We start from the raw sequence: 57,671 nt of genomic DNA on the forward strand, positions 1-57,671 counted from the left end.
GGGCAGGAGGGCTAGGCGTATTAGTAGTAAATGGCGTTCGAACTTTTGATATGGTTTTAATATTAGAAGGTGCAATCCCTGTGACTTTACTTGCTATTATTGTTGAGCTTCTACTAAAAGTTCTCCAAGAAAAATTAATTTGGACAACTTAAAAAGGTGTTTGACTGATTTCAGTCAAACACCTTTTTATTAAGCTAAAAGAGAAGAGAGGTCACTTGCTATAGTTGGATAAGCAAAAACAATATCAGATAATTCATTAGCAGTTATTTTTTTATTTATTAAAATACTAAATAAATTAATTAGCACATCTGCTTCATTGTTCATACAAGTCGCACCTACTAGGTTACCTGATTTTTTTTCAGTTATAATTTTAACCAAGGAAACTGGCTCATTCAAACGTGCATAACTAAACCAATCTGTTGCATCAATCGTTGCAATGTCATACTTATCCTTATCTTTGTCGGCCTGTGAAGGAGTCACGCCTACTTGAGCTACCTTCGGACTTGAAAAGACAATAGTTGGTATTTCAGGGTAAATAAGTGACTCTTCTGTTTTGCCTCTTAGAAGTGATACAAGATAACTTGCTTCTAAACTAGCCACGGGAGTTAATTTCGGTTGACTCTTGGAAAGAACGTCTCCCATTGCATAAACAGCCGAATTACTCGTTTGTAAAAATTTATTTGTTTTAATACCTTTTTTATCATATTCTATTTTAGCATTTTCAAGTTTTAAGTTTTCGATATTTGGGATACGGCCGGTCGTTCCAAAAACTAAATCTGTTGTTAAATTGAAATTATCCTCATCCGTTAAAATGAATTGATTCGAAGATTTTTGGATATTTGTTATGTTGATATCAAGATGGAAGGTTACTCCTTTATCTTCTAATTGCTTCATTAGCTCTTTTATAAACTCTTGATCATATGCTTTAAGCGGTTTTTTGTTATGTTGGATAACATGAACCTTTGCACCAGCAGCATTGGCTATAGCCGCAAACTCAAAGGCAATATATCCACCACCAATAAAAGTGACTGTTTCTGGCATTTCGGGTAAGGAAAGGAAATCGTCACTGGTTAAAAAATGTTCTTTTCCTTCTATATCCAGAATAGAAGGGTGAGCACCTGTTGAGATAATGAATTGATCTGCTTCTAATATGTCATCATTCACTCGGATACTGTTCTCATTTATAAATTCAACCGTAGCTGAATAAGTATCTACCCCAGCTTCAATAAGACTTTTTTTAGTTTGCTCTGAGACAGGGTCGGTGAAGGTTTTTTTAAAAGCCATCAGATCAGGCCAATTAACGTCAGGTGCGCTTTCAATACCTTTACCAATTAACTGGTTGGCATTACTTCGAGCTTCAACAGCAGCAACCAGCACTTTTTTAGGGTCACACCCTCTATTAGGACAAGTCCCTCCCCATAAATCATTCTCCACAGCAGCAACTTTTTTACCACTAGCAGCTAATTCTGAAGCAGCCGATTTTCCAGCTACACCTCCACCAACAATGATGATATCATATTTTTTTTTCATTACGCCATCTCCTTGAGTATTTTTTAAAACCGTTTACAAGTCACTATTAACACAATCGTAACATAGCTATCAGTTAGGAATCAAACCCCACTACCTTTTCAACTGTATTTAATTTTTTATCTATACACAATTATTTAAGATGATATGATAAGGGAGAAATAATCATACTATATTGGAGGGGATTACATTGACAAAGCATAAAAGTTACACAATGAGCTTCGCTAGTGTCTATCCTTTGTATGTTAAAAAGGCAGAAAGAAAAGGTCGTACTAAAGAAGAAGTCGATGAAATATTACGCCAATAAGTAAGAGAAAGAAGGACTGAAACTGAAAAAATCCATAAAAAAAATGATTGCGCCTATTGTGATCACGCTTTTAGTTACGGTTTATTTTATTTTTTATATGTGGATGGGTTGGTCTATTAGGGAAGAAATATCTATTATTTTAAGCATCTTTTTATTTATTTTACCCATTGGATTAATTGGGACCATGATTTATCTATTAATTGAAAGAATAAAGGAAATTAAGGAGAATGAAGACGATGATCTTAGTCAATACTGATTATATTAGTGGTAAAGAATTTGAAATGTTAACGATGGTGAAAGGAAGTACCATTCAGTCTAAAAATATTGGACGGGATATTACCCAAGGGCTGAAGACACTTATTGGTGGTGAATTAAAAGCTTATAACGATATGATGAACGAAGCACGGGCCTTGGCTACCAAACGCATGGTAGAAGAAGCAACCATCCTTCAAGCGGATGCGATTGTGAATATTCGTTATGCCTCATCTGCTGTGATGCAAGGTGCTGCGGAAGTTATTGTATACGGAACAGCTGTTAAATTTAAGTAGAAATCTTTTTAAATTCCAGAGCTTTCAGAACTAGATTTATAAGCTAATTCTGAAAGCTTTATTTAAAAAAAGTTATCCCTTGACAAATAACGGGAGACGTTTTATAATTAGTTCGAATTAGAGATATTAAAAAACGTAATAAATGTTTCCTAAAAATTAAGGAGTGGTAACTGTGAATAAAACAGCTGGTATTCATCATATATCTGCAATTGTGGGTCACCCACAACAAAATGTCGATTTTTATGCTGGAGTTTTGGGATTACGCTTAGTCAAAAAAACAGTAAACTTTGATGATCCTAGTACTTACCATTTATACTTTGGTAATGACGGTGCTAAGCCTGGTACATTGATTACTTTTTTCCCTTGGGTTGGAGCTACACACGGTAAAATTGGTGGCGGGCAAGTCGGAATGACAGCTTATGCGATTCCAGTTGGCGCACTCCCTTACTGGGAAAAGCGCCTAGAAAAATTCTCTATTAAATATGAAAAAGTAAATCGCTTTGGTGAGACTTATTTACAATTCGAAGATTACCACGGTTTGAAATTAGAATTAGTAGAACGAGAAGAAGGTCAGCTTAATAACTGGACCTTCGGAGAGGTAGAACCTGAAGTAGCTATTAAAGGTTTTGCTGGAGCTGTATTGTATTCGCTTGATCCTGATTCCACTATTAAGACGCTAGTAGAAATAATGGGATTAGAAAAAGTGGCGGAAGAAGATGAATTCATTCGTCTTGAATCCTATGATGATATCGGAAACAGGGTTGATGTGGTGCAAACGAAAGTAGCACCAGGACGAATGGGCGTGGGTACGGTTCATCACATTGCTTGGCGTGCAAAAGATAAAGCGGAACATTTAGAATGGCAAGATGAACTCTATACTAAAGGGTACGGTGTGACAGAAGTAAAAGACCGGAATTACTTTGATGCAATTTACTTTAAAGAGTTTGGAGATATCTTATTTGAGATTGCAACGGATGGTCCTGGCTTTACCCGTGACGAAACTTATGAAACAGTGGGTGAAGAACTAAAGTTACCAGAAACATATGAGTATTCTAGAGACCAAATTGAAAAGCTATTGATTCCAATTGAAGTAAAACAATTAGATTAAAACTAAAATATTAGGAGGAATTACCAAAATGACAGTAGAACTATTAGGAATTCACCATGTGACAGCAATGACAGACAATGCAATGAGAAATTACAAGTTTTTTACAGAAGTATTAGGCATGAGATTGGTTAAGAAAACAGTAAATCAAGATGACATCCAAACCTATCATACATTTTATGCAGATGATTTAGGATCTCCAGGGACAGACATGACCTTTTTTGATTTTCCTAACAACCCTAAAGGGACTAACGGAACAAATGCTATTTCTAGAGTAGGCTTAAGAGTTCCAAATGATGCTGCGCTTGACTATTATTTAGTACGTTTTGAAGAATTTGGTGTCAAAAATGATGGCATTAAAGAACTATTTGGTAAAAAAGTACTGCCATTTGAAGAATACGATGGCCAACGTTATCAATTGTTTTCAGATGAAAATAATGAGGGAGTTGCTCCAGGAACACCTTGGAAAAATGGACCGGTACCAGAAGATAAAGCTATTTATGGATTAGGACCGATTGAGATTACAGTTAGTTATTTTGAAGACTTCAAAAAGGTTTTAACAGACGTTTATGGGATGAAACCAATTCTTGAAGAAGAAAAAGTTGCTCTCTTCGACGTAGGCGAAGGTGGAAATGGTGGGCAAGTTATTTTAAGAAAAGATGATAGTGTTTTGGGACAACAAGGCTATGGACAAGTCCATCATGTTTCGTTTAGAGTTGAAGATCACAAGGCAATTAAAGAATGGGAAGCAAAGTATAACGAAATGGGCCTTCAGCACTCTGGCCATGTTGACCGATTTTACTTTGAAGCGCTCTATACACGAATCGGTCATATCTTAATAGAACTATCAACTGATGGACCTGGCTTTATGGGAGATGAGCCTTACGAAACGCTAGGTGAAAGTCTTTCACTTCCACCATTCCTTGAGCCAAAACGTGACTATATTGAATCACAAATCCGTCCGTTTGATACCACACGTTCTTAATCTTAATTGTTTAAGGAGGAGAAGATAAGTTGGATGTAATTCCAAGAATTCACCATATCAGTGCCATAGTAGGAGATCCAAATGAAAATTTGAAGTTTTACAGAGATGTACTAGGATTACGCTTAATTAAACAAACAGTAAATTTTCAAGATCCAAGCGTTTACCATCTATATTTTGCCGATCAAGACGTAACACCAGGCGCAATTATGACTTTCTTCCCTTGGACAAATAGAAATTATGGTAGAAAAGGGAGCGGCCAAGGAGGAAGGATTGCCTTCAAGATTTCTAAGGGTAGTTTAGATTACTGGTACAACCGTCTCATAAGTTACGGTGTTCAAGTTGAGACTACACAACTTTTTGGTAAAGTAACATTGTCTTTTGAAGATAGCCACGGATTAGATTTGGCTCTGGTAGAAGGGCCTGACCAATCTAAAAAGCAGGAGATATTAGGTTTTTACGGAACGGTTTTATTGTCCGCAAATCCGGAAAAAACAAAAGAGTTATTGACTGAAATTATGGGTTTAAAAGAATTGGCACACGATAATAAAAATATGCATTTTGAGACAGTTGGTAAAGAACACCATCATATTGTAATTCCTAAAATACCACAATCAATTGGCAGATTTGGTATCGGCACGGTCCATCACATTGCTTGGTCCGTACTTGATATTAATATTTTGAGCCAATGGCGACTTAAACTTAAGGAATACGATCTTGGTTCGAGTTTAGTGCTGGATCGAAATTACTTTAAATCTATCTACACGAAAGAAAATGGGAAAATTGTATTTGAGTTCGCAACTGATGGCCCTGGCTTTGAGATAGATGAAGCGAAAGAGGAATTAGGCAGCGCCTTACAATTACCAGAACAATATGAATCAAAACGGTCGGAGTATGAATCTATGCTTGTGAAATTGGAGGTATAAGCAATGAGTAAAATGCTAGATTTTTCTCCTCAAGAGTTAACATTAAAAGAAAAAAAGAAATTTTTAATTGGTTCAGTTATTCCAAGGCCGATTGCGTTGGTCTCAACCATGTCTCGTTCAGGTGTTATAAATGTTGCGCCATTTAGTTATTTCAACATTGTTACTTACAATCCGCCTATCTTTTCAATCGCAGTTCAGCGTGTCAATGGAATATCGAAAGATACAAGCCGAAACATATTTGAAACGAAAGAGGCAGTCGTTCACATAGTCGATGTGGACAACGTTGAGACAACCAATTTAACCTCAGCTTCCTTAGGACCAGATGAAAGTGAACTGGAGATTGCTCATTTTACACCGATTACATCCCATACACTGAAAGTGCCTGGTTTAAAGGAATCGAAAGTAAGATTTGAAACGGAACTTTACGATTCTATGATTGTTTATAATGAGGATGATACTCCTACTGCAGATCTAATTCTTTTAAAAGTTAAACATTACCACATAGCAGATACTATTTATCATAATGGATATATTAATCCTTTAAAACTAGGTGCCGTCAGTAGGTTAGCTGGTAATGACTATGCTGAAATAGGACGGATGTTCACAGTAGAAAGACCGTTATAAAAAAGGAGTAGATAAATAATGGAATATATTTATAAAGAGATAGTTTGTCAAATTAAGTGCAACACCTCTTCCATAAAGACCTCGTGAGGCGTTCGGTAGCCAAGACATTTTCTTGGTCTATTATTAATCAGGTACAAAGCTTTTTGAAGTTCTTCCTGTTCCACATGATCAAACTTGGTTCTCTTCGGAAAGAACTCCCTCAGGAGTCCATTACTGTTTTCATTGCTTCCTCGTTGCCAAGAAGAATAAGGATCTGCGAAATAAACAGGGATGCTTAAGTCTTCTTCAATGACAGGATAACAGCTGAATTCCTTTCCTCTGTCTGTCGTAAAACTTTGGAAGGCAGTTTCAGGAAAAAGCGTAGTCAGTTTTCGTATAGCCCATTCCATTGAGGAAGCGGAACGGTTGGGAATTTTGATGGCGAGGTACCAGCGGCTTTTCCTCTCTAGGAAAGTAGCAACGCAACCTTTTGCCTGTCCGCGTCCTGATACGACGGTGTCCAGCTCCCAGTGACCGAAGGTCGTTCGCTTCTTGACGTCTTTTGGTCGTTTTGAAATAGAGGTTCCGATATTGAATCTTCCTCTGGTTTCTTTTGGTTTCTGTCGTTTGCCTTTTTGTCTCAGAACGGACAATGGAACTTGTAAGAGACCGTAATAGAGCCAGCGATAGATTGTTTTGAAAGAAATTTTCCCTTGAAATAGCCGGCCTACAATTTGTTCTGGAGACCAGGTAAGAGTTAGTTTTTCCTGAATCTTTTCTTTGATTTCAGAAGTCAACTTTGATTTTGCTCCACAGTTCGTTTTCTTTTGTTTATAGCGTTCCTGTGCCTGATCACACTGATAATATGGGTTCCTGTTCAGTTCCCGTGAAACAGAAGAAGGGGCACGACCAAGGATTCGAGCGATCCGGCGGATCGAAAAACCTAGATCACGAAGCGTTTCTATTTTTGAGCGTTCGGCTATGGTAAAATGAGTGTAGCTCATGGCGAGTCCTCCAGTCGAATGTTGTGTGGTAACTCCATTCTGCACGAGGTCGTCATGGGTTTCTTTTATTTTACCTAGGTGTTGCACTTAATATTACAATTCATCAAGAAAATAAAAAAGGTGCCCCGACATTTGTACTGCTTCACGGTACAGATGGATCAGAGACTGATTTACTTTCTCTTTCTGATTTACTTAATCCGGATTATAATGTTTTAGGGATACGGGGAGACGTACAGGAAAACGGTATGAATCGCTTTTTCAAGCGCCATAGAGAAGGAGAGTACGATTGGGAAGATTTAGAAGTACGCGGTGAGAACCTTTATAAGTTTATCGTTGAAAAATCACAGCAATATAACTTTGATATAGCAGACGTTGTTTTAGTAGGATTCTCAAATGGTTCGAATATTGCGATAAAAATAATGCTGCAACACCCGGAAGCTTTAAAAAAGGCTGCTCTGTTTGCACCTATGTATCCAACTGACGTTCCAGTGGAACAAGATTTCAATGAAATAGATGTATTTCTATCTTTGGGTGAAGGGGATCCAATTGTATCAGAGGCAGAAAGTGTGCGTGTAATTGACCTCTTTAAGAAAAGAAATGCAGAAGTAACAGTTGCTTGGGTAAATGGGCATACCTTAACTCAAGAAGTTGCTTTAAAAGCAAAAAATTGGTTAAATAAATAAAGAAGGAGTGATTTAAATGGGAATCAAGAAAAATAATGAAAAATTTTACGTAGGAGAAAATCCTCAAGAACCTCAAGCAGAGATGACATTTGTATTGACAGGTGACACAAAGTTAATTATTGATCACACAATGGTAAGCGATGAATTAAGAGGTCAAGGTGTTGGGGATGCACTTTTGGAAGAAGTCGTTCGATATGCCCGTGATGAGAACCGTCAGATTATTCCACTTTGTCCTTTTGCAAAAGCGCGATTAGAAAAAGACAAAGAAAAATATGAAGATGTTTTGAGTAACTAGTAAAATAAAAGATGACATGAGTGTATCAAATGAGCTTTTTCAGTAATTTATTTAATAGATAGTTTGTCAAATTAAGTGCAACACCCCTTTCATAAAGACCTCGTGAGGCGTTCGGTAGCCAAGACATTTTCTTGGTCTATTATTAATCAGGTACAAAGCTTTTTGAAGTTCTTCCTGTTCCACATGATCAAAGTTGGTTCTCTTCGGAAAGAACTCCCTCAGGAGTCCATTACTGTTTTCATTGCTTCCTCGTTGCCAAGAAGAATAAGGATCTGCGAAATAAACAGGGATGCTTAAGTCTTCTTCAATGACAGGATAACAGCTGAATTCCTTTCCTCTGTCTGTCGTAAAACTTTGGAAGGCAGTTTCAGGAAAAAGCGTAGTCAGTTTTCGTATAGCCCCTTCCATTGAGGAAGCGGAACGGTTGGGAATTTTGATGGCGAGGTACCAGCGGCTTTTCCTCTCTAGGAAAGTAGCAACGCAACCTTTTGCCTGTCCGCGTCCTGATACGACGGTGTCCAGCTCCCAGTGACCGAAGGTCGTTCGCTTCTTGACGTCTTTTGGTCGTTTTGAAATAGAGGTTCCGATATTGAATCTTCCTCTGGTTTCTTTTGGTTTCTGTCGTTTGCCTTTTTGTCTCAGAACGGACAATGGAACTTGTAAGAGACCGTAATAGAGCCAGCGATAGATTGTTTTGAAAGAAATTTTCCCTTGAAATAGCCGGCCTACAATTTGTTCTGGAGACCAGGTAAGAGTTAGTTTTTCCTGAACCTTTTCTTTGATTTCAGAAGTCAACTTTGATTTTGCTCCACAGTTCGTTTTCTTTTGTTTATAGCGTTCCTGTGCCTGATTACACTGATAATATGGGTTCCTGTTCAGTTCCCGTGAAACAGAAGAAGGGGCACGACCAAGGATTCGAGCGATCCGGCGGATCGAAAAACCTAGATCACGAAGCGTTTCTATTTTTGAGCGTTCGGCTATGGTAAAATGAGTGTAGCTCATGGTGAGTCCTCCAGTCGAATGTTGTGTGGTAACTCCATTCTACACGAGGTCGTCATGGGTTTCTTTTATTTTACCTAGGTGTTGCACTTAATATTACAATTCATCAATAGAAAAAAGGAGATCGATAAAATGGAAAATGTAAAATTAGCTGTTATCTTTTATAGTATGGGTGGAACAAACTATCAACTTGCTAAATGGGCTAAAGCAGGTGCTGAAGCGGCAGGTGCTGAGGTAAGATTATTAAAAGTGCAAGAACTTGCTCCACAATCGGTTATTGATGGTAATGAAGGTTGGAAAGCAACTGTAGATGCTGTTAAAGATATACCAGTAGCTACTTCTGATGATATTGAGTGGGCAGACGCTATAATTTTCAGTACACCAACACGTTTTGGTAATATGGCTTCTCAAATGAAACAATTTATTGATATGCAAGGTGGTGTTTGGGCAACTGGAAAAACAGTTAATAAAGTTGTTAGCGCGATGACATCTGCTCAAAACCCTCATGGTGGCCAAGAAGCAACGATTCTTAGCTTATATACAACTATGATGCACTGGGGTGCTATTATTGCTCCAACTGGCTATACAAATCAAGTATTGTTTGGTGCAGGCGGCAATCCATACGGGACAAGTGTTACAGTAGGACAAGACGGTAAGATGATTGAAGATGTTGAAGCTTCTGTTAAACATCAAGCTAGTCGTACTGTAGAGATTGCAAAATGGGTAAAAAATGGTCAAGCAAAATAAAAATATAATAGAAAAAACAAACCATTGAGAAACTCTCAATGGTTTGTTTTTTTAAAATCACATTTCTGGAAATGAAAAAACGGATATGTTAACCTATCAATGTAAGGGTTAACAAAATATAAAGGAGACGATTATTTATGGCAAATGATAAATTAACTGATCCAAGAAAAGTTTACCAAACTGAAAAATTTCCTGACCAAGAACAAGGAACTCCGGCACTGCAGAGTAACATGCAGCCAAGACCTGATAGTGGTGAAGAAAGTTATAAGGGATATAACCGACTTGAGGGTCGTAATGCACTCATTACAGGTGGAGATTCGGGTATAGGCCGTGCCGTTGCTATTGCTTATGCACGAGAAGGAGCGAATGTTGCGATTCAATTTTTCCCTGGGGAAGAAAAGGATGCCAATGAGGTTAAAGAGTATATTGAAGCAGCAGGAAAAAAAGCTTTATTACTTCCTTATGATTTACGCGAAGACGGGGCAGCAACTGAAATTGTCGAAAAAACATTAGAAGCTTTTGGACAATTAGATGCGTTAGTATTAAATGCAGCCCAACAAATTGCACAACCTTCTTTAAGTGATTTATCTATGAAACAAGTAGAAGATACATTCAAAGTTAATATTATCAGTATGTTCGAGACTGTCAAAGCAGCTGAAAAGCATTTAAAACCTGGTAGTACTATAATAGCAACCAGTTCTGTGCAATCCTTTGATCCAAGTACACCTCTCATTGATTATGCAGCTACGAAAGGAGCAATTAGTAACTTTACGGTTGCTTTATCTAGCTATTTTGCTGATAAAGGAGTTCGTGTCAATGCCGTTGCACCAGGTCCAATTTGGACGCCACTACAATTAGATAATGGGCAACTAGATGGCCGTATCCCAGAATTCGGTCAAAATTCATTAATGGGTAGAGCCGGTCAACCGGTAGAATTAGCACCGATATACGTGCTCTTAACATCAGAAGAAAGTAGTTATGTAACGGGCCAAATTTACGGGGTAACCGGTGGACAACCTATCAATCTTTAATACATATAAAAAGGCCTGAGAATTTTACTCAGGCCTTTTACAATTTTAAAATTAATCTTTTTTTTCTTCTTTTTCTATTTTTGCTTTTGTCTCTTCTTTATTCTCATCTCCAAATAATTGTGGATCGCTGACTTTTTCTTGAAACTCATTTTTGTCATAAATAAAAACATTGCGTAAAATTTTGAGAAGCGGACGTACAATCAGAAAAATTGCACCAAAAACGTAGGTCCACTGACTGAATAAATCAGGGATACGATCGACCATACTTGCGATTGCGCCGAAAAGATAGAGAACACCTATTAAAAAGTCATTACCCAATGAAATCAATGTGTAGTAATTTTGAAAGTAAATTCTAAATTTCCCTGCTTTAATGACAACATCTTCAGCCTCGGAAGGCTCTGATTGGTAACGTTTTTTCTTTATTTCAGGCATGCTTTTTCTCCTTCTTTTAATAGTAGTAATATGAGATATCTGGCTAATAATAGTATAGCAAAAATAAGGCTATCTTTATAAAGATGTACCTTATTTAAAATGATACATATAAACACTTATAGTATAAATAAAAGGATCATAAGGGTTTTTGTTTGAAGCTTATTTTTAAAAAAGGTATACTAAGGTTGTTAAGAGAGCGGTTACATTTAACCGTTAAAATATAAGGGGGCTATTAAATATGGAAAACAGACGTGTAGAAGGAAGTTACGTACGAGTAGAGGATGCAATGCATGCAGTACAGATGTTAAGGGATAAAGGATATGCAAGTTCAGATATATATGTAGTTGCTAACGCAACAGTCAGAGATTCGATCCCTTATACAATGGATGCAGAAGTAAGCACTGAAGGAGAATTAAGAGATTACGATAGTGATGATGATCGCTCAATGTGGGATAAAATCAAAGATGCCTTCACTATGGACGATTATGACACAGATACACGCAATCACCCTGATTATAATCCTAATACTGATCCGTTAAACGGATACCGTGATGATATCGAGCAAGGAAACGTAATTGTTTTAGTAGCAACAGATGCGGATGTTACAGGTACAAATCGCATGGTTGACACAGAACCAGGGTATGTAGCAGGGGTAGATCGTACTGTTGACACAGATTCTGAGTATATGTCTGATGTTGATGATACAATCAAATTACGTGAAGAACGCTTAGATGTAGAAAAAAATGAAGTACAAACAGGCGAAGTAACTATCGAAAAACGTGTGGTTGAAGAAACCAGAAATATCGAAGTACCTGTTACACATGAAGAAGTTGTCATTGAAAGACGTCCTGTTACAGATGATTCATCAACTACAACACCATTAACAGATGATGATGCAACAGAAGAAATTGTTATTCCGCTTACAGAAGAGCAAATTGAAGTAACAAAAAGTACTCACGTAGTAGAAGAAGTGGATGTACGTAAAGATCATGTTACCGAAAATAAAAAAGTAACGGATACAGTTGCAAAAGAAGAGATTGAAGTAGAGCGTGATGGCGACGTTGTAAAAGAAAATCGTCGGGATACCGATGCACTGGGTTCTGATCGTGACCCAGACTATCCGCTATAAAAAGATAAACTTTAGATTATAGTTTAAAGGTTTACTAGCCGTTCCTTGAAAAAGTAACGGCTAGTATTTTTTTCGGTTAACCACCTAATAGTATTATAAAATGAAAGAAGGAGAGATTTTATGTCGATTGATATGGTAGGAGTATTAAAACTTATCACTATTTGTATCGTTAGTTATATTTCAATTGTTTTGGTTTTACGAATCTCTGGGAAGCGAACACTGTCAAAAATGAATGCCTTTGATTTTATTGTCACTGTAGCGCTAGGATCTGTTTTAGCTACAACAATTGTAAGTTATCAAGATTCATTTTGGAATGGAATTTTAACCTTTATTACCCTTGTAGTTTTACAATATGTTGCAACTTGGTTGTCAGTTCGTTTTAAATTTGTCCGGACTATATTAAAATCTAGACCCAGTCTCTTATATTTTGAAGGAGATTTTGACGAAGAAGCATTGATGAAGGAGCGTATTACCAAAGGGGAATTAAAACAAGCCATTCGAACATCGGGTTTTATATCTTTTGAACAGGTAGCAGCTATCGTCTTAGAGTCAGACGGAACTTTATCAGTCATGGAGACAACTGATAAAATAAAATTGGAAAAAGATGATTTTTTAGTAAAAAAATCTACAGATGTTAAATAATTAGAAAAAGTAGGTTATTATATCGTGATTCAAGAAAGGATAAATTATGGTAGAAAATGAAAAAAATAGAAGTCTGGAACTTTCCGCAGAAAGATCTGAATTAGCTGTCCAAAGAACGGTATTGGCAAATGCAAGAACATTTAGTGCGTGGATACGTACAGGTTTATCTGCCGTTTTAGCTGGTCTTACAATTGTTGGTTTTATTGGTGACAGTGATTTATTTTCTAAAACCGTTATATTATTAGCAATGATAATTGGATTCTTGTTCGTTGGTACAGGAATATTTATCTATATTATGGCCTATATAAGTTACAAAAAAAATTATAAATCGTTAAAACAAGAGAACACTCAAACAAGTATTTCCTTGAATTTTCTATTGATTGTAACGACCGGGATGACCTTAACAGCGATATTGATTACGTTGCTTTTGATACTATTATAAGGAGTTATAATTATGCCAATATTATTTTTTTTGGGAATTGTAATAGTAGTCTTAGCTATTATAGATATTATTTGGACCATCTTATGGGTTGAAGGAGGAGCTGGTTTTATTACTAAAGCTTTATCGAGTTCTTTATGGCGAGTAATGTCGACTTTTGCGCATGGGAATCGAAAAGCACTTCGACTAGCGGGGCCTACTATGCTCACTCTGACTTTATTAAACTGGATTTTTTTGCTCTGGTTAGGCTGGGCACTTGTATTTTCAGGGAGTACAAACGCAATAACAGATACTGTTAATCAAACACCCATTGTTTGGCAAAATATAGTTTACTATACTGGATACACAATCTTTACATTAGGGTTAGGTGATTACTCACCTGCAAGTCCATTTTGGCAAATTATGACCGCTATCGCTAGCGGGACGGGCATGCTCTTTTTTACTTTAGGTGCCTCTTACATTATATCAGTCGTAGGAGCGGTATTGAATAAACGCTCATTTTCGAGCAGTGTTATTGAAATTGGGACAAGTTCAGAGGAAATTGTCAAAGACGCTTGGAACGGAAATGATTTAAGCAATATGAACCTGCTATTAATGGATATGTCAGATCAACTAAGCGTATTATCAATGAAACAGAAAGCCTACCCGCTTCTAAATTATTTTCACACAACAAATAAAAAAGAAGCCATTGCTATTGCCTTACCAATTATTGATGATGCTCTTTCAATAATTGTTTACGGAATGGAAGCAGGAACACAGCCTAATCCTATTTTAATAAAGAAATTCAGGAATTGTATCAGCAACCACTTAGAAACATTGGAAGCAACCTATATAAAATCTGCCGATGAACCATTAGCTTTACCAAAACTAGATCAGCTAAAAAAAGATGGGTTGCCAGTAGTTAAAACAGATGTTTTTGAGAGTCAGATGGCAGGATTAACTGAGCGTAGGAAAAAACTTTTCGGTCTATTAAAGGAAGACAATTGGCAAGAAAAAGATTTAGACCTTTAAAAAACATATAGAAAGGGTGTAGCGAATCGCTACACCCTTTTTAATATATTTCGATGAAAATGACTACCGTTTTTTCTGAAATTCAATAGTTCTTTTATGTCACCACCAGCAACGATCGAGCCACCAATAATAACAAGGGCACAAATAACCCCTTTAATAGAGATTGTCTCTCCAAGTAGTAAAAACCCAAAGATAATTGCCCAAGCCGAATAGGTCACGTTTAAAGCCATTGCTTTAGTGGGACCTATTTTATGGATTGCTTTGTAATAAAAGAGGTAAGAAGTAGTCCCAAAAAAGGCCGAAGCAAGGATAACCGCGCCTGTCGTTGTAGGAAGAATACTTAATGTTGGTTGCCATGCTTTTATTAAAGGGAGTAGGATAATACCATAAAAAATCGCCGATGTTAATTGTCTAATTTGTAAGGCCTCTTCATCATTTATTTCTGCACCTCTTAAACCATAAGAAATGATAACGGCTTCTGAAGCCCAACCGAATACACATAAAAAAGCAAATAAGAATCCGACCAAATTGGTATTTGTTTCACTACCACCTGGTGTATAGCCTAAAAAAATGACTCCGGCAAGACTGACAGCTAATCCCAGCATTTGATCATAACGCATTTTTTCTTTCAAGAATAGATAAGACAAGAAAGCCCCCACTGCAGGAAATAATGATGAAATAATTGCAGTGTAACCCGCGCCAATGTATTTTATTGAAAGGACATAACCGGTCATCCCAATAGGACCACCGACTAAAGCAGCTAATACAATAAATTTACCACTTTTTGTTTTTAAAGCTTTTAAAAAATCGCCGGATTGTTTTTTGAGTCCCATATAAATAAACATCCATAAAGATGAAAACAAGTCATGAATAAAGGTACTTATAAACGGCGATAGAAGAATAGCCTGTTCTGTACTTGCAAAAGACGACATGGCAAGAGCAATACCAATAATAACAGTATCCAGCCCCCAGAAAAAACCTGCTAATAGACCTTGTAACATCATTTTCCTCCCAACGCTTATTTTTCTGCTAAGACTTTTGTCTTGTAAATGTATTGATAAGATCTATCATGGACAGAAAATTCAAAACCAATTGTTTTACTATTTTCTTTAAGAGGTTCGATTGCAACAATTTCTTTTTCTTCACGATTTAATGTTTTTGATATATCTTTTAAAATCTCAGAGCGTGTATCATTCCAGTAGGTTTTATCAAAGGTACGTAATTCATCGAGACTATCAAATTCGAAGACAACTTCTTGAGAATATTTCTTTGCAAACATAGAAAGATCCGGAATATGGTCTGCGTAGATACGCTCCCATAAGGAATTTTTTGTTTCTGGTAAGTGATAAATATTTTCTAAAATTGCTACAAATTTTTTTGAAAATTCGTTAGAAAAAAAGACATGGCCTAACATGACATAAGAATCTTCGCCGCCAATTTGGACTTGGGTAATCAGACCGGACTCGTCCGTCTGAATAGTCCATTCATCAGTTTTACCTTCTTCAAATACAACCGAGTAGTAGGCATGCTCTACAAATGGTTCAAAAACATTTTCTACAAAGTAATTATCAGCGGAGCAAATATAAGTATTAGTCAGTCTATCTCTAGCATAATAGAGACTAGAGTGATTATTACGTGTCATGTATTCGGGATTTTCAACTAATACAACATGAAATTTTTCTATTAAATATTCGAATGCTTCTTTTTTATAGCCAACTACGATAGTAATGTCCTCAATTCCAACGGCTTGTAATTGTTTAATTTGTCGCTCAATTAGTACTTCGCCTTTAACTTCAACTAAAGCTTTGGGATATTCATAAGAAAGGGGTGCAAATCGAGAAGACAAACCTGCTGCCATAATAACAGCATTGTCTACTCGATTTTGTTTTTTTTCTTTTCCGGTAGTCATCTAACTGTCTCCTTACTATCAATTATCTTTATTGATAAATTCTTCCATAACAACGGCATAGTACTCTTTTGCATACCGATACTGCCTTAATGAGTATTCACCAAACTCAACACCTTTATGCCTTTTAAATTCACACCAGTTACTCCAGAGTAATCCACCAATTGCAATATAAGCATATATTTTCATTCGTACTTCATTCGTACATCCATCAGGGAAGTAGATAGCGATTAAATCATCCACTTGTTGTCTGTTATACAAGGAGTAAATCGCAAACATAGCTATATCTAAATGTGGATCCTGCATTCCAGCATATTCCCAATCAATTAAGCGAATTTCATCTCCAACAAACAAAACGTTATCCGGTACAGCGTCAATATGTGTGAGAGCCCATTCTTTAGGTAAAGAATCGATAATCGATTTTAAAGTAAATACCTTTTCTTTTGTCTTTTGGTAGTCCCTAAAAATTGAAGGTTTTCCTTCCCAAAGGCTTTCATAGAATTCAATTTCTTTATAGATATCAAAGCTATGGGGAACTTGAAGCTTCAATTCATGGAAGCTTCTTAATTTTTGAATCGCACGTTTAACGTCTTCAGGATTATCAGGATCAGCTTCTCTAGCATCATGTAGGTATTCCGTTATTTTATAACCATTTTCTGGTGACATATAGACTACTTCATCACTGATATGGAGCTTTTTAATCGTTTGATAAACTTCATACTCATGTTCGCGATTGATAAGCTTATCAGTACCTTCACCAGGTATACGCATAATATACTGTTTACCCATTACACTAAAGCGAAAGGAACGATTCGTCATTCCTTTTTTCAAAACAACGATTTTTTGAATGTCTCGTGTTTCAACACCCATTTCTTTACTAATTAAAGAAATGATATCTGTATCAAGATGGCTAGATTTACCATCTAGCTCTCGCAATTGTTCATAGGTGTCTATCTCAAAAACGTTACGTGGGTGATAAATTCTTGCATAAACGGTTAATTTATTTTCACCGTAAAAGAGGGCTTCTTCCCAAAAGGAATCATTGTATTTTTCGTCTGCACTATACTTTTTTAAATTGTTTTTTAGAACCTTTGCATCTTCATCTAAGAAGTAAGCAATACCAATCATTGTATTGGCTTGTTTTCCTTTCGAAGTAGGGATGAGCTCTTTTTGACGATTTATTCTAACGGTACTTCCCGAATCAATTGTTTCTGTGACTGAATACCAAGAATATAACTCGTAAGTTGAGAAAGGATTTTTTTCTAACCAAATATCACAGGGTAGGATGTAGGTGTTCGATAACTGGTCACTCATAAGATTTAAAGAATGGAGATTATTTTTGGAGTCGTAGTCAGGATTATAGACAAGCTGAACATCATATTTATCGATTAAAAATTCGTACCTATCCTTCATAAATCCTACTACAATATCAATTTTAAAAATACCTGCATCATGAAGCTGTAGGATTAACCTTTCAATTAAAGTCTCACCATTTACTTCTAATAATCCCTTGGGAACTTCTGTATTGATAGGAACCATTCGCATCCCATAACCGGCAGCTAGGATAATCGCATGTCTAGGTTTTTTTGCATTTATTTCTCGACGAGCTTTATCTGTTAATTTAAATTGGTTATCTAAATAACCTTCATCAGTTAATTTAGAAATTGCTTTATTTATTTTCCCTAATGAGTAGCTAGTTGATTCAGCTATTAGGCGTTGATTCGTATATCCTTTATTAATAATGTAATTGAGTGCGTCGTATTCATATATGTTCATGAATTTAAACCTCCTATTTTTCGTGAACATAGACTTAAAAAAAAAGCCGTGTTCCTTGATGAACCGTTCATTATTCTCACATAATAGCTTGAATTCAACTAAAAATCAAATTTTACAAATTTAGGGTGCCAGAACTGCTATAAGTGTTGACTAACTTTACGGTTATTGATAGCCTAAGTTTTAAATAATAGTTGATTAAAAATTAGGTACATAAGGAGATAATATGGATAAATACATAGTCGAACCCCAAACAAAAGCGATTCAAAATTATGGGTTAGAGATTCTTTCCGTGTTTCATAATATTTGTGAAGCGAATGAATTAAAATATATTTTAGATTTTGGGACATTATTAGGGGCTGTTCGTCATCAAGGCTTTATACCTTGGGATGATGATATTGATGTTGCGATGCCAAGAAAGGATTTTGAAAAATTCAAATTAATTGCTAAAGAACAGTTACCTAAATCAATGTTTTTACAAATACATCAAACAGATCCCAATTATTACAACTGTATCGCAAAGATTAGAATCCCCAATAGTTTATATACAGAAAAAGCAATGCAATACTTTGACATGGTTCATGGACCCTGGTTAGATATTTTTGTCTATGATTATAAGTATGATGAAAAAGAAAAAGAAGCTGAAAAACAACGCCTTTACAATAAACAAAGACGATTTTATCCATTCATAATGGAAACGCTTGTCTCAGACCCTTCAAAGCATTATACTTTTATTCAAAAAATACTGAAAAATAGTTTACGTTTACTAATTTTAAAATCCCAACAAAAGCCAGAACGCGGCTTCTTCATGCACTATTTAGATGTTAAATACAAACGACTCAATCACTTAATAAAAAAAGCACCTGAAAAGAATCAGAGTGGCGAAATGATCACCTATACCTTTCCCATTCCTTCAGACAGTGCTGAAAAAGGTTTGCGTTTGAACATTGATCACTTCAACCACCGAAAACTTCAAAACTTTGAAGAAAAACAATTTTATATTCCTACTGACTACCATCAAATACTAGTGGATCGGTATGGTAAGTATCAAGAACTTCCTCCTTTTGAGGAACGAAAATCGAATCATCACTGGAAAGATAGATAATAAACTTTATAATTTCTATTTAGAAAGAGGCAACATCCTATTATGGCAAAAAAAATAGTCTGGTTTTTACTTGCAATAGCGACAGTCATTATATTGTTCCTAATTGTTGGCACTTCACAATCGCCTAAAAGTACGAGTAGCCAAGAGAGTAGTAAAGAAACCAAGATAGTATCTTATTCGAGGGATCCATTAGTAGAAGAAACGTCTCTAACAACAAGAATTCTTATTATAGGTGATTCTATCGGTTTTGGTATTGGTGATGAGGAAGGTTTGGGAATAGGGGAGCGCTACCGGGCACTCTTAAGTGAAAAAGAGAATGTAGAAATCAACCTTAATAATATTTCGGTTCCCGGCTACCAAAGTGACGAATTAGTAGAGGCGATTCAAAATCAGGATTCTCAAGCGCTCATTCAAGATGCTGGGTTAATTATCATTTCAATTGGAGGTAATGATTTAAGCCGTTTACAATTTCAGGAAAATTTAGAAGTGGCCTTTGAAGAGACACTCGCCATCTATATAGAAAACATCGATTTAGTTATAAGTAGGATTAATCAGTTGAATCCAGCGGCTACAATAGCTTTTGTTGGGTTATACAATCCCGATAGGAGTCAAGAAGCTATTATTACAAGTTCTCTTAGTAAGTGGAATAATGAGACCCAGTCTTTCCTAAACAGAAAGAGTGGAGTTGTTTATATACCAACCGATGAAATTTTTTCTGATGACCTTGAAAATTATCTGTCAGCCGATGGTTTTCATCCTAGCGGAGCTGGCTATCAAGCGATAGCAGAGTTATTAGATGACGTATTAGATGAAATGGATGAGTCGTAATCGACTTTCCAAACCCTTTAACGATAGCGCTTTCAAATTAAAAGGATTATAATAGACATATAAGAATAAAGCTGACTGCCGCTTAGGATAAAGTAAAGGAGTGTGCGCTCATGTCGAAAGTTAAATTTATTTTCGCACTTCTATTTCTGTTTATTCTCTTTGTAGTTCCTCTGTCACATGTCTTAGCGGAAAGTATTTCTGGTGATAACATTGTTATTGAGAGTGGGGAAACACTAGACAGCACGAGTTTTCTTTCAGGAGAAAATGTTCGCGTCGATGGTGATATTAATGGAACGACCTTTGTTACGGCCGGCTACATTGAAATAAATGGAACAATTGATGGTGACTTATTCGTCATGGGTCAAAGCACCGTTATAAACGGGCAAGTAAATGGGAGTGTCTTTATAGCGGGACAAGACGTTACTTTAAACTGTGTTGTAGAAAACTCCATTTATCTAGCTGGAGCAACGGTCAGAGTAAATTCTCAAACAGAAGGGAGTTCTTTCCTAGCAGGTCAAAATATTTTTATTGACAAAGAAGCAGTTATTAAAAAGGATGTTTTTGTCGGTGGTGCATCTGTTTACCAAAATGGAGTAATCAATGGTGATTTGACGAGTTCGAGTGATTCACTCACTATTGGTGGGGAAATTGATGGGAACCTTACCTATAGTAGCCAAAAACAAGCTGATTTGACAGAAAATTCTCAGGTGAGGGGCGAGACTACTTGGAGAAAAATTGAAAGACAACCAACTGAGGATACTTCCACGGCTCTATTTACTATGGCAGTTTTATATAAAGTTCTCTTTAGCATTGGAACTGCTTTGGTTATATGGCTCTTAGTACATCTATTACGGCCAACTTTCTGGGTAAAATTAGCAACAAAGCTGCTCCAATCACCACTTAAAACGCTAGGGTTCGGAGCTATAGCAATTATTGTGATTCCACTGTTAGCTATTTTACTCATGTTAACCGTTATTGGTATACCGTTAAGCTTTATAGTACTCATGCTTTATGGAATCACATTGTATGTCTCTAAGATTATTGTTTCAGTTTCAATAGGCGTATGGATACAAGAACGATTGCAATGGCCTTCAACACGATTATTTTGGCTATTTCTATTAGCTTTAACTATAGTTTCTGCTTTAGGAGTGATTCCAATAGTTGGTATGATTACGGGAGTAGTCACATTATTATTCGGAATGGGCGCCGTGACTTTGTCCATTTCAAGCGAAAGAATTTAAATTTTATTATGAATGAAAATATGGGGGTGGCATAAAGTCTTTTTAGATTTTATGTCATCTTCATATTTTTTTCAGGCAAAGGCATGATACTAGTTAATTAGAAAAGAGGGATAGAAATGAAAAATCCAGCTCTAATATTAGCTCTAACAGCAGTTACTTTGGGTATCTATTTACCCCTAAAAGCTGAAAACAACCAAGGTATTTCTTTACAATCTAGCCAAACAACTTCCGAAATGCCTCAGTTAAATTGGTCTTCTATGGAGGAAGCGATTGATTTTTATGAAAAAAATATTATTGCCGATAATGGGAAGGAGATGGGTGAAGCGGAGCTAAACATGGAATTTTACGAAAGAAATTCTTGGCAAATCAATGAGAAGTCTAACGAAACGATTGTTTTATCCATGAACAATGTCTCGAACTGTTCGCAATTCTGACTATAAAACAATTAACAGCGAAAAACTAATCCAGTGGATCTCTCCTTACCTCTATATGCAGATAATCCTTTTGAATCTTTTACTGAAGAAGTAACATTTTCCTACCTGAAAAAAGAAAAAGATTTAGGGGAGGACGTCTTCGCTCGTTTCTACGTATACAATGATGAGCAAAACTTTTTTGAATTTGTACTTGTTAAAGGTAAGACAACTCTAGAAGAAGATAGTGAATTTATAGGAATTTATCGTGTTTTTGAAGATAAATTAATTGTAGGAGTACCCAAAGGATAAAATAATGTAAAAAGAGTATGAAAATTTAATTGTTTGTGCTAAAGTTAACAATGTTTAAGGCATCTTATTCTTTTTATTTATCAAACGGATAAGGTTTTTTAAAATAAAAAATAGCGTTCAAAAACGTTATATAAGGAGGCTACAAATGGATTACGTAAACCCTAATGAAGCAGTAGCGACGATTGCTTTAGCAGGAGGTAAAAAAGCGAATCTTTCAAAAAAAGTTATTTTAATAGGGGCCATTCTATCTGGTGCCTTACTAGGTTTTGCGACGACCTTAGCATTGACGGCATCGACACAAACTGGACTTGATATTGTGGGGGCCATTCTTTTTCCAACAAGTTTTGTAATGATTTTGCTGTTGAATTTGGAACTGGTAACTGGATCATTTGCAATCTTACCAATTGCATATTTCAGAAAAGAAACAACTTTGAAACCCATGATACATAACCTATCCTGGGCTTTTATTGGAAATTTAATAGGCGGGCTTTTATATGCTGCTTTATTTAGTATTTCTGTGACAAGTTTTGGTACTGTTACGACCTCACCTTTGATTGAAAAAATTATTTTAGTTGCCGAAAATAAAACTTTATTCTATCAATCGATTGGGGCAGGCGGTCTCGTATTAGTTTTCGTTAAAGCAATTCTATGTAATTGGATGGTTGCATTGGGAGCAATTATGTCTTTTATGTCTAAATCTACAATCGGGAAGATTACAGCAATGTGGTTACCAATTTTAATCTTCTTCGCGCAAGGCTTTGAGCACGCCGTTGTAAATATGTCAATTATTCCCATCGGAATGTTAATTGGGGCTGACATTGGTATGGCTGACTGGTGGCTCTGGAACCTTATTCCTGTAACGATTGGTAATTTTATTGGTGCATTTTTATTTGTAGCATTACCCCTTCATTACAGTAAAACAGATAAAATATAATTTATCCTTGAATCGCAATTATAACTAAAGATAGAAAAAGTGGCTGGGACATAAGTTCCAACCACTTTTATTTATATTATTTAATGACTATCACATTAAACTAAACAATTTCAGATAAATAAACTTTGCGTTTTTCATTTAAGGACTTGGTGCAAGCATCCGCAGTAGCTATGGCTGATTTTGCAGCTTCGCCTGTGATAAGCGGCTCAAACTCCTTTGATGATTCCTTACCTTGTAGTAATCCGTGAAAGTATTCCATTTCTCTTTCCATGATAGTATAGAGCCATTGAGGTGTTTTACTTCCAGGTTTACCATAAGTAATACCACCACCTGTTTTATTCCCTTTATAGATGGCAGTTCGATTATCATCTTCTTCTTTGGTTTCATGTACGAGATAATATTCCTCGGAATTTTCTGTTTTTAAGGTTAGCTTTACATCTTGCATATCTATTTTGATAGCACCCTCAGTGCCTTGTATCAATAGATAATGTTCACTCCATCTAAAAGCTGAACCATATTCTAGAATGGCGTATCGATTATTATCAAACTCCAAATTGATTAATAGCATGTCATCTTCATCACCGAAATCTTCACCTCTATGGGCAACATTACCACCAGTCATATATGCCGAGATTGGATCTCCAAGAATAAATTGAATACAATCAAGTTCATGGATGTGATGGTATAAGTGGCCACCAGATTTACTACGTATTTTTTTCCAGCTGACTGTGTCTTGTGGTTCTTCCCATCCATTTCTTGCGGAATGACAGTAAAGAACGTCGCCAATTTTTCCTTCATTTATAAACTTTTTAGTAGTTCGGACACCATTGAAGAAATTCATGACATGTCCAGCCATAAAAATAACCTGATTTTCTTTACAAGCTTGAACCATTTCTGCACAATCATCATAAGATAAAGCGATTGGTTTTTCACAAAAAACATGAACCTTGTATTGGGCTGCTTTAATAACCGGTTCCTTATGAAGGTAATTTGGACTAGCAACGATGACTGCTTGTACGTCCTCTCGTTCATATAAAGTGTCTAAATCTGTTTCCACATCACATTTCAATTCCTTAGCAATGGCCTCGCCATGGTAAGGATCTAATACAGCAGTCACTTCGGCATTCTCTAAGTTGGTTAGAATTCTAGCTAATTCAGCACCAAAATAACCCGTTCCTACAATTGCATAGCCAATTTTATTCATAATAAGCACGTCCTATCTTATTTGTTTAAATTCTACTATAATCAATAGTGGCATTATACGGAATTATTATCAAGTTTTTAAAGGTTAGGATAGATTTAGAATTCGCTTATTGGTTTTTACAACTCACGAGAGGAAGTGATTTCAAGATTGAATTTTATATTTATAATCATTACGATTTTATGGTTGGGCGAGTTCCTCTTATTTCCTTCTTTAGATAAAGATATAAAATCAGAACAAAAAACATACTCAGTCATCTTTATTGCTATAATTGCGATTATTCTTTTAAATGCAAGTATGTTTTTTATGAGTATTTTAATAATAGATTGTTTCTTGTTCAGAATACTTGGGTTAATCATCTATTTTATGGGTTTAGTGCTAAGATACTGGTCACTCATCTTACTCGGTAAGAATTTCTCGCGCAATGTGGAAGTGCGAATGGATCAAACACTTATTATTAGGGGATCATATAAGTACCTCCGGCATCCTCTTTACATTGGATTATTTCTTTTAACAGTGGCCGTTCCTCTATACACAGGTGATTTGTTGATTTTTTTAGTGGCCGTTATTCTGATGTATCATGTGTTGAGAATTCGTATTAAAGAGGAAGAAGATTTTATGGAAGAGTACTTAGGTGAGCGGTATGTAAAGTGGAAAAAGGATAGGTATTGATCTTTATTCTTTAAAGCGAAAGCGACCAGGGTAAAAACCCTAGTCGCTTTTGTTATATAGTTGATGAGAAAATAAGATTGATAAGGAAAAGCAGACCTAATACATACATAATTTTATTTTGATTTTTTTGATCATTACTAAACAGCTTCATTAGTGGGTAAAAAATAAACCCAAATGATAGACCAGTAGCGATGCTACCAGTAAAAGGAATCATTACAATAATTAAAAAAGCCGGGAACCATTCTGTAAAATCATCATAATTGATTACTGCTAGTTGTTTCATCATTAAAGAGCCTGTAATAATAATAACGGGTGCAATCGCAGCTTGGGGAACATAAGTAAGTAAAGGGATAAAAAACAGTGATAACAAAAATAAAAAACCAGCTACGATTGCGGTAAGACCTTTTTTTCCACCACTTTCAATGCCAGCTGCACTTTCTGCGGCTGCCACTGTTGGACTTGTACCAAGAAGAGCAGAAATCAATGCAGTAACACTCGTTGCTTGTAATCCTCTTCTAAGAGAATGAGGTTGAGGTATTAACCCCTCTAATAAACCAATTGATTCAAAGATGAGAATCATGGACATAGAAAAAACGGCTAACAAAAAAGGAATGGAAAACATCTGCGAAAAATCAGGTTTGAATAAAATAGATGAATAATCTTTTAAATATTCTAGCTTAACATCGATTGTTGCTGCATCTTGAATATTTGCAAGTACACCTACAATTGTTGTAAAAATAATTCCGAGAAAGAAAGCACCATTTATTTTTTTAACAAACAAAAAGATAGAGAGTAACAAACCAAAAATACTGAGCAAAGCATGTGGATTTGTTAAAGATCCAAACTCAACAAAAGTGTTTGATCCACGTTGAATTAACTGAGCTTTTTCCAAGCCAATTTGCACTAAGAATAGGCCAATCCCAACGGTTATACCAGTTTTCAGAGTAGACGGAATCGCTTCGGTTAGGAGTTCAACGATTGGTGTAAAAGAAATAAAGAGAAAAATAAGACTACTAAGAAACGAAATTCCGATGGCACTCTGCCAAGAAAAGCCCATATTAACGACAATTGTATAGGTAAAGAAGGCATTAATACCCATTCCGGGTGTTAATACAATCGGAATATTAGCCCAAAACCCAATAATAAAACAACCAATGACGGAAGCAAAAATTGTCGCAAAAACGCTCAGATTGATTGGTATTCCGGCGTCTGCCAGAATAAGCGGGTTAACAATAATAATATAAGAAATTGCGAAAAAGCTTGTTATTCCCGCTATCACTTCTTCTTTTGACTCAGCCCATATTTTTTTTAATCTATTCATTAAAAAATCACTACTCCTTATAATTACATCTATAAAAACACTTCAATATCATATCATTTATCATTGAGAATAGATATATAAAATATAGTGATGGAATCAGGTTGACCAAGAAGGACAGGAAAGTTACTATGAAACCATCAAGTTACCAGTGTGTAGCAGTGAAGAGGTTCCAGTAAAAAAAGGATGTGTTAATTATGATAAACGTTAAAAATCTATATTACTCCTATAATAATGATGAAAATTATCAAGTTAAAAATGTCAGTTTTGAAGTGAAGGAAGGAGAAATATTTGGGTTTTTGGGACCTTCGGGGGCAGGAAAGTCAACGGTGCAAAATATTTTAACAGGACTTTTGCAAGTACAAAAAAATGATAGCGCTATTACGGTAGCGGGTTATGACATTTCTAATCCTTCAAAAGAACGATTTAATCAGATTGGTATGAGTTTTGAACAGTCTAATGTTTACAGTAAGCTAACCGCTAAAGAAAATTTAGATTTCTATGGAAAGTTATTTGATGTTCCAACCATAGATGCAACTGATTTATTAAAACAAGTAGGACTTCCAGACAAAGAAAATGTAAAAGCAGGAGAATTTTCTAAAGGAATGAAACACCGCCTCACATTCGCCCGATCGATGATAAATAATCCAAAACTCTGGTTTTTAGATGAGCCAACAACAGGCCTAGATCCTGCTATCGCAGCGGATATTAAAGATATTATTAAGAAGAAAAATAAAGATGGCGTTACGGTTTTTTTAACAACCCACAATATGTTGATTGCTGATGAACTGTGTGACCGAGTTGCTTTTATAGTAGATGGTGAAATTAAGCTGATTGATTCTCCTGAAAATTTAAAGCAACAATATGGAGATAAAATTGTAGAAGTTGAATATATTCAAGAAAATGAAGTAAAAAAACAAACCTTTTCTCTCATTCTTCCGGAAGATAAAAAAATACTTCAAACAATTATTGAAAATTACGAAATTAAAACGATGCATACGAAAGAAGCTACTCTGGAAGAAATATTTATAAAAGTAACGGGAAGGGGGCTCGTTTAAATGAAACTCTTTTCTAGTTTTGCAAAGGAGTTAAAAATCGCTTCTAGAGGATTTTACTTTTATATTGAAATATTAATGGCTGTAATCATATTAATAATATTTCTATTTGCAGTTCCGGATACTTTTACCAACAAAACATCAGAGTATCTATACCTCGATATGCCAAATGAAGTGAAAGAGACCTACTTAGAATCAATAAATGATAATCCTAAAAAAGCAAAAATAGTTATAGATAAAGTAGAAAAAGAGGCTTCTTTATACACGACTGAAAACAAAGAAATCTACATTTTGGATAGTCGCGCCGATGCCATTTATATGGCGGATGTCGAAAGACAAATTGTTGCGATTATTAATGTGGATGATAATCAGACTTTTAATTATGAGTATTTTTTACAAGGTTATGAATCAGAAAAGTATAAAGATTTGCTAAAAATTTTCCATGTAGAGTCAAGCGAAAAGATAGAAGAAGCAGTGGATAATCAAGATGTAAGATCTTTATCAACCAATTTTGAAGAGTTATCAGATAGAGAAAATATATTACCTTCAATATTAGTTTTTAATGGGGCACTTATGGGGTTATTTATTATCGCTGCCTATATTTTTTTAGATAGGCAAGAAGGGGTGATAAAAGCTTTTGCTTTGACACCTACACCCGTATGGCAATATCTGATGAGTAAAATTGGTGTTGTTATAATTACTTCAATCCTATCTAGTTTAGTGATTACAGTCCCTATTATGAAAAATCAACCCGACTATCTCTTGTTAGTTACTTTATTAATGACTTCAGCATTCTTTTCATCGTCACTTGGTCTTTTGATTGCAAGTTTCTATCGAAATATGATGCAAGCTTTTGGTGTATTATATACAATCATGATGCTCATGATTATTCCAAGTGTTGCCTATTTTATACCAAGTTGGAATCCATTTTGGATCCGATTTATTCCGAGTTATTTTATGTTAGAAGGCTTTAAAACGATACTACTCGGCAGTAACGACTGGCAGTATGTTTTGATGCTATCGGGCGGATTTTTACTCACAGGTCTTATTATATTTAAGATATCAAATAAACGCTATAAAAAAACGCTAGCAGGATAAGGAGGATTAATATGTTTAGAAGAATATGGACTATTTTCAAAAGAGATTTAAAAGTTAATGCAAAAGATGCTATTTCACTTTATATATTAATAATCCCTATACTATTTGCGATTTTAATAAATGTATTCTCACCAGGGATTAATGATACTACGATTAACCTAGCTTTGTTAACAGGTGATAATGAATCTAAAATTGAGTATTTTGAGAAATTTTCTAAAGTAGAGCTTTTCAATACCGAAGATGAAATAAAAGAAAGAGTTGAAAAGCGGGACGCTATAATTGGAATTATTCCTGAAAAGGAAACAGACTACTTATTGATTCAAGGTAACGAACCGCAAGAGATTGTAGATTATGCAAAACTATTAAAAAGTTTTTATGAACTAAACATAAATATAAAAGATTCAAACAGTACCTTAATTGAATTTAATCGAACTGTTCCGCCATTAAAAAAGACACTCGTTAATATTTCAATATTGTTTATTTCTATTCTCGGGGGCATGTTAATCGCTTTAAACATAGTTGAAGAAAAAGTGGATCACACATTGAGTGCGATAAATGTCACGCCCACATCTCGAGTCACTTTTTTATTAGGAAAATCCATTATGGGGATTATCCTTTCTGTATTCGGTTCGGTGGCATTGATAGGTATAACTGGCTTTGGTGGTATAAATATTTTACAGTTGTTATTGGTCGTCTTAATAACTAGTCTCTTAAGTATATTGGTCGGATTTATACAGGGTTTGATCAATACAGATATAATCGGGGCAGCTGGGAGTATAAAATTATTATTTTTACCGCTTATCGCAGGCGTTTTGGCTATCGAAATGTTAGGAGATAAATGGCAAAAATATTTTTATTGGAACCCGTTCTACTGGGCTTACAAAGGAAATGACCTAATTTTATCGCAAATTGGAACGTGGAGACAAATTTTGACTTACTCGATTTTTATTTTAGGTTTATGTGCGATTGTTTATGTTTTGCTAGCTCCAAGAATTAGAAAAGGACTCGAATAAAGCCCAAATGGATTTGACCTCCATTCTATGACAAGCTAGTAATTTGATTAAAGATGTAGTTCGAAATTATTAAAAATGGAGTGTTAAATAAAATGCTGGGTATTATGTTACGAGGAATGGCAGTAGAGGTAACAGAAGCGGTACCAGGAATTAGTGGAAGTACAGTTGCGATGATTTCGGGTGTTTATGAGCGTTTCATTTATTCTTTAAGCATGTTGACGACTAGAAAACGACGAAAGTCGCTACCGTTCTTATTATTATTTGGAACTGGAATGGTAATAGGATTTATTATTGCTATCTTTTTAGTAGGTTATCTGCTAAAGACCTTCCGTGCACCAACTTTGCTGTTTTTCGTTGGTATTATAGTGGGTTTTTCACCTTACCTATGGAAAGATATGCTTAAAATTTCTAAAAAAAGACTTAAAATGAAACATTACGTTATAATCTTCTTGTTGATAGGCATAGTTGTCATCACCCAACTGTTAGGACATACGAGTAATATGAATCTAACAAACCTCTCGCTTGCTGATTATTTTCTACTAGGGATGATTGGGTTAGCGGCTAGCACAGCGCTCCTTCTACCTGGGATAAGTGGGGCGTTAATCCTGACTATCTTTGGTGTCTACGAGTTTGCTATAGAATCACTTATTATGAGAAATTTACCAGTCGTTTTTGCAATTGGAACTGGCGTTTTAATTGGCGTTTTATTTTCAAGTAAGTTTATTCGTTACTTATTATTGCACTATCAATTAGAAACATACTGCGCGATGATTGGATTAGTAAGTGGCTCTATTTTTGCGATTTTATATAACCTAGACAGTTATTTCAATACGCAAACAATGATAATTTCTATTATTAGTTTTTTAGCTGGTGTTATTTCCTTAGTGGTTTTAGAAAAAATGCAAGATCAGAACTAAAACCTCAGTTAGGGTGATTTTTTATGAAAAAGAAGGGTATTACTTTCTTATTAGGAGGAATATGTTTTACAGTTTCTCAACTGCTATTGAGAATTCCGCTACTGAATTACTTTTTAGGAACTTCAAAATTTCAACTATTGTATATCTTGAATCCTTTATTGATAGGCATTCTAATAGCTTTCTCTGCAGGGGTTTTTGAAGAAAGCTTTCGATTCATTTTTAGAAATTTGTTTTTTAAAAAGAAAGATACGAAATTATCTGTTCCAATCATTTTTGGGTTGGGGCATGGAACAGTAGAAGCGATCTTTGTTCTAGCTTCCAGTCTTTCAGTAGTACCATTAGGAGAATTAAAGATAGCTCTTTTAGAAAGAGTGCTGGCTATCGTTCTTCATGTCGGGTTAACCGTTATAGTTTGGAATGGCTTTCAACGGAATAAAAAAATACAGTATCTTTTACTAGCCATCTTCATACATGGCTTAGCTAATTCACTGATTCCCATTTTAGTTCCATTTGCTTATAGTATATTAATAATAGAAAGTTTATTATTTTTAATTGATATATTTATTGTATTATATGTCTATCAATCAAAAAAATACTATTATTCAAAAGGAGAAAAAAGATGAAAAAGTATATGAAGAAATTGAATTTATTAGTAGGGATGAGTTTTCTTTTCTTAATTGGCTGTTCTGGGACAAATTTATCAGAGGCCTTTAATCAAGAAGAAGTTACCCAGCAAGCAAAAGAAACCATTAGAATTATCAATAATGAAGACTCGCAATCCCTTCTCGAAATGAGTACGGTTCAAATGAAGGCAGGGTTAAGTGAGGACGTCCTTGAACAAATTTATGCGGCAATAAAAGAAGCAGGAGAATTTGAGTCATTTGAAGATATCAGTGTTGCTGGAGATAAAGATAAATCGACAGAAGAAGAGTATGCCGTTGCTGTTGTGAATACAAAATATGAAAATAAAAAAATTACTTATACGATAACGTTTAGCAGTCAAATGAAATTAGCAGGTCTTTACTACAAATGAAAAGGGGCTGGAAAAAAACTAGCCTCCAATAAAAAAATCGTAATGAAAGAATCAAAATTCTGATTGTTTCATTACGATTTTTATTTTTTACTGCTTTTTTGTAAAAAGAACCCACTTTCCTTCTAGCCTCAAGGGCTAGTTTTGTAAGATTCATGCTCATAAGCATGATGCCGATGTCATTATGAACGGCTTGCTTACCTCTGACATGGGTTCTGCGCATGCCAAATACACCTTTCAAACGACCAAAAACAGTTTCTACGTCAATTTTTCGTTGTGCGTAGATTTCTTTGCCACGATCGCTTTCAAGATTTTCTTTTGCATGCTGCTTAAAGTATTCCCAGTTATAGTTGACCGCTGTCTGGCGCTGGGCACCTTTCGGTGTCTTGGCTAATTGCTTGCGTGTTTCGTCCGGTTGTTCCTCATCAGCCTTGTATACTTTAAATTGTCTTTGGTAACCGTTCTTATCATTTCGCGTACTGTAATGTGAGAAACTAAAATGGACGCCGTCTAAATCTGTATAAGCATCTTTAATCTCATCATAGTCCCAGTTAGCGCGGTGTTTAGGATTAGAACGATAGGTTTTACTGTTCTCTTTATGATACATGCCGTATGGAATGAGCGGTACTTTCTGAAAGGTATCCAGAACCGCCTCGTAATTTTCTTCACTGCCATAGCCAGCGTCTGCGGCGATATATTTAAATAAATCTAACGTTTGAATAGATTCTAAAAAAGGGATAAACGTGCGTGTATCCGTCGGATTTGAAAAAATATCATACGCAATGACAAACTGATTGCTCGATGCGACTTGAAGATTATAACCTGGTTTTAACTCACGGTTCTTCATCGGGTCTTCTTTCATGCACATGAACGTTGCGTCTGTATCTGTTTTTGAGAAACTGTTGCGGCCATCAAATATGGCGTTTGCTTCTTTATAGCGTTGCTTACGCGGCAAGAAATCTTTTTTACATTTATTCCGATGTTTCTTGAGGATGCGACGACGTCGCTTCAGTTTTAAACCCCCTTTGGGAATCACTTTTTCTTCTGTAATCGCCGCTTCAACGGCCACAAGTTCTTTGTCTAGGGAACCGATTATTTCTTCAATGCCTTCGGATGTTTGTAAGGTCTCTTCCGATAGAGCGAGGTTTACTTTTGCTTGGATGAGCTCCTCATACAATTGTGAAACGTTGTCATTGAGTTTCGCTTCATAGCGTGCAATTGCTTTCTTCCAAGTGAAACTATAAATATTGGCATCGGCTTGTATCTTTGTACCATCGATATAGAGCGCATCTTCATGAATCAAGCCGTTGTCACTCAAGAGTGTTGTGAAAAGAATAAAGGCATACTTGATGAGTTTTGATGCGTGCTCACTTGACCGGAAATTATTGATAGTCTTGTAGCTAATAGGAGTATCGCCCGTTAACCACTTCATAGGAATGGATTCTTCATTCATCCGTCCCATTTTGCGTCCAGAAAAGGTTGTGCGACTATAGGCAAACAAGCACATTTTTAAAAGCATGGCGGGATGAAAAGCAGGACGACCTGTATGAGACGTTTCTTCCAGAAGAAATTCCGAAGGAATCGAATCGACAAAACGGCTAATGAGGCGGGCTTCATGGTCATTCGGGATTGTAAAATCCAATTGTAGTGTGAAGGCTGTTTCCATTGTGTTATAATTTTGATACACGGTGAGTCACTCCTTTGGTTTTTGGTCGTACTTAAATTATAAGGTATTCGACTCACTGTGTCTTTTAAAACGATAAAAATCCCCCACTCCTTCAAAATGAAAGAGTGGGGGATTTTCTTTATTCAGAGACTAAGTTTTTTCCCAGCCCCTTTTTTATTAAATTTCTAAAGCGTCATTTTCACCTAAATCAGGGTCTTTGTCAGTCGCCATTCCTTTAGCAAATTCAAAAGCATTTTTTAGAATGTTGTTTGAAGTCCAGTATTCAACACTATCAATGTTCACTTTCAAGAGAATAACTTGATCATCTTCCGGACCACCATCGAAGAAAGTTTTATTTGCTTTTGACCACAAATCCTTTTTTGTTTCAACATCATCAACTATTTCAACAGTACCACTAACTGAAATATAATCGTCGCCGCTAAAAGAAATATTTACAGAATTATTTTTCTTTAATTCCGTTGTTTTTTCCGAGTCTCTTTCTGAGAAAAACCAAAGAACATCATCTTCAATATCTCCTTGACGCGTCATTGGATGACTAACAAGCTTTCCGCTCTCATTAACATTTGTCATCATTCCAATATCATAGTCCTTAATCAACTTGTACACTTTTTCTTTATCCACTATTAAACACTCCTTTTTAATTAGTTATAAAACAGAGTAATAATTACTAGATTTTAAGCTTAACTTTATGATAGAGGAAACAAAAAAATATTACAAATATTTGATATTTGGGTAGATTTAAAAAAAGTTTGTCCATATCCTCAACTAAATCAATAAAAATAATTATCTACTTGATATTTTTTTCTAAAACTATCAAGTAAATAAGATATTTAAAACTCTTTCTTTACATCTAACTAATAGCGACTGGGACGACGATTCTCAGTCTCTGTATTAGTTTTTTTAGCGTGATTCTGCTAGCAACTGTTTGACTTCATCATCTGTTAGTTGAGGAAATGCTTCGTAATAAGCGCCTACGGAACCTCGGTAATAGTCCGGGATTGTTAATACAACTAATTCATCTACTTTTTCACTTAAAAGTGTAACCATTTCTTTAGGGAGTACAGGTACAGCCAGAAACAGTTTTTTTGGGTTTTGTTGTTTAATCTCATCAATAGCGGCTAGAACGGTAAAACCTGTCGCAATGCCGTCATCAACTAATATAACTGTTTTCCCAGTAAACGTTTGGCGCTGATGATTTTCAAAGTACAAAGTTTGGCGCCGTATAATTTCGTTTCTCGCTTTAGAAATAGCAGCTTCAAGCCAATCCTTATTTAAATATCTCGTTTCTCTTCTGTTTAAAAGTGGCTCGGAGTTTTCAGCTAGTGAACCGATTGCGTATTCTGGATTTTGAGGTGAGCCAATCTTTCGCGTAATGACCAAATCAAGTGGGGCTTGTAAGTGTTTAGCTATTTCTAAACCAAGTGGAACGCCACCACGAGGTAACGCTACAACAACGATGTCTTCTGCTGAATCAGCAGTAAACTTTTCGGCTAGTAATCTTCCCGCTTCTTTTCGATCCTTAAATTCCATATCTGCTCGTCCTCTCTATTAAATCAATTAAGTATTTTGTATAATCATGGCTTCAACAGCACGCGTTAATCTTTCCAGAGCATGCCAACTACGATTAAACCCCTCGTAAATATTTGAATAGCTAAATACTACTATTGCATCATTTTCATTATGCATCATTTTTTTGATTGCTTGATGGTGAAGTGCATAGCCCCTTCGTACTAAGCTGTTAATATCTTTCATGAGAGCCAGCAATTTTTCGGGATGTTTAAAATGAATCAACTCCTTTGTTAGTGCCAACGTTTTGTCTGAACCTTGCTTTAATACCTCTACCAATACAAAAACATCTGGTTCAATTGTTTTTACTTGGTAACGATCTAACCGAGCGAGAATATCGCTGCTTACGGTACCTAGAAGCGTGTTCAAGGCTTGGGTTATTTCAAGAATATCAGGCCTTTCGATAGGAGGGAGAAAGTCTTGATATAAAAAATCTAAGGTGGCTTGTTTTTTATCATTAGCAACAACTTCAATTTTTTTCATTTCGTTTAACTCATTTTCTAACTCATCAAGCTGATAGTTTTTTAGGTTAGCGGCAAGAAAGTCAGTAGCTTCTGCCATCAGTAAAGAAAAATTCCTCAAAAGTTCTAAAATAAGTAAAATCTTCCGCTTCTTCTTTTTTAAAAGGGTTGAACACATTATCACTTCCTCAAAATATTTTTATAAATAATAAAGCCATGAAATAGCCGACGAGACCACATCCAGGGAAGGTTAGTACCCATGCCCAGACCATCTCTTTAACAGTTGACCAATTAACACTTGATAAACGATTAGCCGCACCAACGCCCATAATAGCGGTCGTTTTTGTATGAGTGGTGCTAACGGGCAGTCCTAACAAGGAGGAAAACAATAAACTTACCGCACCAGCTAAATCGGCACTAAAGCCTTGATATTTTTCTAACTTAACCATGTCCATTCCGACCGTCTTAATAATTTTATATCCACCAATTGAGGTTCCTAAAGCCATGACTAAAGAGCAAAGAACCATCATCCAAAAAGGAATAACAAAGTTAGAAACATTCCCTTTTCCTTGACCTAAGAAAATGCTGAGCATAAAAATTCCCATAAACTTTTGACCATCTTGAGCTCCGTGCATAAAAGCCATGCCAGCTCCTGCAAAAATTTGTCCGTTATTGAAAAAAACTTTCGATTTTTGGCGAGAGATCTTTTTAAACAAATTTTGGATTATTTTAGCAAATAAGAAACCGAATCCGAATCCCAAGAGTGTCGAAAAAAAGAGTCCATAAATAACTTTTGACCATTCATTAAAATTAATCCCGCTAATTCCACCTTGTAAAGCAATTGCTGCTCCACATATACCGGCGATTAGAGCGTGACTTTCACTAGTTGGAATTCCAAAGTACCAAGCAGCAGTTGCCCATAAAACGATGGCAACTAAAGCTGCACATAAAGCAATAAGTGAATTATACGGATCACCCCCAAAGTCAACCATATTTGCAATCGTAGCAGCTACTTTAGCGTTAATAGTCGTCATTATAAATACACCTAAAAAATTAAAACCGGCTGCCAAAAATATGGATTTAGTTACAGATAAAGAACGTGTTGACACCATTGTAGCAATGGCGTTTGGTGCATCCGTCCAGCCGTTGACAAGAATAACAGCCAGCACTAGCAAGACAATAACTGCTAAGATAGGAGTCTCCACGAGACTTTTTAAGAACGAACTTAAACCAACAGTCATAACATCACTCTTTCTTAAAATATTACTTATTCATCACTTATATTCTACCTCAATAAAAGAAAAAACGATAAAAAAGAAGGTTTAATTATTATGCTTAGTTAATGGCGCTGACAGCTATTTTAGCGTATAATATTTAACAATAGATATTTCAAAGAAAAGGGTGTGACACGATGCCGAAAAATAAAGATTATACAAAACAAGAAGTCATTGATCTATGTGCTTCTTATATGAATGAATCCCATGTAGCCTTTGTCCAAAAAGCGGCAGATTTTGCAGAAAAGGCACACTCAGGACAATTTAGAAAATCTGGAGAAGAATATTTTATTCATCCCGTGCAAGTTGGGGCTATTTTAGCAGAGTTAAGATTAGATCCAGATACGATTGCAACAGGTTTTCTCCATGATGTTGTAGAGGATACCGAATATACATTAGAAGATATTGAAAATACTTTTTCTAAAACAGTCGCAACTCTTGTTGACGGTGTTACAAAATTAGGGAAAATCAAATATCAATCTCACGAAGAACAATTAGCAGAAAACCACCGGAAAATGCTTTTAGCTATGGCTAACGATATCCGTATTATTATGGTTAAACTTGCTGACAGACTTCATAATATGCGAACACTAAAATTTCATCGACCAGAAAAACAAAAGAGTATCTCTAAAGAAACCCTTGAAATCTATGCACCTTTGGCTCATCGCTTGGGGATTAGTCGAATTAAATGGGAGTTAGAAGACACTGCCTTACGTTACTTAAAGCCACAACAATACTACCGGATTGTTCATTTAATGAACTCAAAAAGAACAGAACGTGAGCAATATATAAATGACACAATCCAAAAAATTAACGAGTCTGTCGATGAGTTAAAAATAAATGCAGAAATTTATGGCCGTCCCAAACACATATATTCTATTTATCGTAAAATGCAGGACCAAAAAAAACAATTTACCGAAATTTATGACCTTTTAGCAGTCCGTGTCATAGTTGACTCTATTAAAGATTGTTATGCAGTACTAGGAGCCATTCATACCAAATGGAAACCCATGCCAGGTCGATTTAAAGATTATGTAGCGATGCCTAAAGCCAATATGTACCAATCACTACATACAACTGTTATCGGTTCGAATGGTACGCCCATCGAAATTCAAATTCGTACTGTGGAAATGCATCGTATTGCTGAATTAGGGGTAGCTGCACACTGGGCTTACAAAGAAGGAATTACTAAAAAAGTAGTAGAGGAAGATACGATTCAAAATCAATTAAATTGGTTTCGGGATTTGATCGACCTACAAGACGACTCTCAAAATGCTAGTGAGTTTGTAGAGAGCGTTAAAGAGGATATTTTCAAAGACAAGGTTTATGTCTTTACTCCTAAAGGAGCCGTTATGGAGCTACCAAACGGAGCAGGGCCTCTTGACTTTGCATATAATGTCCATACAGAAGTGGGAGACAAAACAGTAGGTGCTAAGGTAAATCAAAAAATTGTGCCACTCAACTATAAGCTGAAAAATGGCGATATTGTTGAAATGATGACATCACCTAATTCTTCTGGACCAAGTCGCGATTGGATTAATTTAGTTACGACTAATAAAGCCAAAAATAAAATTAAGCGATTTTTCAAATTACAAGATCGGGAAAAAAATATCGAAAAAGGTCGGACAATCATTGAAAAACAAATCCAAGAAATGGATTTTGTACCTAAGGAAATATTAACCAAGACAAATTTAAAAGAAGCTGCTCAACGCTTTAATATGCCAACTGAAAACGACGTTTTTGCTGCCGTTGGCTTTGGAGAAATCTCTGCCTTTACCCTAGTCAATAAATTGACTGAGAAAGCTCGTAAAGAAAGAGAAAAAACTCAGCAAGAAGAAGTTATGGAATCGATGGAGCAAACCCAAGTTAAAAAAGATACGTCAAAAATGAAGATTCGACATGAGGGCGGCATCATTATTGAAGGCGCTGATAATTTACTAATTCGAACGAGTCGTTGCTGCAATCCTGTTCCAGGCGATGAAATTGTTGGTTATATTACCAAAGGACGCGGTATTTCTGTGCACCGTGCCGATTGCCCTAATACGCGCGTGACTGAAGAAAATAAGGAACGTTTTATAGAAGTAGAGTGGGAAGACCGTGGCAGCGACATGATTGATTATGAGACTGAATTGTTAGTTGAAGGATACAATCGCTCAGGATTGCTAAACGAGGTCTTGCATGTTGTAAATTCGACCACTAAAAACCTAAATAGTGTAAATGGGAAGGTCGATAAAAATAAAATTGCAGTCATCACACTAAAAATTAGTATTCAAAACTTAAGTCAGTTAGAAAATATTGTTGATAAGCTAAAAAATATACCCGATGTTTACAGTGTACGTCGCGTAACTTCGTAAAGGGAGATAGATATGAAAGTCATTATTCAAAGGGTTTCAAGTGCTTCTGTTGCAGTAGATGGTAAAACTGAAGGGGCTATCCAACGAGGATTTCTTTTGCTCGTGGGCGTGGAAGAAAAAGATGATGAGACAGATGTGACTTACTTGGCACGTAAAATTAGTAATTTACGTGTGTTCGAAGATGATGAAGGTAAAATGAACCTTGCTTTAAACGATGTAGGCGGGGCTATCCTCTCAATTTCACAATTTACCTTACTAGCCAATACAAAGAAAGGCAATCGCCCTAGTTTTATAGATGCAGCTAAGCCAGAAATTGGTAATAAATTGTATGAAAGTCTAAATGATCAATTGCGAAATGAAGGGTTCGATGTGCAAACGGGAGTTTTTGGCGCACATATGGACGTATCGTTAGTTAATGACGGACCTGTAACTATTATTATTGACAGTAAAAATAAATAAAACAGTGGCTAGGACTTTTGTCCAGCCACTGTTTTTTTAATTGAAATAATTTGTAAGAGCGTTCAAAATGCTATCAGCAACTAAGTCTTGATAGTATCCGTTGTTAAAGGCATAAAAGTCATCCGGATTATTCATATAGCCTAACTCCAATAAAACAGCTGGTTGGGTATTCTCGCGTAATACAAAATAATTTCCAAAATGGAAACCATTATTTTGTAAAGGAAGATTTGCTGTTAATTCATTATTTATCAACTCAGCAATTTTACTATCTGAGTCATCATAGTAATAAGTGGTTGTTCCAGATTTGACAACTCCTTCAGGTGTGGAATCATAGTGTAAGCTAATGAACAAGTCTGCTTGATGATTCATACTCGTTTCTGCACGTTCATCTAGCGATATGGATTCATCTGTTGTACGTGTCATAATTACGTTAGCACCCATGGCTCCTAGTTTATCGGCTAGTACTTGTGCGGTATCTAACGTTACTTGTTTCTCATAAAAGTAATCGTTAATGGCTCCTGGATCTGTTCCACCATGGCCAGCGTCGATGACAATAGTTGCTTCAGAAAGAGTGGTTGAAACGACTGGTGCTACTACTTCCGTTTGTACACTTGCTACTTGCGTGACTAGCCAACTGGCTATATAAGCAGTTTGTCCACTTTCAGTTAAAACTTCAATAAAGTCACCCGACTTACCTAAATATTCGTAAGTAGTTCCCTGATCAGCTGTTTCGACAATTGAACTTTGTAAAGAAGGGCTTGTCCGAACATTGACACTGTCTTGAGAAATAGTGATTAAGTCTGGATTAGCTTGTGAGCTCGCAATTAATTCTTGTGATGCGGTTTCTTCTGTTAATATTCCAGGCTCAATCGAAACGAGATCAGAATAAAGCCAAGCTACGCCATCACCGTAGGCTATCTGGCTCCAGCCATTTTCCTCGTAGAGTAAAGTATACGTTTCACCTAAAACAGCTGTTCCAATAATTTCTGAAGATTCATTATTTTCAGCCCGAACATTAACAGACGATTCGGTCACGGTTGCTAATAAATCAGATGAAGCGGTTACTTCCGTATTGTCTACTAGCCAACTTGCAATCCACCCAATTCGTCCATCATCCATACGAATCTTGTACCATTCGTTTTCTTCCGCCAACACGTTCACAACTGTTTCACTTTGGACTTGGGTCATAATATCATAACTTAGTCCAGGGCCCAATCGAACGTTTACGGAGCTTGCTTTAACAACTACATTCGTATAATTAGCAAGAGCAATGGTTCCTAATGATCCTAAACCCATAAAAAAGGCTACAAGCACGATAAGTATGATATTTCTACTTAAATGTAATCGTTTCAATTTTAGACCCCCTCGTTTATTTCTCTATTAATTATCATTATAGCAAATTTTTGAATTAATATGCAAAGTCTTTTAGAAACCATTTATTTAAATATTAATTAGACTAAATAAGCATCGATGTTGGGAGTATGCTTGACAAATTGTATAAAAAATAGTAAGTTTAGATTATTATTTCCTATGAAGACAAAAGTAATAGTTGTTTGTGTTGTTTAGAGAGAATAGGCCGTGGCTGAAAGCTTATTCCAATAAAGCAAATATGAAAGACAAGTCGGAGGATTGATAGTGCAAAGCTATCACGCAGCAGGCGTTATTTGCAAAAGGAGAGCAATAACTCTCAAAAAAAGGTGGTACCACGTCCTCAAACGTCCTTTCCCAATAAGCGGGAGAAGGGCTATTTTTTTGTTTAAAATTAGGAAGGAAACATGAAGAAGGAGAGAATGATTAATGATCCAAAAACCAAAAGGAACCGCTGATATTTATTTAGAAAATATGGATATTTGGCACTACATTGAAGAAACAGCCCGTATTCTCATGCATGACTATCGATTTACTGAAATTCGTACGCCTATGTTTGAAAGCTATGACCTATTTTCAAGAAGTGTCGGTGATACCAGTGATATCGTTTCAAAAGAAATGTATGTCTTTGAAGATAAAGGGAACCGCCAAATGGCTCTAAAACCTGAAGGAACCGCTCCAATTGTTCGTGCTTATGTAGAAAACAAACTCTTTGGACCCGAATTTCCTAAACCACTTAAGCTCTACTATATGAGTCCAATGTTTCGCTATGAACGTCCCCAAAGTGGTCGTAGTCGCCAATTCCACCAGCTAGGTGTTGAAGTCATCGGTAGTACGAACCCAGCTGTGGATGTAGAAACAATGGCTCTCGCTTGGGATTTATTGCAAGAAATTGGTATTACTGATATTAAGTTAGTCATTAACTCTCTAGGACGTAAGGAAGAACGGATTAAATTCCGTGAAGCACTTATTGCTTTTTTAGAACCGCATTTTGATGATTTAAGTGAAGATTCTAAAATACGTCTCCACCAAAATCCTTTACGTGTTCTAGATAGTAAAGACCGAAAAGATCAAGAAATTGTCAAAGGGGCACCAAGTATTTTCGACTTTTTATCACAGGAGTCAAAAAAACATTTTGAAACTGTTCAAACAATGCTCAAGGAACTAGCTATTCCATTTGAAATTGATTCAAACATGGTGCGTGGATTGGATTACTATCAAGATACTATTTTCGAAATTATGACAACGTCTAAAGTATTTGGTTCTGAAACGACTATTTGTGGGGGTGGTCGTTATGATGGTCTAATCCAAGAAATTGGTGGTCCTGACGAGCCAGGTTTTGGCTTTGGGTTAGGACTTGAAAGATTAGTTCTTATGATTCAAAAGCAAGAAATTGAAATACCTCAAGTTAATGAATTGGATGTTTATATTGTAGGTATTGGTGAAGATACCAATCTGGAAACTTTGAAACTCGTTCAAGCAATTCGCGCAGCGGGCTATTCTGCTGATCGCGATTACATGGGTCGGAAAATAAAAGCGCAATTCCGGACTGCTTCACGTTATGACGCTAAAATGGTCATCACAATCGGAGATAATGAGCTTGAAGCGCAATCGGCAAAATTAAAAGTAATGGCGAGTGGAAAAGAAGTAACGGTTCCATTTACAGAAATTTATAATAGTTTCGAGCAAGTATTTACAAAAAATACAAGTGATATGACAGCAATTGAAGAATTTTTTGGTAAAGAGTAACTAATGACTTGTAGGAGTGAACGATGATGGAGAAAAGAACACAATATTGTGGTTTAATAACAGAAGAATATATCGGGCAAGAGGTTGTAGTAAAGGGTTGGGTAAACCGCCGGCGTGATCTAGGTGGACTAATTTTCGTCCATTTGCGAGACCGAGAAGGTATTGTGCAAATTGTCTTCAATCAAGAAAAAAATCCTGAACTATTTGAATTAGCAGAAAACTTGCGTCACGAATATGTTATTGAGGCAAAAGGAATGGTCGTCAAACGCGAAGCAAACCAAATCAACCCCAATATAAAAACCGGTACGGTTGAAATAGAAGTTTCACAAGCGGCTATTTTAGCAAAATCAAAAACACCTCCTTTCACAATTGGAGACGATCAGGCAGTGGCCGACGAACTACGTATGAAATATCGCTACCTAGATTTACGTAAAGAAAAAATGGTCCAAAATTTGAAGTTGCGTCACCAAACAACACGTGCGATTCGAAATTTTTTGGACGAAACAGATTTTATGGACGTAGAAACCCCCTATTTAACCAAATCGACACCAGAAGGAGCTCGAGATTATGTGGTTCCTTCACGTGTTTATCCAGGAACTTTCTACGCTTTACCGCAATCACCCCAATTGTTTAAACAATTATTAATGGGGGCGGGTATTGACCGCTACTATCAAATTGTTCGTTGTTTCCGCGATGAAGATCTACGTGGCGACCGTCAACCTGAATTTACACAAGTCGATCTTGAAACCAGTTTTATGTCTGCTGAAGAGATTCAAAGTTTAACAGAAGCGATGATGAAGCGTGTCGTTAAAGAAACTTTAAACCGGGATATTAAAACACCTTTCTTACGTATGACATATGACGAGGCAATGAATCGTTACGGTTCTGATAAACCTGATACTCGTTTTGGACTAGAATTAATTGATTTACAAGCTTTTGCTGAAGAAACTGACTTCAACGTTTTCAAACAAGCTCTTGCAAATGGCGGGCAAGTAAAAGGGTTGAATTTGAAAGGAAAAGCAGCTGATTTCTCACGTAAAGATATGGATGGTTTAACGGACTATATTAAGAAATATGGAGCTAAAGGATTAGCTTGGGTAAAAGTGACTGAAGACGGATTAAATGGTTCGGTTGCTAAGTTCTTTGCGAATGACAAAGAAAAATTGGTTCAAGCCATGGATGCAGAACCAGGAGATTTATTAATGTTTGTAGCAGATAAGAAAGAGGTTGTCGCACAGTCATTAGGAGAATTACGTCTAAAGTTTGGTCGTGATTTCAATCTGATTGACCAAAATCAATTAAATTTCTTATGGGTTGTTGATTGGCCGTTACTAGAATATGATGAAGATTTAAAACGTCATGTGGCGCTACACCATCCATTTACACGACCAAAAGAAGAAGATATCGCTCTTATGACAGAAGACCCTAGCAAAGTTCGTGCGCAAGCCTACGACATTGTTTTAAATGGCTATGAAATTGGTGGTGGTTCTTTAAGAATTAACACACGTGACGTACAAGAGAAAATGTTCGATGCGCTTGGGTTCAGCCCTGAAGAAGCCAAAGAACAGTTTGGATTCCTTCTTGATGCGTTTGATTATGGCTTTCCACCACATGGTGGTTTAGCACTGGGCTTAGATCGCTTGGTCATGATTCTTGCCGGTGAGGACAATATTCGTGAAGTAATTGCCTTCCCTAAAAATGGAAAAGCCTATGATCCAATGACAAAAGCACCATCAGAAGTAAGTGACCAACAGTTACAAGAATTAAACTTACGCTTGACTGTAGAAGACTAGTTTATGTTTCACCAAAAAAGCTTGTAAAACCGAAGTCAGAATCGGTTCTACAAGCTTTTTATTAATTGATGAATTGTAATATTAAGTGCAACACCTAGGTAAAATAAAAGAAACCCATGACGACCTCGTGTAGAATGGAGTTACCACACAACATTCGACTGGAGGACTCGCCATGAGCTACACTCATTTTACCATAGCCGAACGCTCAAAAATAGAAACGCTTCGTGATCTAGGTTTTTCGATCCGCCGGATCGCTCGAATCCTTGGTCGTGCCCCTTCTTCTGTTTCACGGGAACTGAACAGGAACCCATATTATCAGTGTGATCAGGCACAGGAACGCTATAAACAAAAGAAAACGAACTGTGGAGCAAAATCAAAGTTGACTTCTGAAATCAAAGAAAAGGTTCAGGAAAAACTAACTCTTACCTGGTCTCCAGAACAAATTGTAGGCCGGCTATTTCAAGGGAAAATTTCTTTCAAAACAATCTATCGCTGGCTCTATTACGGTCTCTTACAAGTTCTATTGTCCGTTCTGAGACAAAAAGGCAAACGACAGAAACCAAAAGAAACCAGAGGAAGATTCAATATCGGAACCTCTATTTCAAAACGACCAAAAGACATCAAGAAGCGAACGACCTTCGGTCACTGGGAGCTGGACACCGTCGTATCAGGACGCGGACAGGCAAAAGGTTGCGTTGCTACTTTCCTAGAGAGGAAAAGCCGCTGGTACCTCGCCATCAAAATACCCAACCGTTCCGCTTCCTCAATGGAAGGGGCTATACGAAAACTGACTACGCTTTTTCCTGAAACTGCCTTCCAAAGTTTTACGACAGACAGAGGAAAGGAATTCAGCTGTTATCCTGTCATTGAAGAAGACTTAAGCATCCCTGTTTATTTCGCAGATCCTTATTCTTCTTGGCAACGAGGAAGCAATGAAAACAGTAATGGACTCCTGAGGGAGTTCTTTCCGAAGAGAACCAACTTTGATTATGTGGAACAGGAAGAACTTCAAAAAGCTTTGTACCTGATTAAAAATAGACCAAGAAAATGTCTTGGCTACCGAACGCCTCACGAGGTCTTTATGGAAGAGGTGTTGCACTTAATTTGACAAACTATCAATTAAAAACAAGAGCTATGTTAGGATATAGAGAAAATAGTGTCATTTATCTGGAGGCGTTTATTAATGTTAAAAATTGGCTCGCATGTATCGATGAGTGGAAAGAAAATGCTCTTAGGAGCGGCAGAAGAAGCAGCGTCATATGGCGCAACAACGTTTATGATTTATACAGGTGCTCCTCAAAATACGAGACGCAAACCAATTGAGGAAATGAATATTCTCAAAGGCAGAGAATACATGGAGCAAAATGGATTACTTGAATTGATTGTCCATGCACCTTACATCATAAACTTGGGTAATACCACTAAGGCAAATCAGTTTGGGTTTGCAACAGAATTCTTATATGAAGAAATTCAACGTGCACAAGCGCTTGGAGCAAAACAAATCACTATGCATCCGGGTGCGCATGTCGGAGCTGGACCAGATAAAGGGATTGTGCAAATCATTAAAGGGTTGAATGAGGTTTTAGAAACAAAACAAACTGCTCACATTGCCCTTGAAACGATGGCTGGAAAAGGAACTGAAATTGGTCGTTCTTTTGAAGAGTTAGCAGCTATTATATCAGGCGTTACCCATAATGAAAAGTTATCGGTAACTCTAGATACCTGTCACATCCATGATGCCGGCTATCTGGTTAAAGAAGATTTTGACGGCGTATTAGATGAGTTTGATAGAGTTATTGGATTGGATCGTTTACAAGTCATACACGTTAATGATTCAAAAAATCCAATAGGAGCAAAAAAAGATCGCCATGCCAATATTGATCAAGGATATATCGGTTTTGAAACACTTAATAAAATAGTCCACCATCCACAATTAGTTGGTTTACCAAAAATATTGGAAACACCTTATGTGGGGGAGGACAATAAAAATAAAAAGCCACTATACAAATATGAAATTGCTATGTTTAGAGCAAGAGAGTTGAATGAGAACCTATTACATGATATCTTAAATCAGTCTTTCCTCAGCTAAAACATTTTGTATAATGATTTCAGCTGTTTCTTCGATGGATCTTTGCGCAACATTTATAATTGAACAGCCAATTTTTTCATATAAATCAAGGGCATAGTCGACTTCAGCTTTAATCCGTTTGCGGTTTGTATAAGGTGTTTCAACTGGCATACCGTAAGATAACATTCTTTCACGCCGAAAACTCGCTAGAGTATCCACATCGTTAGTCAAACCAACTATTTTTTTAGGATCGACTTGCCATAGCTCATCAGGTATTTGCGCTTCAGGTAAAAGTGGTAAGTTAGCCACTTTGACATTTTTGTTAGCTAAAAACATAGAGAGCGGTGTCTTAGAGGTGCGAGAAATACCAATTAAAACAAGATCCGCTTCTAATAAGCCTTTTGGATCCTTGCCATCGTCATAGCGTACTGCAAATTCAATAGCACTAATGCGATTAAAATACTCATCATCTAAACGGTGAAGACTACCGGCACGTTTAGTTGGCTCTTCTTTTGTCAAATGGGTTAAATCTGCTACAATTTCTTTTAAAATGTCGTAACATAACAGTTGCTTTGAATCACAAAAATCTTTTGTATAGCGACTTAAATCTTCTAAAACCAACGTGTGAATGATAACCGCTTTTACTTGTTTAGCATCATTTAAGATGGGAACTAATTCTTCCTTAGTACGAATAAAAGGATGAATTTCTATTATAGGTTCTATTCCTGGGAATTGAGCCAAAACAGCTTGTAAAACCTTTCGAGCTGTTTCCCCAATTGAATCAGAAATTATAAAAAAATGAATTGTTTTGTCAGTCATAGTCCTACCTCGATTTCTTGTTAATAAATTATTAATTTAAATATACTATATCAGCCAGTGAAAAGACAGCGAGAGGAGCAGATGTTATGAATAAGCTTATTGAAGAATCATTAGAGAGAATGAAGGAAAATGGTTTAAAACATACTAAAAAACGGGAAGATTTAATTCGCCTTTTTTCTAAAGAAGACCGTTATCTAACAGCCAAAACAGTGCAACAGATGTTAAAGAAAATTTATCCTTCTATTAGTTTTGATACTGTTTATCGTAATTTATACGCTTTTGAAGATATCGGTATTCTTGAAACGACAGAGCTAAACAATGAAAAAATGTTTCGAATGACCTGTTTGAATGATCACCATCACCATCATCATTTTATTTGTGAACAATGTGGACGAACAACACAGCTCGAAATGTGTCCAATGGATTTTTTCAAACAACAGCTCGGGAATGCTCAATTAAATTCACATCGTTTTGAAATTTTTGGTATTTGCAGCAAGTGTTTAGAAAAACAAAATAAATTAGATTAGTCGTTGCAAATGTGGAGACCTGTGGTATAATATTTAAAGAACAATTTCATTTAGATGGTTTGAATCAATAAATGAAACGGTTACTTTTAATGCTCGGAGGGAGGGAATATTAATGTCAAAAACAACTGTTCGTAAGAACGAATCTATTGACGATGCTCTTCGTCGCTTTAAACGTACTGTTTCCAAAACTGGTACTCTTCAAGAAGCACGTAAACGGGAATATTATGAAAAACCAAGTATAAAACGTAAGAAGAAATCTGAGGCAGCTAGAAAACGTAAATTCTAATTACTAGAGATAAAGAAAGAGCCAAGACAAATTTGTCTTGGCTCTTTCTTTATCGATTGTAATCGCTGAAAAGGATTCGTCTTCTATGATATAATGAAAAAAATAAGCAATTGCTTAATTTAAAAAGAGGAGTGTAACTATTTGACTGAAAATGAACACTTTCCAGTAACGATTGACTTTGAAATAGATGATGCGAGTGCCTTACCTCAACTATTAGGGTCTCAAGATAAAAACATTCAGTTACTAGAAGAGACATTAGAAATTATTATTAACATTAGAGGTAGTAAAATTGAAATAAAAGGAAGCCAAGAAAATGTAAAGATTGCGGAATCGCTTATTAGACAAGTAATTGCTCTGATTCAAAAAGGAATTACAATCTCACAAAGTGATATTATTAGTGCAACACAAATGGCTAGCCGCGGAAATTTAAACTTTTTTACTGACTTATATGACGAAGAAATCGGCAAGACTTATACGGGTAAAACGATACGAGCAAAAAATATTGGTCAAAAAATCTATTATGATGCGGTCAAAAAAAGTGATATTGTCTTTGGTATTGGACCAGCCGGTACAGGGAAGACTTTTTTAGCAGTAGTCATGGCTGTTCAAGCATTAAAAGCAGGTCATGTGCAAAAAATTATTTTAACCCGTCCAGCAGTGGAAGCTGGTGAACACTTAGGTTTTCTACCTGGAGACCTAAAAGAAAAAGTGGATCCATATTTAAGACCTATCTATGATGCGCTATACGCAGTTTACGGAATGGAACATACGCTTCGACTGATGGAAAGAGGAGTCATTGAAATTGCGCCTTTAGCCTATATGCGTGGACGAACACTTGGAGATGCGTTTGTTATCTTAGATGAAGCACAAAACACAACGATCGCTCAAATGAAAATGTTTCTGACACGGCTTGGATTTGGTTCTAAAATGATTATTAATGGTGATAAAACCCAGATTGACTTACCAAAAGGGGTCCGTTCTGGGCTAATTGACGCAGAAGACAAACTGAAAGGCGTATCTGGCGTTTCCTTTGTTAGCTTTGATGCCCACGATGTGGTCCGTCACCCAGTTGTATCGCGTATTATCCAAGCATATGATCAGAAAGAAAAGGGATTGTAAATGATTGTTATTGATATGTTTGATGAGACAGAATTGGTAGCACCCGCACATTTAAAACTTGTTGAAGAGATAGTGACCTTTGCTTCTACTTTTTTGGACTTACCAGAAAAGTCAGAAATGTCAATTACCTTTGTTAGTGACGCTCGAATACAAGAGATTAATAGGGAGTTTCGCCATAAGGATCAAGCTACTGATGTCATTAGTTTTGCTCTTAATGATGAAACAAATGATGATTTTCCTATCAACTTGAAATCTTTGAGTGTTGATTTTCCTTATAATCTTGGTGATATCATTATATCTGTAGACAAAACAGCAGAACAAGCAGAACGGTATGGTCATAGTTTTGAAAGAGAACTAGGTTTTTTGGCCTTACATGGTTTTTTGCATTTAAATGGATACGATCATATGAACGCAGAAGATGAAAAAGAAATGTTTGGTCTGCAGAAAGAGATACTAGATGCATATGGACTCAAAAGAGAATCGTAAAAAATATAGACATGACAGTTGGAAAAACAAACGCTTTTTTGACTCCGCTAAGCATGCTTGGGAAGGTGTAACTACTATTTGGCGAGAAGAGCGAAATTTGCGGAATCATTTTGGTTTAGGTATTTTTCCTATCCTAGCAGGTCTGTTGCTAGGTATTAGTAAAGTTGAGTGGATGATTATTGTTTTATGTATTTTCTTGGTTGTCATTATGGAATTTTTAAATACCATCATTGAAACGGTTGTGGATATGGTGACTGATTATAATTACCATCCACTCGCTAAAAAAGCCAAAGATATAGCAGCGGGAGCTGTTCTCGTAACAGCAGTATTCACGCTTGTAATTGCCAGCATTATTTTCATACCACGAATTGTTGAAATTCTATTTTAAAGGAGCTAGTTGAATGAAACAAAATGAACCGTTTAAATCGGGTTTTATCTCTATTATAGGGAGACCTAACGTTGGGAAATCAACCTTATTAAATCATGTAGTAGGTCAAAAAATTGCGATTATGAGTGATACACCCCAAACAACTCGTAATAAAATACAAGGTGTCATTACCACGGACAGTGCACAAATGGTTTTTATAGATACCCCAGGGATTCATAAACCTAAGCACCGTTTAAATGATTTTATGCTAAAGAGCGCTTACAGTACGTTCAATCAAGTAGACATTATTCTTTTCATGGTCAATGCAGAAGAAAAACGTGGTGGCGGGGATGACTTTATTATGGAACGTATCGCTAACATCAAAACACCTAAGTTCTTAATTATTAACAAAATTGACCGCGTCTCTAAAGAAAAACTTCTAAATATTATTACCGATTACACATCTAAACAAGAATTTGACGAAGTTGTTCCCATCTCTGCTATTGATGGAAATAATGTAGATGCCTTATTGAAGACCATACAAACTTATTTACCAGAAGGACCACAATACTACCCAGCCGATCAAGTAACCGATCATCCAGAATATTTTATTGTTTCAGAATTTATCAGAGAAAAAGTTCTGCAATTAACACGTGATGAAATCCCCCATTCAGTGGCTGTAGTGGTGGACTCAATGCAACGTAACGAAGATGATAAAATACATGTTTATGCAACGATTATAGTAGATCGTCCAAGTCAAAAGGGAATTATTATTGGTAAAGGCGGTAAACTTTTAAAAGAAATTGGTATACGTGCGCGTCGTGACATTGAAACGATGTTAGGCGATAAAATTTTCTTGGAATTATGGGTAAAAGTACAGAAAGATTGGCGAGACAAACAAACACATTTACAAGACTATGGGTACCGTCAAAAAGACTATGAGTAAAAAACAGAACCAAACTTTCGATGCTATTGTTATTTCAGTTCGAAAACATAAAGAAAAAGATGCCTTGGTCAAATTATTTACACAGGAACACGGGAAACGAATGTTTTTTGTGAGAAGTTACTTTAAATCGAATCACGCCTTAAAAACGGCTCTGTTGCCATTTTCTTACTCTACTTTTACAGGTAGTATCCAAGACCAAGGGCTCTGCTTTTTACAAGATTACAAAGCAAGTAAGAACTTTCGCTTAATCCACGAGGATGTTTATCGCAATGCTTATGCCACTTATTTAGCTAACTTGAGTGATGCTGCCATTGAAGATGGCATAAAAGACGAAAAACTCTTCCAACTTTTACTCCAGAGTTACGAATCAATCGATAAGGGCTTAGATGCAGAGATTATTGTCAATATATTCGAAATGCATCTGCTACGTTATTTTGGTGTGCATCCGCAATTAGATGCATGTCGTATTTGTGGTAGCAAAAAAGAACCATTTGACTTTTCAGCACGTTTCTCAGGGGTTTTGTGTACCAATCATTTCCATGAAGATCCCCATCGCTTACACATTAATCCGGCAGCTATATACTTTAGTCGGATGTTTTTGAGTTTGATTCCCGAACAAGTTTCAGAAATTTCAATTCGAAAAGAAAATAAACAAGCCATACGTGAATTTATTGACTTTCTTTACGATGAGTATGTAGGTATTCGATTGAAGAGTAAGACCTATATCGACCAGATGTATGCTTGGGAAGAAACGTTACAAATCGTTGTGAAAGATAAAAAAGATAAAGACGCATGAACTTTTGCTTGACAATAATTTTAAGTCTGTTTACTATGTTTAATAGAGTGAATGAAACAATGACGATGAGAGTACTGTTAGGGCGCTTTGAAGCGAGTTTGGGATAGTGGAAGCCAAATAAAGTAAACTAGCGAGGAAAGGCACATCTGAGTTTCACAAATTAAGTGCTGGTATTACCAGAAATAGGGTGGAACCGCGAGCTCATACTCGTCCCTATGTTGCAAGCGTGCAGCATAGGGACGAGTATTTTTATGTTTACACGCAAAAAAAATGCAATTAGATGCGAAGAGGAGAATGAATGATGAAAGAAACGATTACCGTTCAGAAAATGATTCAAATATTGCAAAATTATTGGGCAGATCAAGGTTGTCTCCTATTAAATGCATATGATACAGAAAAGGGCGCTGGTACTATGAGTCCTTACACCTTCTTGCGTGCAATCGGTCCGGAACCATGGAATGCCGCTTACGTCGAACCATCACGCCGCCCTGCTGATGGCCGTTACGGGGAAAATCCCAATCGCTTATATCAACACCATCAATTTCAAGTAGTGATGAAACCTTCTCCTTCTAATATCCAAGAACTATATTTAAAAAGTTTAGAAGCGCTTGGAATTAACCCGCTTGAACATGATATCCGCTTTGTAGAAGACAATTGGGAAAATCCTTCACTCGGGTGTGCTGGACTAGGATGGGAAGTCTGGTTAGATGGGATGGAAATTACCCAATTTACCTATTTCCAGCAAGTAGGTGGACTAGCTTGCGATCCAGTTACCAGTGAATTAACTTATGGAATCGAGCGTCTTGCTTCTTATATACAAGATGTGGATAGTGTTTATGACTTGGAATGGACGACAGGTGTGAAATATGGTGAAATTTTTTACCAACCTGAATTTGAACAATCCACTTATGCCTTTGAAGAGAGTAATCCAGAGTTACTTTTTCAATTGTTTGATGCTTACAATACCGAAGCATTAAAACAAATTGAAAACGGTTTGGTTCATCCCGCTTATGACTATGTTTTAAAATGCTCTCACACTTTTAATATGCTAGATGCAAGAGGAATGATTTCAGCCACTGATCGAGCGGGCTATCTGGGACGTATTCGAAATATGGCTCGAAAAATTGCGCTTGCCTTTGTTGAAAAAAGAAAAGAATTAGGTTACCCGCTTCTTTCAGTTGATGAACGGGAACGTTTATTGAAGGAGGAAGTAAAATGACAGAAACATTTTTGTTGGAAATTGGTTTGGAAGAAGTACCGGCAAGATTCGTTCGTTCATCGAGTGAACAATTAAAGGAAAGAGTTGTCCGGTTCCTAAAAGAAAATAGACTAACATTTGGTGAAGTTCAAACCTATGCAACGCCTAGACGATTTGCGGTTCAAATTAAAGATTTAGCTGATAAACAAGAAGATATTACTGAAAAAGCAAAAGGCCCTTCAAAGAAAATTGCACTTGATGCAGATGGTAATTGGACGAAAGCAGCGCAAGGATTTATACGCGGTCAAGGGCTGACTACGGAAGATATTTACTTTGAATCCATAAAAGGTGTTGACTATATTCACGTTAATAAAGAAATCAAAGGAAATGCTAGTAAAGAAATTTTACAAACTTTACCCGAGGTGATTGCATCGATGACTTTCCCGGTTACGATGCATTGGGGAAGTTCACGGTTTGAGTTTATTCGTCCTGTTCACTGGTTAGTGGTGTTATTTGGAGCGGATATTGTTCCTTGCTCATTCATAGGAATCCATTCAGACCGAATTTCTAAAGGGCACCGGTTTTTAGGTCAAGAGGCAGTGATTGATCATGCCGACCATTATGCGGAAAAACTACGTGAACAATTTGTAATTGCGGATTTAGATGAGCGCAAAGCGATGATTAAAAAACAACTCGCTCATCTAGAAGAGGTTCATAACTGGGTTATTCCTAAAGATGACAACTTATTAGAGGAAGTTGTTTCACTTGTAGAGTATCCTACTGCCTTTTCAGGAAGTTTTGCTGAAAAATATCTTGTTTTACCAAAAGAAGTGCTAATTACTTCCATGAAAGATCACCAACGTTATTTCCAAGTTACCGATCAAAAAGGAGACTTGTTGCCATATTTTGTATCAGTTCGAAATGGAAATACTGATTATATTGAAAATGTTAGAAAAGGAAACGAAAAAGTGTTGGTAGCTCGTTTAGAAGACGGTCTATTTTTCTACGAGGAAGATAAAAAAATAGCCATTGAGCAATCCGTTAAACGACTTGAAACAATAGCTTTTCACGCTGAAATTGGTTCTTTAGCTGATAAAATGAATAATACTGAGCAAATAGCAACGCTTTTAGCGGAAGTTTTTTCCCTTCAACCTGAAAAGGTAGCGCATTTAAAACGTGCTGCACACATTTATAAATTCGACTTGGTTAGTAATATGGTTGGTGAGTTTCCAGAACTACAAGGTATAATGGGAGAAAAATATGCACTGATGGCTGGAGAAGACCCAGAAGTGGCAATAGCCATACGTGAACATTATTTGCCTTTAACGAGCGAGGGCAAACTACCTGAATCGGAAATTGGTGCAATTTTAGCGATAGCAGACAAACTTGATAGTATTATTAGTTTCTTCAAACAAGAAATGATTCCTACTGGTTCCAACGATCCCTATGCGCTACGTCGCCAAATGATTGGGATTGTTCAAATTATTGAATCAAGAAACTGGTCTTTTTCACTAGGTCAATTGCTTCAACTTATTTTAAAAAATGTTTATGGTCTAAAAGAGCCTGCGCAAATTGAGAAACTAATAACAGGAATCGCTCATTTTGCCAAAAATCGTATTCTTCAAAAATTGCAAACATACCAAATTGCCCATGATATACAAGAAGCAATTTTACATGCAAAAAATGATGACTTACTCGCTTTAATTAAACAAGCACGTGTCTTGAATCGTCACCATGGAGATACGAATTTCAAAGAAGTTATTGAAGCTCTTGCTCGCGTCATCAATATCTCTAAAAATGTAAACAAAGAACTGGTAATCGACGCAGATCTATTCGAAACAACGAGTGAAAAAAATCTATATGTGCAGGCGAATCATCTGGCAACTATTTGGGACTCAGCAACAATTGAAGAAAAATATACAGCTTTAGAAAATTTGGCTCCTTATATTGTTAATTATTTTGATGAAAATATGGTCATGGTAGACGACTCGAAAATAAAAGAAAACCGTTTAAATACCTTAGCGTTTGTTGCAAACTTTATTTTAGATTTTGCTGATGTAAGAAAAATAGTCACGAAATAATCGGAATGGACTGGGACGAATTTCCCAGTCTTTCGTTTTGAAAACAATTATTCTTTATGAATTCACTTGGTTGTGGTAAATTAAGGATGAGATAAAAGAAAAATTTATTTTAATTAGATAAGAAATGTGGGGACATAAATATGTCAATGTTTTTAGATCACGCACGTGTTAACGTTATCGCCGGTAAAGGTGGAGACGGAATGGTTGCATACAGACGTGAAAAGTATGTGCCAGACGGTGGACCAGCAGGTGGGGACGGCGGACACGGCGGAAGTGTAATATTCGTAGTAGATGGCGGTTTGCGGACCTTGTTAGATTTTCGTTACAATCGTCATTTCCGGGGAATTCCCGGAGAAAATGGAATGAGTAAAAGTAAATATGGTAAGTCTGCAAAAGATTTATACGTCAAAGTACCGCCAGGTACAGTCGTTCGTAATGCTGAAACGCAAGAACTTTTAGGAGATTTAACCGAGATTGGCCAAGAGTTAGTTGTTGCAAAAGGTGGACGTGGTGGACGTGGAAATATTAAATTTGCCACCCACCGTAACCCAGCACCCGCTATTGCTGAAAACGGTGAGCCAGGCCAAGAGTTAGTATTAGAATTAGAGTTAAAAGTAATTGCAGACGTTGGACTGGTTGGCTTTCCATCAGTTGGAAAATCAACCATTCTATCTGTTGTTTCTTCGGCTAAGCCAAAAATTGCCGATTATCATTTCACAACTCTTGTTCCAAACCTTGGTATGGTACAAGCTCAAAATGGTATTCAATTTGCTATGGCAGATTTACCAGGTTTAATTGAAGGAGCCTCTGAAGGAGTAGGACTTGGTATTCAATTCTTGCGCCATATTGAACGAACCCGTGTTATTTTACATGTTATTGATATGGGTGCGACTGAAGGGCGCGATCCTTTCGATGATTATGAAAAGATAAACAAGGAATTAGAAAGTTATGAACTGCGCTTGCTAGACCGTCCGACAGTTATTGTAGCAAATAAAATGGATGTACCCGGTGCAGAAGAGAACTTGAAAACATTTAAAAAACAACTTGAAGACAAATTTAAAGATCAAGACGTTCCAAAAGTTTTTGAAATTTCTGCTTACCAACATCAAGGGCTAGAGCCGTTAATAAACTATACAGCTGATTTAGTTGAGACAACGGATCCTTTCCCATTATTTGATGAAGAAGAAGTAGAAAAATCAGTACTTTACCAATTAGAGGGTAGTGCCGATGAGATTACTGTGACGCGCGATCCAGACGCAACCTGGGTTTTAGGTGGCGAAAAAATTGAACGTCTATTGAAGATGACTAATTTTGATCACCATGAAAGCACCATGCGTTTTGCACGTCAATTAAGAGGATTAGGAATTGATGAGCTGTTACGTTCCAGAGGAGCTGAGGACGGCGACCTTGTTCGCATCCTCGATTATGAATTCGAATTTGTCGATTAGAGAAATGAGTGTCAAATGTGAAAATACAGTTTTTGGGGACTGGAGCCGGTGTTCCGTCTACACTTAGAAATTTAAGTAGTATTGCGTTAAAACTATTAGACGAAAGAAATGAAATTTGGTTGTTTGACTGTGGAGAAGGAACCCAGCAACGTATTTTAAAAACATCTCTGAAACCTCGTAAGGTTACTAAAGTTTTTATTACTCATCTTCACGGAGATCATATTTATGGTCTTCCGGGTTTTCTTAGTAGCCGTGCCTTCCAAGGAGGAGATACGCCTTTAACCATTTATGGACCTAAAGGTATTAAAGAGTTCGTTTTAACGGCGCTTCGAGTGTCACAATCACATCTAAGATATCCAATTTTCTTTCATGAAATCTATGAAGATGGCGTTATTTTTGAAGACAATCAGTTTAAAGTAACGTGTGGGAAGTTAGCACATGGTATCCCATCTTACGGTTATCGGATTCATGAAGCCGAATATCCAGGGGAATTATTAGTTGATGAATTACGTGCAAACAATGTTCCAGCGGGGCCACTTTATGGCAAGTTAAAAAATGGCGAAACAGTGACTCTGGCTGATGGACGTACCATAGATGGGAAAGACTATATTGGAGAAGCCATATCAGGGCGAATTGTAACGATTATCGGGGATACAAAACGAACCGATAAGAGTTTCGAACTAGCTTTAAATGCGGATGTTTTAGTACACGAATCAACCTTTGCGAAAGAAAATCAAAAATTCGCTCGTGACTACTATCACTCGACTTGCATAGATGCAGCCTTAGTTGCCAAAGAAGCAGGTGCTAAACAACTTTATTTAACACATATCAGTTCACGCTATCTGGCTAAAGACCAAAAGCAAATGCAAGAAGATGCTCGTCAAGTCTTCTCGCATACTTGCATGGTTAACGATTATGATGAATTTGATATCTTATTGGACAAATAAGCTAATGTATAAGATGGGAAGGGATTTTCATGAAAAATCAATGGCGTTTGTTAATTGCACTCTTGATTGTGATTTTAATTGTAATCTTTGCGATATTAAATGGGGACGGTGTTCCGATTAGTTACGGTTTTGGAGAAGTACGTGCTCCTTTAATTATCGTTATCACGATTTCTTTATTACTCGGTTCAATTCTCACTTTAATTGTTACTACTAGTTCTACTAGACACGATAAGAGAGAGTTAAAATCGTTACGAGAAAAGATTGATAACCAGGAGTTTGAAACAGAAGAAGCAATAAAAAAAGTAAGAGCCCAATACGAAAATCGTATTCAAACCTTAACTACAATCATTGAGCAAAATAAAAATGCAACACAAGAGAGTCCAGTTGTGCAGACAAAATCTGATTACCCCGATGGAAGTCATCCCGACCAGTCTTAAGTCCAAGTATATTTTATAAGTGAACACGCCTACGTTTTGATGACGTGGGCGTGTTTGTAGTTAGTAAAAATTGATAAAGGAGGTAAATAATTGCTAGATTCAAAATTAAATTGGGAATTATTAGGTGAATCTTTAGATTATGAAAAAGTAGCAACTTTAAAAAAGACAACAGATTATAGTGAGACCTTTATCAAACTGTGTCTGACGCGTGG

The 57,671-nt window shown here is 36.3% G+C and carries 62 protein-coding genes, 1 pseudogene and 1 other annotated feature (2 of these 64 running past the window's edge); of the genes and pseudogenes, 47 read left to right on the forward strand and 16 right to left on the reverse strand.

The window, feature by feature from the left end; genetic code table 11:
- A protein-coding gene (locus BW727_RS03600) for an ABC transporter permease (RefSeq protein WP_062470422.1) crosses the window boundary here: on the forward strand, positions 1-152 show its end. The gene continues 583 nt to the left of window position 1, outside the view; 152 of the gene's 735 nt are visible here — the last part of the coding sequence; its start codon lies beyond the left edge, outside the window; its stop codon occupies positions 150-152.
- Between the two features lie 37 nt (positions 153-189).
- On the opposite strand, the gene BW727_RS03605 is transcribed toward BW727_RS03600, so the two are convergent.
- On the reverse strand, positions 190-1,530 hold the full coding sequence (locus tag BW727_RS03605) for a dihydrolipoyl dehydrogenase family protein (RefSeq protein ID WP_062470419.1): 1,341 nt from the start codon (positions 1,528-1,530) through the stop codon (positions 190-192).
- A 187-nt stretch (positions 1,531-1,717) separates the two neighbouring features.
- Here BW727_RS03605 and BW727_RS03610 point away from each other — a divergent pair.
- The 6 genes and pseudogenes from BW727_RS03610 to BW727_RS03640 form a co-directional block, all read left to right on the forward strand.
- Positions 1,718-1,825, forward strand: a pseudogene (locus tag BW727_RS03610) (DUF2200 family protein); the annotation flags it as partial.
- A gap of 245 nt (positions 1,826-2,070) precedes the next feature.
- Positions 2,071-2,382, forward strand: a complete 312-nt coding sequence (locus BW727_RS03620; protein ID WP_062470416.1) for a YbjQ family protein — start codon at positions 2,071-2,073, stop codon at positions 2,380-2,382.
- Positions 2,383-2,554: 172 nt separating this feature from the next.
- A complete protein-coding gene (locus BW727_RS03625; RefSeq protein WP_062470413.1) occupies positions 2,555-3,490 on the forward strand; it encodes a ring-cleaving dioxygenase in 936 nt (311 codons plus the stop codon).
- A 28-nt stretch (positions 3,491-3,518) separates the two neighbouring features.
- A complete protein-coding gene (gene mhqE / locus BW727_RS03630) occupies positions 3,519-4,472 on the forward strand; it encodes a ring-cleaving dioxygenase MhqE (RefSeq protein ID WP_062470412.1) in 954 nt (317 codons plus the stop codon).
- 29 nt (positions 4,473-4,501) lie between these two features.
- Entirely contained in the window at positions 4,502-5,395 is an 894-nt protein-coding gene (locus tag BW727_RS03635; protein WP_062470410.1) for a VOC family protein, read from the forward strand.
- 12 nt (positions 5,396-5,407) lie between these two features.
- A complete protein-coding gene (locus tag BW727_RS03640; protein ID WP_062470559.1) occupies positions 5,408-6,019 on the forward strand; it encodes a flavin reductase family protein in 612 nt (203 codons plus the stop codon).
- Positions 6,020-6,066: 47 nt separating this feature from the next.
- On the opposite strand, the gene BW727_RS03645 is transcribed toward BW727_RS03640, so the two are convergent.
- Positions 6,067-7,002 carry an IS30 family transposase gene (locus BW727_RS03645; protein ID WP_077795731.1) on the reverse strand — a complete coding sequence of 312 codons (936 nt, stop codon included), beginning with the start codon at positions 7,000-7,002 and terminating at the stop codon, positions 6,067-6,069.
- 137 nt (positions 7,003-7,139) lie between these two features.
- Between BW727_RS03645 and BW727_RS03650 the strand changes: the two genes are divergently transcribed.
- Positions 7,140-7,685: an alpha/beta hydrolase gene (locus BW727_RS03650; protein ID WP_227807243.1), complete on the forward strand. Its 546-nt coding sequence runs from the start codon at positions 7,140-7,142 to the stop codon at positions 7,683-7,685.
- 16 nt (positions 7,686-7,701) lie between these two features.
- The gene (locus BW727_RS03655) at positions 7,702-7,980 is read left to right on the forward strand and encodes a GNAT family N-acetyltransferase (RefSeq protein WP_062472451.1); all 279 of its coding nucleotides are present in this window, start codon (positions 7,702-7,704) and stop codon (positions 7,978-7,980) included.
- 66 nt (positions 7,981-8,046) lie between these two features.
- Here BW727_RS03655 and BW727_RS03660 read toward each other — a convergent pair whose 3' ends face one another.
- Positions 8,047-8,982 (reverse strand): IS30 family transposase, encoded by a 936-nt coding sequence (locus tag BW727_RS03660; RefSeq protein ID WP_077795732.1) that lies wholly within the window; start codon positions 8,980-8,982, stop codon positions 8,047-8,049.
- Positions 8,983-9,111: 129 nt separating this feature from the next.
- Between BW727_RS03660 and wrbA the strand changes: the two genes are divergently transcribed.
- Complete coding sequence (gene wrbA / locus BW727_RS03665) at positions 9,112-9,726, forward strand: NAD(P)H:quinone oxidoreductase type IV (protein ID WP_062471028.1); 615 nt, start codon at positions 9,112-9,114, stop codon at positions 9,724-9,726.
- 137 nt (positions 9,727-9,863) lie between these two features.
- Positions 9,864-10,757 carry an SDR family oxidoreductase gene (locus tag BW727_RS03670; protein ID WP_062471031.1) on the forward strand — a complete coding sequence of 298 codons (894 nt, stop codon included), beginning with the start codon at positions 9,864-9,866 and terminating at the stop codon, positions 10,755-10,757.
- Positions 10,758-10,808: 51 nt separating this feature from the next.
- On the opposite strand, the gene BW727_RS03675 is transcribed toward BW727_RS03670, so the two are convergent.
- Positions 10,809-11,189: a YrhK family protein gene (locus tag BW727_RS03675; RefSeq protein ID WP_077795733.1), complete on the reverse strand. Its 381-nt coding sequence runs from the start codon at positions 11,187-11,189 to the stop codon at positions 10,809-10,811.
- A gap of 238 nt (positions 11,190-11,427) precedes the next feature.
- Between BW727_RS03675 and BW727_RS03680 the strand changes: the two genes are divergently transcribed.
- From BW727_RS03680 to BW727_RS03695, 4 genes are all read left to right on the forward strand, one after another.
- A complete protein-coding gene (locus BW727_RS03680; protein WP_062471034.1) occupies positions 11,428-12,318 on the forward strand; it encodes a YsnF/AvaK domain-containing protein in 891 nt (296 codons plus the stop codon).
- 120 nt (positions 12,319-12,438) lie between these two features.
- The gene (locus tag BW727_RS03685) at positions 12,439-12,960 is read left to right on the forward strand and encodes a DUF421 domain-containing protein (RefSeq protein WP_062471036.1); all 522 of its coding nucleotides are present in this window, start codon (positions 12,439-12,441) and stop codon (positions 12,958-12,960) included.
- A 46-nt stretch (positions 12,961-13,006) separates the two neighbouring features.
- Positions 13,007-13,402 carry a YidH family protein gene (locus BW727_RS03690; protein ID WP_062471039.1) on the forward strand — a complete coding sequence of 132 codons (396 nt, stop codon included), beginning with the start codon at positions 13,007-13,009 and terminating at the stop codon, positions 13,400-13,402.
- 12 nt (positions 13,403-13,414) lie between these two features.
- Positions 13,415-14,410: an ion channel gene (locus BW727_RS03695; RefSeq protein ID WP_062471042.1), complete on the forward strand. Its 996-nt coding sequence runs from the start codon at positions 13,415-13,417 to the stop codon at positions 14,408-14,410.
- A 29-nt stretch (positions 14,411-14,439) separates the two neighbouring features.
- Here BW727_RS03695 and BW727_RS03700 read toward each other — a convergent pair whose 3' ends face one another.
- Genes BW727_RS03700 through BW727_RS03710 form a run of 3 tightly spaced genes read right to left on the reverse strand, consistent with a single transcriptional unit; the run spans position 14,440 to position 18,092 of the window.
- Positions 14,440-15,411, reverse strand: coding sequence for a DMT family transporter (locus tag BW727_RS03700; protein WP_062471045.1), 972 nt, complete (start codon positions 15,409-15,411; stop codon positions 14,440-14,442).
- 17 nt (positions 15,412-15,428) lie between these two features.
- The gene (locus BW727_RS03705) at positions 15,429-16,319 is read right to left on the reverse strand and encodes an NTP transferase domain-containing protein (RefSeq protein ID WP_062471048.1); all 891 of its coding nucleotides are present in this window, start codon (positions 16,317-16,319) and stop codon (positions 15,429-15,431) included.
- A gap of 18 nt (positions 16,320-16,337) precedes the next feature.
- Positions 16,338-18,092: a phosphotransferase gene (locus tag BW727_RS03710; RefSeq protein WP_062471051.1), complete on the reverse strand. Its 1,755-nt coding sequence runs from the start codon at positions 18,090-18,092 to the stop codon at positions 16,338-16,340.
- A 223-nt stretch (positions 18,093-18,315) separates the two neighbouring features.
- Between BW727_RS03710 and BW727_RS03715 the strand changes: the two genes are divergently transcribed.
- The 6 genes from BW727_RS03715 to BW727_RS03740 all read left to right on the forward strand — a co-directional run bounded on the left by BW727_RS03715 (position 18,316) and on the right by BW727_RS03740 (position 22,919).
- A complete protein-coding gene (locus BW727_RS03715) occupies positions 18,316-19,194 on the forward strand; it encodes a LicD family protein (RefSeq protein ID WP_062471054.1) in 879 nt (292 codons plus the stop codon).
- A 42-nt stretch (positions 19,195-19,236) separates the two neighbouring features.
- Positions 19,237-20,022 (forward strand): SGNH/GDSL hydrolase family protein, encoded by a 786-nt coding sequence (locus BW727_RS03720; RefSeq protein WP_062471057.1) that lies wholly within the window; start codon positions 19,237-19,239, stop codon positions 20,020-20,022.
- Positions 20,023-20,132: 110 nt separating this feature from the next.
- Complete coding sequence (locus BW727_RS03725) at positions 20,133-21,263, forward strand: DUF8173 domain-containing protein (RefSeq protein ID WP_062471060.1); 1,131 nt, start codon at positions 20,133-20,135, stop codon at positions 21,261-21,263.
- Between the two features lie 116 nt (positions 21,264-21,379).
- Positions 21,380-21,697 carry a hypothetical protein gene (locus BW727_RS03730; RefSeq protein ID WP_062471064.1) on the forward strand — a complete coding sequence of 106 codons (318 nt, stop codon included), beginning with the start codon at positions 21,380-21,382 and terminating at the stop codon, positions 21,695-21,697.
- Positions 21,698-21,730: 33 nt separating this feature from the next.
- On the forward strand, positions 21,731-21,985 hold the full coding sequence (locus BW727_RS03735; RefSeq protein WP_062471067.1) for a hypothetical protein: 255 nt from the start codon (positions 21,731-21,733) through the stop codon (positions 21,983-21,985).
- Between the two features lie 145 nt (positions 21,986-22,130).
- Positions 22,131-22,919: a formate/nitrite transporter family protein gene (locus tag BW727_RS03740; protein ID WP_062471070.1), complete on the forward strand. Its 789-nt coding sequence runs from the start codon at positions 22,131-22,133 to the stop codon at positions 22,917-22,919.
- Between the two features lie 100 nt (positions 22,920-23,019).
- On the opposite strand, the gene BW727_RS03745 is transcribed toward BW727_RS03740, so the two are convergent.
- Entirely contained in the window at positions 23,020-24,123 is a 1,104-nt protein-coding gene (locus tag BW727_RS03745) for a Gfo/Idh/MocA family protein (RefSeq protein WP_062471075.1), read from the reverse strand.
- 303 nt (positions 24,124-24,426) lie between these two features.
- Here BW727_RS03745 and BW727_RS03750 point away from each other — a divergent pair, with 303 nt between their 5' ends.
- Positions 24,427-24,792 (forward strand): methyltransferase family protein, encoded by a 366-nt coding sequence (locus BW727_RS03750; RefSeq protein ID WP_227807245.1) that lies wholly within the window; start codon positions 24,427-24,429, stop codon positions 24,790-24,792.
- Between the two features lie 52 nt (positions 24,793-24,844).
- Here the strand turns inward: BW727_RS03750 and BW727_RS03755 are convergent, their stop codons facing one another.
- On the reverse strand, positions 24,845-26,113 hold the full coding sequence (locus BW727_RS03755; protein WP_149025717.1) for an NCS2 family permease: 1,269 nt from the start codon (positions 26,111-26,113) through the stop codon (positions 24,845-24,847).
- Positions 26,114-26,307: 194 nt separating this feature from the next.
- Between BW727_RS03755 and BW727_RS03760 the strand changes: the two genes are divergently transcribed.
- The 6 genes from BW727_RS03760 to BW727_RS03785 all read left to right on the forward strand — a co-directional run bounded on the left by BW727_RS03760 (position 26,308) and on the right by BW727_RS03785 (position 31,226).
- Positions 26,308-27,168 carry an ABC transporter ATP-binding protein gene (locus BW727_RS03760; protein WP_062471085.1) on the forward strand — a complete coding sequence of 287 codons (861 nt, stop codon included), beginning with the start codon at positions 26,308-26,310 and terminating at the stop codon, positions 27,166-27,168.
- Positions 27,169-28,263 (forward strand): ABC transporter permease, encoded by a 1,095-nt coding sequence (locus tag BW727_RS03765; protein ID WP_062471088.1) that lies wholly within the window; start codon positions 27,169-27,171, stop codon positions 28,261-28,263.
- An 11-nt stretch (positions 28,264-28,274) separates the two neighbouring features.
- On the forward strand, positions 28,275-29,276 hold the full coding sequence (locus BW727_RS03770; protein WP_062471091.1) for an ABC transporter permease: 1,002 nt from the start codon (positions 28,275-28,277) through the stop codon (positions 29,274-29,276).
- A gap of 92 nt (positions 29,277-29,368) precedes the next feature.
- Entirely contained in the window at positions 29,369-30,193 is an 825-nt protein-coding gene (locus BW727_RS03775; protein ID WP_062471094.1) for a DUF368 domain-containing protein, read from the forward strand.
- A gap of 23 nt (positions 30,194-30,216) precedes the next feature.
- Positions 30,217-30,816: a YhfC family glutamic-type intramembrane protease gene (locus BW727_RS03780; protein ID WP_062471097.1), complete on the forward strand. Its 600-nt coding sequence runs from the start codon at positions 30,217-30,219 to the stop codon at positions 30,814-30,816.
- A complete protein-coding gene (locus BW727_RS03785; RefSeq protein WP_062471100.1) occupies positions 30,813-31,226 on the forward strand; it encodes a DUF3887 domain-containing protein in 414 nt (137 codons plus the stop codon). The genes BW727_RS03780 and BW727_RS03785 overlap by 4 nt, the downstream gene beginning before the upstream one ends.
- On the opposite strand, the gene BW727_RS03790 is transcribed toward BW727_RS03785, so the two are convergent.
- The 5 genes from BW727_RS03790 to BW727_RS03810 form a co-directional block, all read right to left on the reverse strand.
- Entirely contained in the window at positions 31,186-32,910 is a 1,725-nt protein-coding gene (locus BW727_RS03790; RefSeq protein WP_149025718.1) for an IS1182 family transposase, read from the reverse strand. The two genes, BW727_RS03785 and BW727_RS03790, sit on opposite strands and share 41 nt — an antisense overlap.
- Before the next feature lie 156 nt (positions 32,911-33,066).
- Positions 33,067-33,531, reverse strand: a complete 465-nt coding sequence (locus tag BW727_RS03795) for a pyridoxamine 5'-phosphate oxidase family protein (RefSeq protein ID WP_062469980.1) — start codon at positions 33,529-33,531, stop codon at positions 33,067-33,069.
- 279 nt (positions 33,532-33,810) lie between these two features.
- The gene (locus BW727_RS03800) at positions 33,811-34,440 is read right to left on the reverse strand and encodes a phosphoribosyltransferase (RefSeq protein WP_062469982.1); all 630 of its coding nucleotides are present in this window, start codon (positions 34,438-34,440) and stop codon (positions 33,811-33,813) included.
- A gap of 27 nt (positions 34,441-34,467) precedes the next feature.
- Positions 34,468-35,037, reverse strand: coding sequence for a DUF47 domain-containing protein (locus BW727_RS03805; protein WP_062532252.1), 570 nt, complete (start codon positions 35,035-35,037; stop codon positions 34,468-34,470).
- Positions 35,038-35,125: 88 nt separating this feature from the next.
- Positions 35,126-36,178 carry an inorganic phosphate transporter gene (locus tag BW727_RS03810; RefSeq protein WP_062469988.1) on the reverse strand — a complete coding sequence of 351 codons (1,053 nt, stop codon included), beginning with the start codon at positions 36,176-36,178 and terminating at the stop codon, positions 35,126-35,128.
- A 170-nt stretch (positions 36,179-36,348) separates the two neighbouring features.
- Here BW727_RS03810 and BW727_RS03815 point away from each other — a divergent pair, with 170 nt between their 5' ends.
- Both BW727_RS03815 and dtd read left to right on the forward strand, forming a co-directional pair.
- The gene (locus BW727_RS03815; RefSeq protein WP_062469991.1) at positions 36,349-38,565 is read left to right on the forward strand and encodes a RelA/SpoT family protein; all 2,217 of its coding nucleotides are present in this window, start codon (positions 36,349-36,351) and stop codon (positions 38,563-38,565) included.
- A 12-nt stretch (positions 38,566-38,577) separates the two neighbouring features.
- Complete coding sequence (dtd, locus tag BW727_RS03820; protein WP_062469994.1) at positions 38,578-39,024, forward strand: D-aminoacyl-tRNA deacylase; 447 nt, start codon at positions 38,578-38,580, stop codon at positions 39,022-39,024.
- 36 nt (positions 39,025-39,060) lie between these two features.
- Here the strand turns inward: dtd and BW727_RS03825 are convergent, their stop codons facing one another.
- Positions 39,061-40,377, reverse strand: a complete 1,317-nt coding sequence (locus BW727_RS03825) for an N-acetylmuramoyl-L-alanine amidase (protein ID WP_077795734.1) — start codon at positions 40,375-40,377, stop codon at positions 39,061-39,063.
- Positions 40,378-40,545: 168 nt separating this feature from the next.
- Positions 40,546-40,750, forward strand: a binding site (T-box leader).
- Between the two features lie 71 nt (positions 40,751-40,821).
- Here BW727_RS03825 and hisS point away from each other — a divergent pair.
- From hisS to BW727_RS03845, 4 genes are all read left to right on the forward strand, one after another.
- Positions 40,822-42,141, forward strand: a complete 1,320-nt coding sequence (gene hisS / locus BW727_RS03830; protein ID WP_062469996.1) for a histidine--tRNA ligase — start codon at positions 40,822-40,824, stop codon at positions 42,139-42,141.
- Between the two features lie 26 nt (positions 42,142-42,167).
- Entirely contained in the window at positions 42,168-43,934 is a 1,767-nt protein-coding gene (gene aspS, locus BW727_RS03835) for an aspartate--tRNA ligase (RefSeq protein WP_062469999.1), read from the forward strand.
- A gap of 172 nt (positions 43,935-44,106) precedes the next feature.
- Positions 44,107-45,042, forward strand: a complete 936-nt coding sequence (locus BW727_RS03840; protein ID WP_077795735.1) for an IS30 family transposase — start codon at positions 44,107-44,109, stop codon at positions 45,040-45,042.
- 75 nt (positions 45,043-45,117) lie between these two features.
- Positions 45,118-46,023: a deoxyribonuclease IV gene (locus tag BW727_RS03845; protein ID WP_062469450.1), complete on the forward strand. Its 906-nt coding sequence runs from the start codon at positions 45,118-45,120 to the stop codon at positions 46,021-46,023.
- On the opposite strand, the gene BW727_RS03850 is transcribed toward BW727_RS03845, so the two are convergent.
- A complete protein-coding gene (locus BW727_RS03850; protein ID WP_062469446.1) occupies positions 46,000-46,821 on the reverse strand; it encodes a pyruvate, water dikinase regulatory protein in 822 nt (273 codons plus the stop codon). The genes BW727_RS03845 and BW727_RS03850 overlap by 24 nt on opposite strands.
- A gap of 86 nt (positions 46,822-46,907) precedes the next feature.
- On the opposite strand from BW727_RS03850, the gene BW727_RS03855 reads away from it, so the two are divergent.
- The 13 genes from BW727_RS03855 to recJ form a co-directional block, all read left to right on the forward strand.
- The gene (locus BW727_RS03855; protein WP_062469443.1) at positions 46,908-47,348 is read left to right on the forward strand and encodes a Fur family transcriptional regulator; all 441 of its coding nucleotides are present in this window, start codon (positions 46,908-46,910) and stop codon (positions 47,346-47,348) included.
- A 112-nt stretch (positions 47,349-47,460) separates the two neighbouring features.
- A complete protein-coding gene (rpsU, locus tag BW727_RS03860) occupies positions 47,461-47,634 on the forward strand; it encodes a 30S ribosomal protein S21 (RefSeq protein WP_062469427.1) in 174 nt (57 codons plus the stop codon).
- A 141-nt stretch (positions 47,635-47,775) separates the two neighbouring features.
- The gene (locus BW727_RS03865; RefSeq protein ID WP_062469425.1) at positions 47,776-48,753 is read left to right on the forward strand and encodes a PhoH family protein; all 978 of its coding nucleotides are present in this window, start codon (positions 47,776-47,778) and stop codon (positions 48,751-48,753) included.
- A 3-nt stretch (positions 48,754-48,756) separates the two neighbouring features.
- A complete protein-coding gene (ybeY, locus tag BW727_RS03870; RefSeq protein ID WP_418268860.1) occupies positions 48,757-49,239 on the forward strand; it encodes an rRNA maturation RNase YbeY in 483 nt (160 codons plus the stop codon).
- Positions 49,217-49,627, forward strand: a complete 411-nt coding sequence (locus tag BW727_RS03875; protein ID WP_335617523.1) for a diacylglycerol kinase — start codon at positions 49,217-49,219, stop codon at positions 49,625-49,627. Before ybeY ends, BW727_RS03875 begins: the two co-directional genes overlap by 23 nt.
- Before the next feature lie 13 nt (positions 49,628-49,640).
- A complete protein-coding gene (gene era / locus BW727_RS03880; protein ID WP_062469418.1) occupies positions 49,641-50,552 on the forward strand; it encodes a GTPase Era in 912 nt (303 codons plus the stop codon).
- Complete coding sequence (gene recO, locus BW727_RS03885) at positions 50,545-51,348, forward strand: DNA repair protein RecO (RefSeq protein WP_062469415.1); 804 nt, start codon at positions 50,545-50,547, stop codon at positions 51,346-51,348. The genes era and recO overlap by 8 nt, the downstream gene beginning before the upstream one ends.
- 301 nt (positions 51,349-51,649) lie before the next feature.
- Positions 51,650-52,567 (forward strand): glycine--tRNA ligase subunit alpha, encoded by a 918-nt coding sequence (gene glyQ / locus BW727_RS03890; protein ID WP_062469412.1) that lies wholly within the window; start codon positions 51,650-51,652, stop codon positions 52,565-52,567.
- Positions 52,564-54,627: a glycine--tRNA ligase subunit beta gene (gene glyS / locus BW727_RS03895; protein ID WP_062469410.1), complete on the forward strand. Its 2,064-nt coding sequence runs from the start codon at positions 52,564-52,566 to the stop codon at positions 54,625-54,627. The genes glyQ and glyS overlap by 4 nt, the downstream gene beginning before the upstream one ends.
- A 140-nt stretch (positions 54,628-54,767) precedes the next feature.
- Positions 54,768-56,075: a GTPase ObgE gene (gene obgE / locus BW727_RS03900; RefSeq protein WP_062469406.1), complete on the forward strand. Its 1,308-nt coding sequence runs from the start codon at positions 54,768-54,770 to the stop codon at positions 56,073-56,075.
- 17 nt (positions 56,076-56,092) lie between these two features.
- The gene (gene rnz, locus BW727_RS03905) at positions 56,093-57,022 is read left to right on the forward strand and encodes a ribonuclease Z (protein WP_062469402.1); all 930 of its coding nucleotides are present in this window, start codon (positions 56,093-56,095) and stop codon (positions 57,020-57,022) included.
- A 29-nt stretch (positions 57,023-57,051) separates the two neighbouring features.
- Positions 57,052-57,459, forward strand: a complete 408-nt coding sequence (locus tag BW727_RS03910) for a LapA family protein (protein ID WP_062469399.1) — start codon at positions 57,052-57,054, stop codon at positions 57,457-57,459.
- Positions 57,460-57,549: 90 nt separating this feature from the next.
- Positions 57,550-57,671, forward strand: the 5' end (the start) of a protein-coding gene (gene recJ / locus BW727_RS03915; RefSeq protein WP_062469396.1) for a single-stranded-DNA-specific exonuclease RecJ. 2,194 nt of this gene lie beyond the right edge of the window; only the first 122 of its 2,316 coding nucleotides appear in the window; its start codon is at positions 57,550-57,552; its stop codon lies off the right edge, out of view.

It is taken from the genome of Jeotgalibaca dankookensis, from assembly GCF_002005405.1.
Taxonomy (GTDB): Bacteria; Bacillota; Bacilli; order Lactobacillales; family Aerococcaceae; genus Jeotgalibaca; species Jeotgalibaca dankookensis.

Coding starts and splice junctions, on each gene's coding strand:
- BW727_RS03605 (WP_062470419.1), bottom strand. CDS start 1,530: ATGAAAAAAAAATATGATATCATCATTGTTGGTGGAGGTGTAGCTGGA.
- BW727_RS03620 (WP_062470416.1), top strand. CDS start 2,071: ATGATCTTAGTCAATACTGATTATATTAGTGGTAAAGAATTTGAAATG.
- mhqE (WP_062470412.1), top strand. CDS start 3,519: ATGACAGTAGAACTATTAGGAATTCACCATGTGACAGCAATGACAGAC.
- BW727_RS03640 (WP_062470559.1), top strand. CDS start 5,408: ATGCTAGATTTTTCTCCTCAAGAGTTAACATTAAAAGAAAAAAAGAAA.
- BW727_RS03645 (WP_077795731.1), bottom strand. CDS start 7,002: ATGAGCTACACTCATTTTACCATAGCCGAACGCTCAAAAATAGAAACG.
- BW727_RS03655 (WP_062472451.1), top strand. CDS start 7,702: ATGGGAATCAAGAAAAATAATGAAAAATTTTACGTAGGAGAAAATCCT.
- BW727_RS03660 (WP_077795732.1), bottom strand. CDS start 8,982: ATGAGCTACACTCATTTTACCATAGCCGAACGCTCAAAAATAGAAACG.
- wrbA (WP_062471028.1), top strand. CDS start 9,112: ATGGAAAATGTAAAATTAGCTGTTATCTTTTATAGTATGGGTGGAACA.
- BW727_RS03670 (WP_062471031.1), top strand. CDS start 9,864: ATGGCAAATGATAAATTAACTGATCCAAGAAAAGTTTACCAAACTGAA.
- BW727_RS03675 (WP_077795733.1), bottom strand. CDS start 11,189: ATGCCTGAAATAAAGAAAAAACGTTACCAATCAGAGCCTTCCGAGGCT.
- BW727_RS03680 (WP_062471034.1), top strand. CDS start 11,428: ATGGAAAACAGACGTGTAGAAGGAAGTTACGTACGAGTAGAGGATGCA.
- BW727_RS03685 (WP_062471036.1), top strand. CDS start 12,439: ATGTCGATTGATATGGTAGGAGTATTAAAACTTATCACTATTTGTATC.
- BW727_RS03690 (WP_062471039.1), top strand. CDS start 13,007: ATGGTAGAAAATGAAAAAAATAGAAGTCTGGAACTTTCCGCAGAAAGA.
- BW727_RS03695 (WP_062471042.1), top strand. CDS start 13,415: ATGCCAATATTATTTTTTTTGGGAATTGTAATAGTAGTCTTAGCTATT.
- BW727_RS03700 (WP_062471045.1), bottom strand. CDS start 15,411: ATGTTACAAGGTCTATTAGCAGGTTTTTTCTGGGGGCTGGATACTGTT.
- BW727_RS03705 (WP_062471048.1), bottom strand. CDS start 16,319: ATGACTACCGGAAAAGAAAAAAAACAAAATCGAGTAGACAATGCTGTT.
- BW727_RS03710 (WP_062471051.1), bottom strand. CDS start 18,092: ATGAACATATATGAATACGACGCACTCAATTACATTATTAATAAAGGA.
- BW727_RS03715 (WP_062471054.1), top strand. CDS start 18,316: ATGGATAAATACATAGTCGAACCCCAAACAAAAGCGATTCAAAATTAT.
- BW727_RS03720 (WP_062471057.1), top strand. CDS start 19,237: ATGGCAAAAAAAATAGTCTGGTTTTTACTTGCAATAGCGACAGTCATT.
- BW727_RS03725 (WP_062471060.1), top strand. CDS start 20,133: ATGTCGAAAGTTAAATTTATTTTCGCACTTCTATTTCTGTTTATTCTC.
- BW727_RS03730 (WP_062471064.1), top strand. CDS start 21,380: ATGAAAAATCCAGCTCTAATATTAGCTCTAACAGCAGTTACTTTGGGT.
- BW727_RS03740 (WP_062471070.1), top strand. CDS start 22,131: ATGGATTACGTAAACCCTAATGAAGCAGTAGCGACGATTGCTTTAGCA.
- BW727_RS03745 (WP_062471075.1), bottom strand. CDS start 24,123: ATGAATAAAATTGGCTATGCAATTGTAGGAACGGGTTATTTTGGTGCT.
- BW727_RS03750 (WP_227807245.1), top strand. CDS start 24,427: ATGAGTATTTTAATAATAGATTGTTTCTTGTTCAGAATACTTGGGTTA.
- BW727_RS03755 (WP_149025717.1), bottom strand. CDS start 26,113: ATGAATAGATTAAAAAAAATATGGGCTGAGTCAAAAGAAGAAGTGATA.
- BW727_RS03760 (WP_062471085.1), top strand. CDS start 26,308: ATGATAAACGTTAAAAATCTATATTACTCCTATAATAATGATGAAAAT.
- BW727_RS03765 (WP_062471088.1), top strand. CDS start 27,169: ATGAAACTCTTTTCTAGTTTTGCAAAGGAGTTAAAAATCGCTTCTAGA.
- BW727_RS03770 (WP_062471091.1), top strand. CDS start 28,275: ATGTTTAGAAGAATATGGACTATTTTCAAAAGAGATTTAAAAGTTAAT.
- BW727_RS03775 (WP_062471094.1), top strand. CDS start 29,369: ATGCTGGGTATTATGTTACGAGGAATGGCAGTAGAGGTAACAGAAGCG.
- BW727_RS03780 (WP_062471097.1), top strand. CDS start 30,217: ATGAAAAAGAAGGGTATTACTTTCTTATTAGGAGGAATATGTTTTACA.
- BW727_RS03785 (WP_062471100.1), top strand. CDS start 30,813: ATGAAAAAGTATATGAAGAAATTGAATTTATTAGTAGGGATGAGTTTT.
- BW727_RS03800 (WP_062469982.1), bottom strand. CDS start 34,440: ATGGAATTTAAGGATCGAAAAGAAGCGGGAAGATTACTAGCCGAAAAG.
- BW727_RS03805 (WP_062532252.1), bottom strand. CDS start 35,037: ATGGCAGAAGCTACTGACTTTCTTGCCGCTAACCTAAAAAACTATCAG.
- BW727_RS03810 (WP_062469988.1), bottom strand. CDS start 36,178: ATGACTGTTGGTTTAAGTTCGTTCTTAAAAAGTCTCGTGGAGACTCCT.
- BW727_RS03815 (WP_062469991.1), top strand. CDS start 36,349: ATGCCGAAAAATAAAGATTATACAAAACAAGAAGTCATTGATCTATGT.
- dtd (WP_062469994.1), top strand. CDS start 38,578: ATGAAAGTCATTATTCAAAGGGTTTCAAGTGCTTCTGTTGCAGTAGAT.
- hisS (WP_062469996.1), top strand. CDS start 40,822: ATGATCCAAAAACCAAAAGGAACCGCTGATATTTATTTAGAAAATATG.
- aspS (WP_062469999.1), top strand. CDS start 42,168: ATGGAGAAAAGAACACAATATTGTGGTTTAATAACAGAAGAATATATC.
- BW727_RS03840 (WP_077795735.1), top strand. CDS start 44,107: ATGAGCTACACTCATTTTACCATAGCCGAACGCTCAAAAATAGAAACG.
- BW727_RS03845 (WP_062469450.1), top strand. CDS start 45,118: ATGTTAAAAATTGGCTCGCATGTATCGATGAGTGGAAAGAAAATGCTC.
- BW727_RS03850 (WP_062469446.1), bottom strand. CDS start 46,821: ATGACTGACAAAACAATTCATTTTTTTATAATTTCTGATTCAATTGGG.
- BW727_RS03855 (WP_062469443.1), top strand. CDS start 46,908: ATGAATAAGCTTATTGAAGAATCATTAGAGAGAATGAAGGAAAATGGT.
- rpsU (WP_062469427.1), top strand. CDS start 47,461: ATGTCAAAAACAACTGTTCGTAAGAACGAATCTATTGACGATGCTCTT.
- BW727_RS03875 (WP_335617523.1), top strand. CDS start 49,217: ATGGACTCAAAAGAGAATCGTAAAAAATATAGACATGACAGTTGGAAA.
- era (WP_062469418.1), top strand. CDS start 49,641: ATGAAACAAAATGAACCGTTTAAATCGGGTTTTATCTCTATTATAGGG.
- recO (WP_062469415.1), top strand. CDS start 50,545: ATGAGTAAAAAACAGAACCAAACTTTCGATGCTATTGTTATTTCAGTT.
- glyQ (WP_062469412.1), top strand. CDS start 51,650: ATGAAAGAAACGATTACCGTTCAGAAAATGATTCAAATATTGCAAAAT.
- glyS (WP_062469410.1), top strand. CDS start 52,564: ATGACAGAAACATTTTTGTTGGAAATTGGTTTGGAAGAAGTACCGGCA.
- obgE (WP_062469406.1), top strand. CDS start 54,768: ATGTCAATGTTTTTAGATCACGCACGTGTTAACGTTATCGCCGGTAAA.
- BW727_RS03910 (WP_062469399.1), top strand. CDS start 57,052: ATGAAAAATCAATGGCGTTTGTTAATTGCACTCTTGATTGTGATTTTA.